Source organism: Klebsiella sp. Ech2A, assembly GCF_030078455.1.
GTDB classification, from domain to species: Bacteria; Pseudomonadota; Gammaproteobacteria; order Enterobacterales; family Enterobacteriaceae; genus Klebsiella; species Klebsiella terrigena.
The window spans coordinates 1-56,369 of sequence record NZ_JAQGFU010000011.1 but is presented as its reverse complement, the minus strand read 5'-3'; the positions used below and the strand labels follow the sequence as shown (position 1 = coordinate 56,369).

Here is a 56,369-nt window from a genome sequence, read left to right as displayed (position 1 = left end):
ATGGAAGAGCAGCGTGCCAACGGCGCGGAGATCGACGATGGTGCCATCAACGGTATCAAAGTCGGCCTGATGGGCCCGCTGGCAGGCGTAGGTGACCCGATCTTCTGGGGTACCGTGCGTCCGGTATTCGCGGCGCTGGGCGCCGGTATCGCGATGAGCGGCAGCCTGCTCGGTCCTCTGCTGTTCTTTATCCTGTTTAACGCCGTACGTCTACTGACCCGTTACTACGGCGTCGCGTACGGTTACCGTAAAGGTATCGACATCGTTAAGGATATGGGCGGCGGCTTCCTGCAGAAACTGACCGAGGGGGCATCGATTCTCGGCCTGTTTGTCATGGGGGCACTGGTTAACAAGTGGACGCACGTGAACATCCCGCTGGTGGTATCCACCATCACCGGTCAGGATGGCCAGACTCGCGTGACCACCGTGCAGACTATCCTTGACCAGCTGATGCCGGGCCTGGTGCCTCTGCTGCTGACCTTCGCCTGTATGTGGCTGCTGCGTAAGAAAGTTAACGCCCTGTGGATCATCGTTGGCTTCTTCGTCATCGGTATCGTTGGCTACGCCATCGGCCTGCTGGGGCTGTAATTATCCTGCTGTACGCCGGGGGCCTGCCCCCGGCTTTTTTTTAGCTTTTGTTCGGAGGATGGATGACTCTCACGGATCTGGTGCTGGTTCTGTTTATTTTGCTTCTGCTGGCATTTGCGATTTATGACCAGTTTATTATGCCGCGCCGTAACGGCCCGCAGCTGCTGGCCATTCCCCTGCTCCGCCGCAGCCGCGTTGACGGGATAATCTTCGTCGGTCTCACCGCCATCCTGATTTATAACAACATTGTTAGCCACGGCGCGCTCATCACCACCTGGTTGTTATCTGCTCTGGCATTAATGGGACTCTACCTGTTCTGGATCCGCACGCCGAAGATCATCTTCAAAGAGTCTGGTTTTTTCTTCGCCAATATCTGGATTGAATATAAGCGTATTAAAGAGATGAATTTATCGGAAGACGGCGTGCTGGTGATGCAATTAGAGCAAAGACGCCTGCTTATTCGCGTACGAAATATCGACGATCTGGAAAAAATATACAAACTTCTCGTTTCAACTCAGTAAGTTAAAAATATAGCCTGCGCTATATTTCAGCCCATTTCGGCAGAGGGATATATAGCCATTGCTATATTCCCTCTGGCCACTTCTCTCATATTTATTAACCAATTGTTGACACCTAAATCCAAATGAAAATCGTTATCATTTGGTTATTAAAATATCTAAATCGTGTTATTGTTTTATATTCTCAAAATATGTTAAGGTTGCGCCCGTCGTTGGGGAGTAGCCGATCTTCTGTCCGCCAGGACAGAAGATGTACGTGTCAACATACTCGTTGCAAAACGTGGCACGTACGGGTTGAAGAACGCATTCAATCAGGCGAGACCATAGGCATATCACTGCGGTGCGCAATATATAATCATTAGAGTTATTGCGTATATTTACTGGGGGCAGCGATGTGTCATATGGAATATCCCCGGTCAGGACGCACTCATGAACTTATCCGCAACGATTCTTCTGGCCTTTGGCATGTCCATGGACGCCTTCGCTGCCTCTATCGGTAAGGGTGCCACCCTCCACAAACCTAAATTTTCCGAAGCGTTACGTACCGGGCTTATCTTCGGCGCGATTGAAACGCTGACCCCGCTTGTCGGCTGGGGAATGGGGATGCTTGCCAGCCAGTTCGTCCTCGAGTGGAATCACTGGATTGCCTTTGTGCTGCTGGTTTTCCTCGGTGGCCGAATGGTCATTGAAGGATTTCGCGGCGGCGTTGACGAGGAGTGCGAAGCGCCCCATCGTCACGGCTTTTGGCTGCTGGTCACCACCGCCATTGCCACCAGCCTTGACGCCATGGCCGTCGGCGTCGGTCTGGCTTTCCTGCAGGTGAACATCATTGCCACCGCGCTGGCGATTGGCTGCGCGACGATGGTGATGTCAACGCTGGGTATTATGCTGGGACGGTTTATCGGCCCGCTGCTTGGCAAACGGGCTGAAATTCTCGGCGGGATTGTGCTGATCGGGATCGGGGCAGAAATTCTCTGGAGCCACTTCGCCGGTTAGCTATCAGGCATCACGCTGCCAGCAGTGGATCATAAAATCGGTCTGGCAGCCGAATAGCGCCTGCTGGCGCAGCGTCTCGCGCACCGGCGGTTTCGCCCGCCATGCAAACGGCGTCATCTGCAGCAGCGCCTCGGCCTCACTTCCGCTTAGCGTCATGGGATAAGCCAGCTGCTGCTCATGGCGCAGGGAAAAACCGGTCATCTCTTCCGCATTCTGCTCGTGCAGATGCACCTCGTCGTAAATCAGGCCTTTCAGCTCAAGCAGATGCTTCGGACCCGGCGTCGCGGTAACCACCCAGCCCCCGGGTCTGACCACCCGCGCCAGCTCGAGCGCGTTGCAGGGCGCGTAGATCCGCACCACCGCATCAAAGCTGGCATCAGCAAACGGCAGACGCTGGCTGGAAGCGACGCAGAAATTCACCTGCGGATAGCGCCTGGCCGCCGCGCGAACCGCTGATTTAGAGACGTCGAGGCCCCAGCAGCGGGCTGAAATAGCGGCAAACGCGTGGGTGTAGTAACCCTCGCCACAGCCGATGTCCAGCAGGTCGGCTGGCGCACAGGTCTGCAGAAACTCGCCGATCGCATCACGCAGCGGCTGGTAGTGACCGGCATCGAGAAAGGCGCGTCGCGCCTGCATCATTTCCGCACTGTCGCCCGGATCGCGCGAGCGCTTGAACTGCACCGGCAGCAGGTTAACGTATCCCTCCTTCGCTAAATCAAACTGGTGCCACTGCGGGCAGATATAGCTATTTTCGCGGCGCTCAAGCGGCGCGTGGCAAAGGGGGCAACTGTAAGACATGACAACTCCGGTGTCGCTGAAAGAGCGAAAGTGTAGCGTTATTCGCTCTTTCAGACCACTGTTACAGCGCCGGAGGCAGGCTCTCGTCGTTATGCATAACGATAAGATTGTCCGAGCCCGCCGGCATTCCGTCCGGCATGACGTTTTCGAGACGCAGGACGTCGCCCATTATCTGGCTAAATACCGGCGCCGAAACGGCCCCGCCGTAATAAGAGCCGTTGCTGGGGTCGTTGATCACCACCACCAGCGCAAACTGCGGGTTGCTGGCCGGCGCCACGCCCGCGGTATAGGCAACATATTTATCGATGTACTTGCCGTCCGGGCCAATTTTTTTCGCGGTCCCGGTTTTTACCGCAATCCGATAGTCGCGGACGGCCGCTTTTGTCCCGCCGCCGCCCGGCAACGCCACGCTCTCCATCATATGCTCTACCTCATGGACGATCTGTTCCGGCATCACTCGCGTGCCGATAACCGGCGGATCGATGCGGGTAATCGACAGCGGCCGCTCGATGCCGAAGCCGCCGATGGTGGCGTAGACGTGCGCCAGCTGCAACGGGGTGACCATCAGGCCGTAGCCAAAAGAGAAAGTCGCGCGATCCAGCTGGCCCCAGTAGCGGCGCTGGGGCATCAGCCCCGTGCTTTCCCCGGTGAGCCCGAGGCCCGTCGGGTCGCCAAAGCCAAAGGCCTTATAGGTGTCGATCAGGTGCTGGACCGGCATAGCCAGAGACAGGTGCGAGACGCCGACATCGCTGGATTTTTGCAGAATGCCGGTGAGGGTCAGCTCCGGGTAGTAGCCGACATCGCGAATGCGGTGACCGTCAAGAACGAAAGGATGGGTATCCACCACGCTGTCAGGCTGCACAATCCCCTGCTGCAGCGCCGTCATCAGCACCAGCGGCTTCACCGTCGAGCCCGGCTCAAAGGTATCGCTGATGGCGCGATTACGGAAATCATCCAGCCGGGCGTTATCGCGATTATTGGGGTTAAAGTCCGGATAGCTGGCCATCGACAGGATTTCGCCGGTATCAATCTTAATAAGCACCGCCGCTCCGGACTCGGCCTTGTTCCAGCTGACCGCATTATCCAGCGCATCCTCGGTGACCGTCTGCAGCCGCTCGTCGATACTCAGCTGTAAATTGTGCGCCGGAACCGCCGCCACCTCGGTGATATTTTCAATCACGTGGCCGTGGCGATCTTTACGCACCAGCCGACGCCCGGCCTTTCCGGTCAGCTGGGCGTTGAAGCTTTTTTCAACCCCTTCAATGCCCTGATTATCGATATTGGTAAAACCAAGCAGATTGGCCGCAACGTGACCCGCCGGATAAAAGCGTCGGGATTCGTCGCGCAGGTTAATCCCCGGCAGATGCAGCTTATCGATCCACTCGGCCTGCTCCGGGTTAACCTGGCGCGCCAGATAGACAAAGCGCATATGGGGATGATCCTGAACCCGTTTCGCCAGGTCGCTCAGGTTAAGGTGCAGCGCTTCCGCCATCGCCTGCCAGCGCGGGCCATAGCCGACGCCCCCTTTCTCGAGGATCGTTTGCGGGTCGGCCCAGATAGCGCTAACCGGTACGCTGACCGCCAGCGGGCGATTCTCGCGGTCGCTTATCATCCCGCGCTGAACGTCAATAGGCTCTTCGCGCAGCGAACGCATATCCTCTTGCTTAACCAGATTATCGGGGGAGACAATCTGCAGCCATCCCACCCGGCCTAAAAGCAGCCCAAGGCAGCTGAGGATCGCTGCGCACAGTAGCCCAAAGCGAATCGGGGTGAAATTCGCGCCTGTCTTAGTTTTGTTCTTTTGCACCGTAGCTCCAGCATTATTTTGCAACCCTCTGATTTAACAGAAAATCGACAAAACAGGATGCGAAACAGTGCTAATAAAGGTGTTGTTTTGCAACAAAGCGCAACGGAGGGGGAAAATCGGAAATGTTTTGCAATAAACGCTAAAAAGCCCCGCAAAGGCGAGGCTTTCTTTACAAGCTGAGTGGTCTTGAATCAGATAGCAGTTACGTTAACTGCTGCCGGACCTTTCTGGCCGTCCTGAATTTCGAACTCAACGTTCTGGCCTTCAGCCAGAGTTTTGAAGCCATTACCCTGGATAGCGGAGAAGTGTACGAACACGTCTTTGCTGCCATCAGCCGGAGTAATAAAGCCAAAACCTTTAGACTCGTTGAACCACTTAACTTGACCTTTAATCTTTGCCATTTGCAAAATTCCTTAGACTGTTTTCTTCGCCCGCAGGCGCTTACATAGATAAAACTGACACACTACTGCATGAGGCACTAATATAAGGTTCGGCAGAGAAGCGGTATTCAACGACAACGTGTTTACTCAGGACTTCTTTACTGAAAATGCCACACATAAACAGAACTGTACCTCGTTTAACCCGAAAGGTGTTATCACATACAACGTTAATAATGGCAAGCCATTTTTAAACGGCTCTCGATCCTTCGCACAAAATATAAGGGAATCATTTGACCAACTGCACGTTTATGCGTCTTTTCTCGCCTGCCGTTAATCCCGGGCCGCGCGGCAAACAGCCGATTATGCATGGATGATAGCTGCAACTTTTTCACCGTAGCTCAACAACTTCGCCCCGTCCAGCCCGCCATGCATGCACCCTGCCAATTTTGAAGGGTTACGTGCGCATAGCTGCATAACGATGCGCATAAACGCGCATATTGATAGTTGAAAATTGGCTTAGGCCGAGAATATGCAGGGTTAATTAAATGCTGTTAACCACGCGGCAAATAGTGTTTATATTGCCTCTTAATAATGAAATTTCGATGACACACGCTTTCATCATGCAATTAAATCACGATGTTATTATTTTATTTGAATAGCTCAAAAATCCATAGCTTATTGGATAAAATTGCGATCGCTAACACATTAAGTGACATAAGAAATGTGGCAATAAGTGCGCAAGGATAAGAATAAGTTATTGCGTAAGGCGATGAGGCAGGCGTACACCAGCGCGGTGTACACCCGTTTACCAGCTACCGCTCAGCGACGAGACGGATAAAGTCGTCGTCATCCTTCCCCTTCTCAACGGCTGAAGGTTCGGCAACCTCTTCCTTCTCAGGCTCATTGGCTTCGCAGAGACGACGCAGCAGCGCGTTTTGGCGCTTTTGCTGATCCAGCAGAGCCTGCAGCAGCGCGATCTGCTCGTTAGCGCGCGAACTTGCGCGATTAACAAAAAACCATAACAACAGGCCGACAAGCAACAGCACAATGGAAAGCGCCAGCGATGCCAGATTTACGATCCCAGGACTTAGTAACTCACTCATTTCACCACCTCAAAGAGAAGGCGTTTATTCTACCACCCGCGCAGCAGAAGAAAATCAGTCGTAATAAAAATGTCTTACCAGGGGATGAATTTGTTGATGGTGCAGATGCCGCTGAAAAACTGCACATCCTGATCGCACATTACGTTAAGCATCTGAGTCCACAGCAACAAACAGCCCGCTATGACAACAATCAGCAAAACCCAGCGTAATTTTTTCACTCCACACTCCGCATCAATACCAGATGTTGCCAGGATAGCACGCTCATCTTAAACCGCGGCTAACTGTAATACGAAACGCAAGTTTCAGAATCATAGACTTGTTTCAACTCGTGTACCTGTCAAAATAAACGCCGAGGATAATACAAATTATGAGGCGACAATGCGATTGATCATTCGTACGATTGTAGTACTGGCTATCTTATGGATTGGCGTATTATTAAGCGGCTACGGCATGTTGATTGGCAGCAATGAGAACGCAGCGGGGCTGGGCCTCCAGTGTAAATATCTGACCGCTCGCGGTACCACAACCGTGCAGTACGTTCACTCTGACAGCGGTATTATTGGTCTGACCGACTGTCCGGTTCTGCGTAAAAGCGAAACCGTTATCGACAAAGGTTAATCCGCTCCGGGCTACAGCAGGAAGCCTCTTCTCGCTGTAGCCCGACGCAGCTAGCGCCCGCCGCTGTCAGAACGGATAGTCGTTATAGCCCATCTGCTCAGAAATTTTACGCGCCGCGGTGTGCAGCATTGCAACGTATTCATGCAGACGCTCCTCCGAGAAGCGCAGCGTCGGGAAAGAGATACTCAACCCGGCAATCACTACGCCAAAGCGGTCAAAGACCGGTACGCCAATGCAGCGTAGCCCCTCTTCCTGCTCTTCGTTGTCTTCGCCATAGCCCTGCTGACGAACGCTGTCCAGAACCCCCAGCAGCTCTTCGGTGCTGGTGATCGTCCGGTCGGTGCTGCGCTTATACTCGACGTCTTCGAGGATCTGCTCCACCTCGGCGCGGTCGCGCCACGCCAGCAGCACTTTGCCGATGGCGGTGCTGTACAGCGGGTTGCGGCGGCCGATGCGCGAATACATGCGCAGGTTGTACATCGAATCGATTTTATGGATGTAGACGATACTGTCTTCGTCCAGCGCGCCCAGATGGATAGTCTCTTTCGTCAGGCGCGACAGCTCGCGCATCTGAATATCCGCACTGCGCACCAGATCGACATTCTGCAGCGCGCGCGCGCCCAGCTCGAACAGCTTCAGCGTCAGGGAGTACTTCTCGGACTCCCCTTCCTGGGCAACGTAGCCCAGCGACTTCATGGTCTGCAAAAAGCGATAAACGGTGCTTTTTGACATCATGACGCGCTGAGATAGTTCGGTAATACCAATTTCACGCTCTTCGCCAAGCGCCTGCAGGATGCCAAAAACCTTCAATACTGAAGAGACAGAATCTGGCTGTTTATCCAAATCTGCAACTGCCATTTATCACCTCATCGCAACTGTTTTATAAAAATTAGAACCGGTTTTTATTATAAATTCGCAACCCGATGCCCGCAATCGTTCTTCTGCCCATTCGTTACAAATCTGCGACATACCGCCGAATAATCAATGCTAAAATCATTACCCAGAGAATAGTTACGATAAAGACACAAGCTTAACATGGATAAAAACGTTTCCGATGGTCTGCCCCTGCCGCAGCGTTACGGCGCCATTCTGACCATCGTTTTAGGCATCGCGATGGCGGTACTCGACGGCGCCATTGCCAACGTGGCCCTGCCGACCATCGCCACCGACCTTAACGCTTCGCCCGCCGCCTCAATCTGGATAGTCAACGCTTACCAAATCGCCATCGTCATTGCGCTCCTGCCGCTCTCCTTTCTGGGTGATATGTTCGGCTATCGACGCATCTATAAAATCGGTTTGCTGGTGTTTACCTTTACCTCACTGGCCTGCGCCCTCTCCCACTCGCTGGAGATGCTGACTCTCGCCCGCGTCGCCCAGGGTTTCGGCGGCGCCGCGCTGATGAGCGTGAATACCGCGCTCATTCGTCTTATCTTCCCGAAGCGCTTCCTCGGTCGGGGAATGGGGATCAACTCGTTTGTGGTCGCCGTCTCATCCGCGGCCGGCCCGACGATTGCCGCCGCTATCCTCTCCGTCGCCTCCTGGCAGTGGCTGTTTTTAATCAACATTCCGCTGGGGATTATTTCGCTGACGCTCGCCGTGCGCTACCTGCCGGCCAACAGCGGCCGCAGCAGGATCACCCGCTTCGATCTCCCCAGCGCTATCATGAATGCGCTGACGTTCGGCCTGCTGATCGTCGCGCTCGGCGGCTTTGCACAGGGGCAGTCCGGCCGGCTGGTGCTCGCTGAATTGACCGCTATGCTGGTTATCGGGTTCTTCTTCATTCGCCGCCAGCTGCGGATGCCGGTGCCGCTGCTGCCGGTTGACCTGCTGCGTATTCCGCTTTTCACGCTCTCCATCTGCACCTCAATCTGCTCCTTCTGCGCCCAGATGCTGGCGCTGGTTTCGCTGCCCTTCTTCCTGCAGGCGACGATTGGACGCAGCGAGGTCGAGACGGGACTGCTGCTGACGCCCTGGCCGCTCGCGACCATGGTGATGGCGCCGCTGGCGGGTTACCTGATTGAGAAAATTCACGCGGGGCTGCTGGGAGCGGTCGGTCTGGCGGTCATGGCCTGCGGTCTGTTTGGCCTGGCGCTGCTGCCCTCATCGCCATCCGACCTCGATATTATCTGGCGCATGGCACTCTGCGGCGCGGGCTTCGGCCTGTTCCAGTCGCCGAATAACCACACTATCGTCTCATCGGCCCCGAGCCACCGCAGCGGAGGGGCCAGCGGAATGCTCGGCACTGCCCGACTGCTGGGACAAAGCACCGGCGCGGCGCTGGTCGCGCTACTGTTCAATCTGCAGGGTAACGGCGGCACCCATACCGCGCTGCTGCTGGCCGGAGGACTGGCGGTGGTTGCGGCCACCGTTAGCGGCCTGCGCGTCACCCAGCCGCGCCCCGGACAATAGCCCGCCCGATTACGGCACAAAAAAAACCGCAGCCCGATTAAGGCTGCGGTTTTTGTTTCTGCGGCTCTGAAGAAGAAGGTTACTTCAGATATTCCCCGCTGCGCAGAGCTTCGATACGTTTATCCAGCGGCGGGTGCGTCATAAACAGCTCGCTCATCGACTTCGCTTTGCCGTTGATGCACAGCGCCATCATGCTGCTGGCTTCCTGCGGCTCGTAGCTGGTTTTCAAGCGCTGCAGGGCGGCGATCATTTTCTCGCGACCGACCAGACGGGCAGAGCCCGCGTCCGCATGGAACTCACGGTAGCGCGAGAACCACATGGTGATGATGCTGGCCAGAATCCCAAACACCAGCTCCAGAACGGTAGCGACGGCAAAGTAAACCAGCGGGTTGCCGTTGCTGCTCTCGCCTTCATCGCGGTTGCCGCTAAGGAATCCTGCGGCAATTTGCGCGATAACGCGCGAGATAAAGATAACGAAGGTGTTCACCACCCCCTGAATCAGGGTCATGGTCACCATATCGCCGTTGGCAATATGGCTGATTTCATGGGCAATAACGGCTTCCGCCTCGTCACGGCTCATGTTTTGCAGCAGCCCGGTACTGACGGCAACCAGCGAAGCGTCACGGCGTGCGCCGGTGGCAAAGGCGTTAATATCCGGCGCATGGTAGATAGCAACCTGCGGCATGCCGATGCCCGCCTGCTGCGCCTGCTGCGCGACGGTATTCATCAGCCAGCGTTCGGTTTCGTTACGCGGCTGCTCAATGACTTCCCCACCCACCGATTTTAGCGCCATCCATTTCGACATCAACAGCGAAACGATCGAGCCACCAAAACCAAAAAGCAGCGCCATGATCAGTAGCCCGGTCATGCTGCTTGACTGTATTCCCGTCAGGCTTAACACCAGCCCAAACACCGCCATAACGGCCAGGTTGGTCAACAGGAAGAGCGCGATTCGCATCATAATTTTCTTCTAACCTCGATTTAACAAAACGCACTATGCGATTCCCCATATCGTAGGGGTACAACGTTAATTTTCAACCATCCTCCCCCGCTAAGTCACGAGAAAGACACAACTTTACATTTTGTAGCATATCGCTGACATCTGCATAATATATTGACATCGCGCGCGGGGGAATCGAGGTTTTTGGCGGCAGGATCGGATAAAAAAACGGGCACAACATCTGTGCCCGTCGGGTGCTTATTTGCTAACCGGTGGTTCCACCGCCGGCTGGTCTTTCTCCAGATGGGCCAGGTCGAGCGCGATATGGACCGTTTCATCAAGATACGGATCCGGCTCCTGGTAATCCTTCGGCAGATCGTCCAGCTTCTTAAGCTGCGGTTTGCCTTCACGCTTCAGGCGATCGTTAATGCGGGCCAGACGAGTCGCATCATCCTCTTCGTTCTCTTTCTCACGCTGGGCGTAGTTCAGAGAAACGATATTGCGCTTGTCTTTCATCGCGTTATAGCGAGCGATGTCCTTCATGATGTACTGGAATTCCGGATCTTTGGCAATCCGCTCATCATGCAGCTTCAGCAACCCGGGGCCGAACGGCGTTAAGTCACCGGACTTGACGTAGGTGGCTGCATTCACGCTATCCCACGGCAGAGCGTTATCTTCATACTGCTCGCCGGTCTCGCGATCTTCGGTGCCGGTTGGCATCATGATGTCCGGCGTTACGCCCTTACGCTGAGTACTGCCGCCGTTTATGCGGTAGAACTTCTGGATGGTGTACTGCACGGAACCCAGAGCCGGCCAGTCCGGACGCAGCATCTGATCGTAAATGCGGTTCAGGGAGCGATACTGCTGCACGGTGCCTTTACCGAAGGTTGGCTCACCGACGATCAGTCCGCGCCCATAGTCCTGCATTGCCGCGGCGAAGATTTCAGAAGCCGAAGCGCTGAAGCGGTCAACCAGTACAACCAGCGGGCCTTTGTAGTACACGACGCCGTCGGTATCGCTGTCTTCACGCACTTTACCGTTGTTATCACGAACCTGCACTACCGGGCCAGACGGGATAAACAGGCCGGAAAGCGATACCGCCTCGGTCAGCGCCCCGCCGCCGTTGCTGCGCAGGTCGATAACGATACTGCTGACGTTCTGTTTTTCCAGCTTCTGCAGCTGAACCTTGACGTCATCCGTCAGGCCAACGTAGAAACCGGGGATATCCAGCACGCCGATTTTTTCTTTACCAACGGTTTTCACCGACATTTTAACCGCGCGATCTTCGAGACGAATTCGCTCGCGGGTTAGCGTGACGATGCGCGTTTTCGCGCCCTTGCCCGCCGGCAGCACTTCAAGACGAACTTTGCTGCCCTTCGGCCCTTTGATCAGCGCCACCACGTCGTCAAGACGCCAGCCGATCACGTCAACCATGCCCTTGCCGGCCTGGCCAACGCCGACGATACGGTCGCCAACGCTAATTGACTTGCTCTTCGCCGCCGGGCCGCCGGCCACCAGCGAGTTGATCACCGTATAGTCGTCGTCCATCTGCAGCACCGCGCCGATCCCTTCTAACGAAAGGCTCATTTCGGTATTGAACTGCTCGGTATTGCGCGGCGACAGGTAGTTGGTATGCGGGTCGATTTCGCGGGCAAAGGAGGTCATAACCAGCGAGAACACATCTTCACTATTGGTTTGCGCCAGACGGCGAATAGCAAACTTATAGCGGCGGGTCAGCGTTTCGCGGATCTCTTTATCGTCTTTACCCGCAAGCTTCAGGCTCAGCTGGTCAAACTTCACCTTGGCATCCCACAGCGCGTTCAGCTCGGCCTCGTCTTTCGGCCAGGGCGACTTGCTGCGGTCAAGGTTGAAGTTATCGTTGCCGGTAAAGTCCATCGGACGCTCCAGCACCTTCAATGCGTACTGATAGCGTTCGAAACGCCGCTTCTGTCCCAGGTTATACAGGTCGTAAAAAACGTCCAGTTTTCCGCTGCGCAGCTCGTCGCCGATTTGATTTTTCTTGGCGGCAAACTGGGCAACGTCGCTGGCCAGCAGCACGTTGTGGCTGTAATCCAGCAGGTTCAGATAGCGGTCAAAAATTTTTGCCGAGAAGGCGTTATCGAGATCGAACTGTCGATAGTGCGAACGAGTAAAGCGCGAGGTTACGCGCTCACTCACCGTCGCGTGCTGCGGCTCTTCTTTCAGCACGGGGATTTGATCGGCTCGGGTAATATCATCCGCGGCAAACGCATGGCCTGCTATTGCTAGCAGGCCCGCAAGCGCGGTGAGCTTAAAGAATGTGTTCATGCCTGGCCCGGCCTCCGTTTCAGAACACCAGGTGTTCTGCGCGTACAATCATTGACATACCAGAAGTCAGCTGTACACGAACGCCATCTTTGGTGATTTCCAGAACGGTGGCGTCCATTGCGTTATTGCCTGCTTTCACCTTCAGAGCCTGGCCGACGGACAGCACGGTCAGATCTGATACAGGAGTATGACGCTCTTCGCGCGGTGCTTTCGCAGCGGCAGGACGCGGCTTACGCTGTTCGGTGCCTTCTTTGCGGCGAACCTGAGGACGCGGCTTACGCTCACGACGGGTGCCGTCTTCCTGCTGACCTGCAGCGGCAGCTGCGGCTTCGCGTTTTTTGGCCTGCTGGCCTGCACGCTGTGCCTGGACGCGAGCTTTTGCTTCTTCGAGCTGCTGACGGGCATGAGCAACGTGCTGCTCTTCCAGTTCACCGCACGGGTTGCCGTCGAGGTCGACGCGAATCGCCCCTGGCTTAACGCCGTACAGATAGCGCCAGCTCGAAGTATAAAGACGTAAAGCGGCACGAAGCTGGGTTTTGCTGAGATTCATCTCACCCCCAACGCGCTCAACGAGATCCTGAAAAATACCGACTTTCAGGGGGCGAGCTTCGCCTTCAGCGCTGAAGCACTGTGGGAAACGTTCGGCCAGAAATGCGATAACTTCTTTACTGCTATTCAACTTAGGTTGATTTTCCATGAAATTTCCTGATTACAACGGACGTAGCCAACAAGCCGCAGGCATGAACAGGCGCCATTATAATGACGCCATCGCTAAATGCTACGTTATCCGTTGATTATCCTGCGACGTGGGTGAATATTTTTTGATAGTCGGTCGCAGAAATGAGTTTTTCCAGCTGCGCTACCAGTTCCGTAAGCCCCTGTTCATCCTCAGCGGTGAAGCGGGCGTACGCGGTGCTGTCGATATCCAGGACGCCTATAATCTGACCGTTCACCCGCAGCGGGAAGACAATCTCCGAATTGCTGGCGGCATCACATGCGATATGCCCGTCAAAGGCGTGAACATCCTCCACGCGCTGCACGCGATTCTGCGAAACGGCAGTACCACAAACGCCCCGCCCAACCGGAATTCGCACGCAGGCCAGCTTGCCCTGGAAGGGCCCCAGCACCAGCGTATCGCCTTCGAGTAGGTAGAACCCGGCCCAGTTAACCTCGGTCAGCCGCTCAAACAGCAGCGCGCTGGTATTAGAGATCGTGGCCAGAAAACTGGTTTCTCCTGCCATTAATGCCTGAAAATCACGGTTCAGATCCGCGTAAAATTCTGTTTTGTTCATTATATAATCACTTAGTTGTCTTACTCTCGTACACTGACTGCCTAATAAAATAAGCATTAAATGCGTTCAGGCTCAAGATGAATTCATTCCTGGGTTAATATAGTGAAATACATTCATTGCCGTACGTAATAAATGCCACTAAAAACCCCCCAGATCACGCCAGCGAAAAAGATGACCGTACATGCGGTCGGTTCGCCGCTGCCTCAGGCCCACTATCACCGCTGCCCGCAGTGCGACATTCTGTTTCGCCTGCCGGGGCTTAAGCGCAATCAGAGCGCCTGGTGCCCACGCTGCAGCGCCAAAATACGCGACGGCCGCGACTGGTCGCTTTCGCGCCTTGGCAGTATGGCGATCGCCATGATGCTGCTGATGCCTTTCGCCTGGATGGAGCCGTTACTGCGTTTGCACCTGCTCGGCGTGCGTATCGACGCTAACGTATTACAGGGCATCTGGCAAATGACCGACCAGGGCGATCCGCTGACGGCGGCGATGGTGCTATTTTGCGCCGTTGGCGCGCCGGCCCTGCTGGTTATCGCCATCGCCTATCTTTGGCTAGGCAACGTGCTGGGGATGAACCTGCGCCCGGTGCTGCTGATGCTGGAGCGGCTTAAAGAGTGGGTGATGCTCGATATCTACCTGGTGGGCATCGGCGTGGCCTCGATCAAGGTCCAGGATTACGCGTTCCTGCAGCCCGGCGTCGGGCTTATCGCCTTTGTCTCATTGACGCTGCTCAGCATCCTCACGCTCATTCACATGAACGTCGAAGAGCTGTGGGAGCGATTCTATCCCGAACGCCCGGCGCTGCGCCCGGACCCGAATCTACAGGTGTGCACCGGCTGCCACTACACCGGGCACCGCGACTCCCGCGGACGCTGCCGTCGCTGCCATACGCCGCTACGCCACCGTCGGCCGCAGAGCCTGCAGAAGAGCTGGGCGGCGCTGATTGCCTCGATAATGTTCCTGCTCCCCGCCAACCTGCTGCCGATCTCGATTATCTACGTTAACGGCGCGCGGCAGGACGATACGATCCTCTCCGGGATTCTGTCGCTGGCCAACAGCAACGTCGCCATTGCCGGCGTGGTGTTTATCGCCAGTATTCTGGTGCCGTTTACCAAAGTTATTGTGTTGTTTACGCTGCTGGTCAGCATACAATTCAGGTGCGAACAGGGGCTGCGTACCCGTATCCTGCTGCTGCGGCTGATTACCTGGATTGGCCGCTGGTCGATGCTCGATCTTTTCGTTATCTCATTAACCATGTCGCTGATAAACCGCGATCAACTCCTCGCTTTTACGATGGGGCCTGCTGCGGTATATTTCGGCGCCGCGGTAATATTAACTATCCTTGCTGTTGAATGGCTGGACAGCCGCTTACTTTGGGACGCACATGAGTCAGGAAACGCCCGCTTCGCCGACTGAAGCCAAAATTAAAACCAAACGTCGCATCTCGCCATTCTGGCTGCTGCCGGTCATCGCGCTGATGATCGCCAGCTGGCTGATCTGGACCAGCTATAGCGATCGCGGGACAACGATCACCATCGACTTTGAGTCGGCTAACGGTATTGTCCCCGGGCGCACGCCTATCCGCTATCAGGGGGTAGAAGTAGGTACGGTGCAGAATATTTCTCTAAGCAAGGACCTGAGTAAGATAGAGGTCTCGGCCAGCGTTAAGGGCGATATGAAAGACGCCCTGCGCAAGGACACGCAGTTCTGGCTGGTCACGCCGAAAGCCTCGCTGGCGGGCGTCTCCGGCCTTGATGCGCTGGTCGGCGGTAACTATATCGGCATGATGCCGGGTCGGGGCGAACCTGAGGACCACTTTGTCGCCCTCGATACCCAGCCGAAGTACCGTATCAACAACGGCGAGCTGATGATTCATCTGCACGCCGCGGATCTCGGCTCGCTGACCAGCGGGTCGCTGGTCTATTTCCGCAAAATTCCCGTTGGCCGGGTTTACGACTATGCGCTCAACGATAACAACCAGGGCGTCACCATTGACGTGCTGATCGAGCGCCGCTTTACCAATCTGGTCAAAAAAGGCACCCGCTTCTGGAACGTTTCCGGCGTCAAGGCCGACGTCGGAATTAGCGGCGCTAAAGTGGAGCTGGAAAGCCTTTCGGCCCTGGTTAACGGGGCGATTGCCTTTGACTCCCCCGAGGATTCCAAAGTCGCTCAGCAAAACGATGAGTTCGGGCTGTACGAAGATTTGGCCCACAGCCAGCGCGGCGTGCTGGTGACGCTCGATTTACCCGACGGCGCGGGGCTGAAAGCCGGATCTACGCCGCTGATGTACCAGGGCCTCGAAGTCGGGCAGCTGACTAAACTCAACCTCCAGCCCGGGAGTAAAGTTACCGGCGAGATGACCGTCGATCCCAGCGTCGTGACCCTGCTGCGTGACAAGACGCTGATTCAGATGAAAAAGCCGAAAATTTCGCTGGATAATCCGAGCCTCAGCGCCCTGCTGACCGGCAATACCTTTGAGCTGGTTCCGGGAGAGGGTGAGCCGCGCAGCCACTTCGTGGTGCTGCCGGCGGATAAATCGCTGCTGGAAGAGCCCAACGTCGCCGCCATCACGCTGACGGCGTCGGAGAGCTTCGGCATCGACGCCGGACAGCCGCTGGTGCTCCACGGCGTGAAAATCGGCCAGGTGCTGGAGCGCAGGCTGACGGCGAAAGGCGTCACCTTCCAGGTGGCCATTACGCCGGAATATCGCGACCTGGTGCACGGAGACAGCAAATTTGTGGTCAACAGCCGCCTCGACGTTAAGGTTGGCCTCGACGGCATTAAGATGCTTGGCGCCAGCGCCAGCGAATGGGTTGACGGCGGCATCCGCATTATTCCCGGCACCAAAGGGGCGATTCAGTCCAGCTACCCGCTGTATGCCAATATGGAAAAAGCGCAGGAGAATAGCCTGAGCGACGTCCCGACTACCACCCTGAGCCTCACGGCGGAAACGCTGCCGGATGTACAGGAAGGCTCGGTCGTGCTCTACCGCAAGTTTGCCGTGGGCGAGGTGACCTCCGTCAGGCCGCGCAGCGACGCGTTTGATATCGATCTGCACATTCAGCCGGAATATCGTCATCTGCTCACCGGCAATAGCGTGTTCTGGGCGGAAGGCGGCGCGAAGGTCCAGCTCGACGGCAACGGCCTGACCGTTCAGGCCTCGCCGCTGGCTCGCGCCCTTAAAGGGGCGATCAGTTTTGACGATCTGAGCGGCACCAGCGCCCGCGCCCGTAGCGGCAATAAGCGTATTCTGTATGCTTCAGAGACCGCCGCCCGCGCGGTGGGCGGGCAGATAACCCTGCACGCCTTCGATGCGGGAAAACTCTCCTCCGGCATGCCTATTCGCTATCTGGGGATTAACATCGGCCAGATCCAATCGCTGAACCTGATCACCGCCAAAAACGAAGTGCAGGCGAAAGCCGTGCTCTACCCGGAGTACGTCGATACCTTCGCCCGCGGAGGCACCCGATTCTCGGTGATCACCCCGCAAATTTCCGCGGCGGGCGTCGAGCACCTGGATACCATCTTCCAGCCGTATATCAACGTTGAGCCTGGTCGGGGCACGCCGCGCCGCGACTTCGAAATCCAGGAAACGACCATTAGCGACTCGCGCTATATCGACGGCCTGAGCATCGTGGTTGAGGTTCCGGAAGCCGGTTCGCTGGATATCGGCACGCCGGTGCTGTTCCGCGGCCTCGAGGTGGGAACGGTCACCGGGCTGACGCTGGGATCGCTGTCGGACCGCGTGATGGTCAAACTGCGTATCAGCAAGCGTTACCAGTATCTGGTGCGTAACAACTCGGTGTTCTGGCTCTCTTCCGGCTACAACCTCGACTTTGGCCTGATTGGCGGAGTGGTGAAAACCGGGACCTTCAATCAGTTCATTCGCGGCGGCATCTCCTTTGCCACCCCGCCGGGCACGCCGCTGGCGCCAAAAGCGCAGGATGATAAGCACTTCCTGCTGCTGGAGAGCGAACCGAAAGAGTGGCGCGAATGGGGCACCGCCCTGCCGCGCTAGCCCGCGGGTTGTTGAAGCTCAGCCGCCGCCCCGGCGCCTGAGCTCCGCGCTGGCTGAACGCTCCGGTGTCCGATGCCGGAGCGTTTATGATAAACTGCGCACCCTTTTTTCTTGTGGTGCGCTCCAGTGGCTCAAAATGCTGTCTTTTTTCCTGACGAATTCCTCGCTCAAATGCGTGCGGCAATGCCGACACATCTCTCTTTCGATGATTTTATTGCCGCCTGCCAACGTCCGCTACGCCGCAGCATCCGCGTTAACACGCTGAAAACCAGCGTGGCCGACTTTCTGCAGCTGGTCGCCCCCTACGGCTGGCAGCTTACGCCGGTGCCGTGGTGCGCAGAGGGATTTTGGATCGAGCGCGAGGACGAGGAGTCCCTGCCGTTAGGAAGCACCGCAGAGCATCTCAGCGGACTCTTCTATATTCAGGAAGCCAGCTCAATGCTGCCGGTGGCCGCCCTGTTTGCCGATGGCGATATGCCGCAGCGGGTGATGGACGTCGCCGCCGCGCCGGGGTCAAAAACCACGCAAATCGCCGCCAGGATGGGGAATAAAGGCGGGATCCTCGCCAACGAATATTCCGCCAGCCGGGTCAAGGTCCTGCATGCCAATATCAGCCGCTGCGGAATAAGCAACGTTGCGCTAACGCATTTCGATGGCCGGGTATTTGGCGCCGCGCTGCCGGAGAGCTTCGATGCGATCCTGCTCGACGCCCCCTGCTCCGGAGAAGGCGTGGTGCGCAAGGATCCCGAGGCCTTGAAAAACTGGTCCCCGGAAAGCAATCAGCAGATCGCGGCAACCCAGCGCGAGCTTATCGATAGCGCCTTTCACGCCCTGCAGCCGGGCGGTACGCTGGTGTACTCAACCTGCACCCTGAACCGCGAAGAAAATGAGGACGTGGTGCAGTGGCTGCTGGCCCGCTATCCGCAGGCGGTGGAGACGCTGCCTCTCGGCTCGCTCTTCCCCCAGGCCAACGAGGCCCTGACGGCGGAGGGCTTTCTTCACGTCTTCCCGCAGATTTATGACTGCGAGGGCTTCTTCGTTGCCCGTCTGCGTAAAACCGCCGCCGTTGAACCGCTGCCGGCGCCTGGCTACAAGGTGGGTAAGTTTCCGTTTATCCCGATGAAGCGCCGGGAAAGCGCCGCCGTGTCGGACGCCGCGGCGGCCGTGGGTCTGCGCTGGGATGAGAGCCACACCCTCTGGCAGCGCGACAAGGAAATTTGGCTGTTCCCGCAGGCCATGGAAGCGTTTATTGGCCGGATCCGCTTTTCGCGAATTGGCATCCGGCTGGCGGAAACGCACAACAAGGGCTTCCGCTGGCAGCACGAGGCGGTCATTGCCCTTGCCGCATCCGCGACGCCTTTTGCGCTGACGGAGAGTGAGGCCGAAGAGTGGTATCGCGGCCGCGATATTTACCCGCAAACCCCGCCGCAGCAGGACGAAGCGATCGTCACTTACCAGGGCGCAACCCTCGGCCTGGCGAAAAAAGTGGGCTCACGCCTGAAGAACAGCTATCCCCGCGAGCTGGTGCGTGACGGGAAGCTATTTGCCGGCAAGGTGTGATTGAGCGCAAAAAAACAGCACTTTTTTACTGGCTATTCGCGCCCCATTGTCTACGCTGAAAAATGGCGGCCTTAACTGGTCGTACCACAATTCAGCAGACAAACGGGGTGAATTTATGAGTAAAACAAACATACGCATCGGCGCGTTTGAAATAGACGACGCCGAACTGCACGCTGAGCAGCAGGGGGAGCGAACGTTAAGCATTCCCTGCAAATCCGATCCGGATTTGTGTATGCAGCTCGATGGTTGGGATGCCGACACCAGCGTTCCGGCTATTCTCGATGGCCGACATTCCGTTCTCTACCGTAAGCACTACGATCAACAATCTGACGCCTGGGTCATGCGCGTAGCATGACTCAAAGAGAACCCGTCGCCTGAGACGGGTTATTTACCCCCCTTCTCGTTAAACTCCCCTATACTTATTAGCATGTTAACCTGAACATGTGGCCAGGATGTTTGCCTTAGTTTTGTTCATTTGTTATCTGGACGGCGGCTGCGAAGACATTGTCGTGGATATTTACGACGACGAACGGCGCTGTATGGTCGCCATGGACGATCAGCGGATCCGCCATGGCGGCTGCTTTCCGGTAGAAGATTTTATCGACGGTTTCTGGCGCCCCGCCAGCGAATACAGCGATTTCTAGCCTGCCTGCTGCAGCTGCACGAGGGTCAGCTCGCCGCCAAAGACGGCTCCGGTATCAATATAGTGCTGGTTATCGCTGTCGTAGCGCTGCCTGAGCGGCGTATGGCCAAACCAGAAATGATCGGCGCCACCAATCGCCCCGTGTCGTCCCGCCAGATGGTCCGTCAGGCGCTGACGGTTCCACAGGACCTGGATTGCATCCACCGGCTGCTGCCAGCGATAGCACGCCGCCGGATAATCCGCGTGGGCAATAACGTGGGTCTGCGAGCCGGCGCGGAGCTCAATAATCCACGGCAGCCGACGGCAGCGGGCAAAGAGCGACGCCATCTGCCGCCGCGCCTCAGACGAACTCTCCTGATACCAGCGCCCGCCGTTGAGCATCCACAGCGCCATCTTCCCGCTCTCCTGCGCCTCCAGCGCCATCTGCTCGTGGTTGCCCCGCACCGCGCGAAACCAGCGACGGTCAAGGAGGCCCAGCGTTGCCGCGCTTTGCGGCCCGCGATCGATCAGATCGCCCACGGAGATAAGCAGATCCTGGTACGGGTCAAACCTGAGCAGCCGCAGCTTCGCCGCCAGCAGCGCAAGGCAGCCGTGCAGGTCTCCGACCAGCCAAATATTACGCCAGGCTGAACCATCAAGATGCTGATACATATTGATCCTCCTGCCACAATTATAGCGAACTATTTCTCCTGTTCTCCTCCCTGAAACACACTTCAATAAAATTTAAACGAAACGGAAATATAGTCCGCCAGGGCATTAATCTCGTGCCTGACTCTCATTAAAATAGAGGTTAAATAACGCCGAGGTATTCATCGTGACGGACAATAGCCTGCATTCAGCCTACGTACTACAGCCACACGCAAATCTAATTACCGATCTGGTGATGGGCAGACTTATTCCCGCGCCAATCTGGCAAAAGCGTAATTACCGGCTTAAGTTCCTGCTGCGAACCGCATTATTTTATACGCCAACCCGGACCATGCTGGATAATCTCGCGGCGCGGCCCAACTTCAGCCAGCTGCTCGCCGCTCAGGTGACGCTGCCGGGAAAAGTTCATCGTCAGTACCTGAGGCGCGGGCTCAGCGCCGGCCAGCGCGCCGCGGCGATCGTCAGCCACTACCAATATATCGATACCTTACCCGCCGGCCGGCTGGGTGCCGCCATGACCGCGGTGCAGGAGATGCCGCTGTTGGAGCTGCAGGGCAAAGATGACGCCCGGTTTACGCTGTCGGCCTCCTCTGCCGGGAAAGCCGAGCGCGAAGGCGAAACCACGCTTTGGCTGCGCGACGGGAACCAGACGCTGCTGGCCAGCGCGACGTTTAGCGTGGTGCGCGACCAGGAGCAGTGGCAGCTGACCATCGGCGGGCTGCAGGGGCCGCGACGCAACGTCCCGCACGAGGTGATAAAACAGGCTACCCGCGCCTGCTACGGCCTGTTTCCTAAGCGCCTGCTGCTGGAGTTTATCTGGGCGCTGGCGGCGCAAAGCAATATCCAGGCAATTTATGGCGTGAGCGATAATGGCCACGTTTTCAGAGCATTACGATATCGCTTAAGTAAAGGACGCCACTTCCACGCCAGCTATGACGAGTTCTGGAAGTCTATTGAGGGCGAGGCCGACGGCGCGTGGCGCTGGCGCTTACCGCTGCGCCTTGAGCGCAAGTCTCTGGAGGAGATTGCCAGCAAAAAGCGCGCCGAGTATCGCCGCCGCTTCCAGCTGCTCGACGAGCTGAACGCCGAGGTTATCGCCCTCACCGCCGGCTCCCGGCAGGCGTAGCTTGCTAATAAATAAACGCCGTTTTCGCAACGGCGTTTGCATCTTATCCTGCGGTTTCGTTACTATCATCACTTCTTCGTTTCCGTTCAGGTAGCCATTGAAGTTATGAGTAAAGCAGAAGCAGTGCTGTTGGCTATCGTCCTGATTATTTTGACGGCTTCCCTGTGGTTTATTTTCAGCGGCGAAATCTGGACCCTCGTCAGTTATCTGGAGACGCGGCTATATCCCACTTTAGTCGCGCCGGAATAATTTCCTTTTGTTTATTTACACACGCCATCTACGCGTTTTTTTCTCACGCCCTCATTTTTTTCGCGGCATAAAAGTAAGTAAAAATAAGCCTCTGGTCGCGTTGAAAGAGCCTTACTCCATTTATCTTACAAAAATTTATGCCCAGTCACCTCCGCTATTGAGCGATGAATGTCGCCAGAACATGGGGAGATGGGAGCTTTTTCACAAAACGCGCGATCGCCATCTCCTCTTAACGCAAGAGGTGGAAAGCCTATCCAGCGCGCTGTTTTTCTGTAAAGGAAATGTGAATGCGTTTTTTGTTGTGGTATAAGGGGAAAAGGTCGCGTCGGGAAATGAGGGATCGTCTCGGGCCTTTTTAGATAAGGTTTTGAAAGATATAGATAAAAAGAGACCGAACACGATTCCTGTATTCGGTCCAGGGAAATGGCTCTTGGGAGAGAGCCGTGCGCTAAAAGTTGGCATTAATGCAGGCTAAGTCGCCTTGCCTTATAAGAATAGTTTACCGCGTCAGGTTTTCCAGTCCGCAACAAAAGTGGGCCAATAATTCCCGGTAAAATCGCGGAAACGCATAAAAAAACCGCCGTTCCTGTCGCAGGAATACGGCGGTTTTTTCATTTTAATACAGCCAGATAGTTCCAAAAATCAGCAGAGTTTTTGCGCTCGCTCGATAAAGGGCGCCAGGCTCATTTTTTGCCCCGGATGCTGGGGGTCATCGATCTGGATCACAGAAATCGGCTGACCGCTGGTTTTACCGGCCTTAACCTGCTCGATAGCAATATCATTTAACGGATACTGCACCAGCGTGCTGGGGTTGATGGCGAACAGCGCATTTCCCGGGCGACAGGTCAGCATCACCTCTTCACGGTTAAATGCCCAGCTATCCTTACCGACTTCAAAGCGGCTAACGGTAATAACCTGCGGGACCGCAAGCGCGGCGCCGGAGCTTGCCAGTAACATCAGTGTCAGAACAATTTTTTTCATGATTTAACCAGTTAATTCAATAAGGTTCCCAGGTAGCAAACAGGCTGACGGCCAGCAGCGCCAGCGCCCCCAGCGCCATCTCCACCTGCGTGGTACGCAAAATGAGCCGCTCTGCCCGCGCGTCGTTTAGCGACATTCGAGGTACCAGAACATACCGGTTCACCAGCGCGATTGCCACCATCCCCGCGACCAAAGCACATTTGATCAACAGCATTCTGCCCCACGGCGAAGCGCTGAAAAATGCGCCCTGGATCAGCAGCGTATTCACCATGCCGCTGGCAATGGTGCCGGCTACCGCCAGATGCCCGTAGCGCGAAAAGCGCATCATGGCGCTAATTGCCGCCTGCCGCCAGCGCCCCTGTAGCAGACGCAGGCAGTAGATAAACGGCAGCAGCCCGCCAAACCAGCCGGCGACGCAGAACAGATGCACGGCATGATTGGCGCGCTGCAGCGCCCCCAGCCCGCCTTCGCTCATCGCCGCATGGCCCACGCCCGCCAGCAAAAGCAGCTGCGCGCAAAGCAGCCCCAGCAGCAGTCGCGCCGAATGGTGCGGCTTAAGCCAGACGACGATAAGCGTCACCCAGGCCCGCAGAATTTGCCACCCCCAGACGCTGCCAAATCGCGTGCCGGCGACGGCCTGCCAGATAGCGGGCTGCCAGACATCGGGCCAGCCCTCGCCCATCAGGCCGCCCTGCCCCATTAGCATCAGCAGCGCTGAAAGCGCGCTAATCAACAGCAGATGGCGCAGCAGCGGATAAAATCGCTGCATCAGCAGGCGACGCAGCGTCGATGGCGCCCACCACGCGCCGTACAGCACGCAGCCGAAGGCCACCATCAGCGAGCCGAAGTGGACAAACCGTAGGGTGATATAGAGTGACGCGAGCATCGTTTATTTAACGGTAAAGTGGTACTGCCCTTTGGTCTTATGACCGTCGACGGAGACCACGTGCCAGTCAACGGTATAGTCACCCGGCGTTAAGGGCTGCGCCAGCGGGACCACCAGCTGCGCCTTATTATCATTGCTAAGCGCCAGCTTGCCGGTCGCCACCGCGTTTTGCTGAGGGCCGCTAAGCGTCACGCCGCTGAAGCGGGTTTCGATGCCCTCGGAAAAGCTCAGCGTGAGCGCCTGTGGCGAGGCGTTCACCGTCGAGTCCGCGGCGGGAGTTTGCTGCTGCAGGTGCGCGTGGGCCAAAGCCCCGGCGCTGGCCAGCAAACCGGCGAGAAGAGCGGCAGCGCGCAGCGCGCCTGCGGTGAGAATACGCATAATCGTCATTCCGTTTCGTTATGTATGTAGCACAGAGAATAACCCTGTATAATGGCGTAGTCGAGCCATGCGTATCAGTCTTAGGTCACGCTCGGCAAGCTTTCGGCATCACCCAGGAGAAACCCAATGGAAAATAATCTGGCAAAAATCTCGCAGGACGAGATGGACAAGGTCAACGTCGATCTAGCGGCGGCCGGCGTCGCCTTTAAAGAACGTTATAATATGCCGGTGGTCGCCGATTTGGTCGAAAGAGAGCAGCCTGCTCATCTCCGGGACTGGTTCCGCGAACGCCTGATCGCCCATCGACTGGCATCCGTTTCACTCTCGCGCCTGCCCTATGAACCCAAAACAAAATAATTCAGCCCTCCCGTGGAGCCCCGGGTTGGCAAGACCGGCACATTCTATTACGCTGACCCCTTTGACCAGGAGCGCGCTATGCTACGCGTAATCGATACGGAAACCTGCGGACTGCAGGGCGGCATCGTCGAGATCGCCTCTGTCGATATTGTCGATGGCCAGATAACCAATCCGATGAGCCATCTGGTCCGCCCCGATCGCCCTATCAGCCCGCAGGCGATGGCCATTCATCACATCACCGAAGAGATGGTCGCCGACCAGCCGTGGATTGAAGAGATTGTCCCGCACTATTTGGGCAGCCCGTGGTACGTCGCCCACAACGCCAGCTTTGACCGGCGGGTGTTGCCGGAAATGCACGGCGACTGGATTTGTACCATGAAGCTGGCGCGCCGCCTGTGGCCGGGGATTAAATACAGCAACATGGGGCTCTATAAGTCGCGCAAGCTGAACGTCGCCACGCCCGCCGGTCTGCATCACCACCGCGCGCTGTACGATTGCTATATCACCGCCGCGCTGCTGCTTGATATTATCAACGTCTCAGGCTGGTCGCCTGACGATATGGCGACCATTACCGGCCGTCCAGCGCTATTGACAACCTTTACCTTCGGCAAGTATCGCGGCAAGCCGGTGGCGGAAGTGGCGGAAAACGATCCGGGCTATCTTCGCTGGCTGTTCAACAATCTGGATCGGATGAGCCCCGAGCTGCGCTTAACCCTCAAGCACTATCTCGGGGACTAAGCGCCCGCCCTAGACGTCGGCCTGGCCTGGCAGCGTGCCCTGCGCCAGGCCTATCAGAAACGCGTACTCGAGAGCCACGCCCTCATAGCTTTTAAAACGCCCTGATTTCCCGCCGTGCCCCGAGTCCATATCGGTACACAGCAGCAGCAGATTATCGTTCGTCTTCAGCTCACGCAGCTTCGCGACCCATTTTGCCGGCTCCCAGTACTGTACCTGGGAGTCATGTAGTCCGGTGGTCACCAGCATATGCGGATAGGCCTGAGCCGTAACGTTATCGTAGGGGCTGTAGCCCTTCATATAGCGATAATAGGTCTCATCCTGCGGGTTGCCCCACTCTTCAAACTCCCCGGTCGTTAGCGGAATGGACTCGTCGAGCATGGTGGTGAGCACGTCAACAAAGGGTACCTGCGCCACCACGCCGTGAAACAGCTCCGGGCGCTGGTTGATGGCCACGCCCATTAGCATCCCGCCGGCGCTGCCGCCCATACCGTAGCACAGCTGCGGGTCGCCGTAGCCCTGCTTGAGCAGCGCATCGCAGACGTCGAGGTAATCGTTGAAGGTGTTGTTCTTGCAAAGGAACTTGCCGTCTTCATACCACTGCTGCCCCAGCTCGCCGCCGCCGCGCACGTGGGCGATGGCGAAAACGAAGCCGCGGTCGAGCAGGCTCAGGCGGCTGGCGCTGAAATCCGCATCCTCGCTGGCGCCGTAGGAACCGTAGGCGTAGACCAGCAGCGGGCTGGCGCCGCGACGGAAGTATTCATGTCGGTAGACCAGCGAGACCGGCACCTCAACGCCGTCGCGGGCCTGAATCCACAGATGTTCACTGCGGTAATGGCTGGCATCGAAACCTTTAACCTCCTGCTGCTTGAGCACCCGGCGTTCACCGGTATCCATATCCAGCTCAAACAGCGTATCAGGCGTGGTCATCGAGGAGTAGCCGTAGCGTAAGCGCGCTGTTTCCGGCTCCGGATTATAGGCAAGCCAGGTGACGTAGGCCGGGTCATCAAAGGCAATCCCTACCGCTTCCCGTGTCTTGCGGTTGATCTGCCGCAGGCTGGTAAGCCCGTGCTGCCGCTCCTCCACCACCAGCCAGTCGGTAAACAGCGTAAAGCCTTCCAGCATCACGTCATCGCGGGGCGGGATCAGAGCCTGCCACTGCGGCTCGTCGCGCTGATGCGTGCGGTAGAGGCCGAAGTTTTTGCCTTCACGGTTTGAGCGCAGGTAGAACGCGTGCTGATAGTGATCGAGGCTGTATTCATGATCTTTGCGCCGCGGCAGAAAGCACACCGGTTCGGCGTCGGGCATTTCAGCATTCAGCAGCCGCACTTCGCTGGTAGTCGCGCTGGCAAGGTAGATAACCACGAACTGCTGCGAGGTGGTCTTGTGCACGCTGACGTAAAAGGTTTCATCCTGCTCTTCGTACACCAGCACGTCCGCGTCCGTCGGGGTGCCGACGGTATGGCGCCAGACCTGATACGGCAGCAGCGTGGTGGGGTGTTTACGGACATACCACAGGGTGCACGAATCGTTGCTCCAGGCGAATTCCGGGGAGACGTTCTCCAGCACTTCGGGATACCAGCTGCCGTCTGCGAGGCTGCACAAACGCAGGCTGTACTGCCGCCGGGAGAGGTAATCTTCCGCCAGCGCCATCAGCGCGTTGTCCGGGGAGATCCCCAGCCCGCCGAGGGTGTAGAACTCGCTTTTCGCCGCGCGCTGGTTGCTATCGAGCAGCAGTTCCCACGGGTCCCACTCCTCTTTCAGCACCGACTGGCGCTGGTAAATGGCGTATTCGCAGCCCGGCTCATAGACCTGACGATAGCGATAGCCATTTTTACTGTAAGGCGCGGAGACTTCGCGCTGGGGGATGCGATCGATGATCTCCTTCAGCACCCGATCCTGCAGGCTGCGCTGGGTCTCCATCACCGCTTTGCCGTAGGCATTCTCCTCGCGCAGATACTCCAGAACCGCCGGCTGCGCGCGGTCGTCATCACGTAGCCAGAAGTAGTTATCAATACGCGTATCGCCATGTAAGGCCATAGCGTGGGGGATCCGTTTCGCTTTTGGTAGCATCTCTTTGTTCTTCTTCGGCTTAATTTATGCGCACAACGTTAATCGACGCGCGTCCGGACGGCAAGACAAGAAATCTTCCCGCCATCAATCGCTCTGTCCGGGGGTTTGAAAACGGCCACACCGCTGTGACGCCCGGCCGCGGGGCAACCGCGGGTGAGATAATGTCGGAGAGAGGGTCATCCCCGGCCTGCGCGACGTCAGGCTAAGAGATGACTGGTATATAAAGGGTGGCAAAAGTCGCCGGCGATGCAAGCGGAACGTGATGATTTAAGAGGAAAGAGCCTGCTTTTGTGCCTGAATATCCTGTTCGATCTCAGCGCGCACCTCCGCAGGGATCTTCAGCGCTTCGCCCAGGGCGTTGAGGTAGCTGCGCTCCATAAAGTGGTCAATATCAATCACCGCACAGCTCAGATAGTAGACCTCCAGCGCGTCCTGCTCGCTGCTGATGCCCTGCGCCAGCCGCTGCGGATCGAGGGGCTGGGTTAGCGCGCGATCGATAAGCACCCGTCCCTGCACGTCGATATTGGCCGCGCGCAGCTGCTCTTCGATGCTCGCCCGTTCATTTTCATCAATATGTCCGTCGCTTTTGGCCGCAAAAACCAGCGCCTGGATCAGCCGCTCGCTGCGGGCATCAGGCTCAGGTGACGCCGGAACCTGCCCGGCCGGCTCCGGCTGCGGCGAAGCGGCGCGCATCTTCTGCTGATACTTGTTCCACAGCACGCTTCCTGCCACCGCGCCGCCGCCAACCAGCAGCGCGCTGGTGCCGTATTTCGCCAGCAGCTTACGCGATGATTTACTGGCGACCAGCAGTCCCGCCAGGCCACCCAGCGCGCCGGGCAGCAGCAGATTTTTACCGCCAGAGCGATCGTCAGATGAAGAAGATTGACCCTGCTGACCCAGCAGAGACTGAAGTTGGTTAAGCCAGTTAGCCATGATTTCCTCGTTGCACAATAGGCGGTGTCATCAGCCTAAACGACGAGATGTCAGGAAATGTTATCCATGGCTAAAGATGCGCAAATTCCGGGTGGCTCAGGCCGCTTTTACCTTGCGCGGTTTGGCCGCCGTTTTTACCGCCGCGCCGTCAACCGCGCTGGCGCTGGCGCTGATGGCGTCATCGTTGGCGTCAGGCGAGGCCTGCTCTTCGTCATCCCCCTGCCCGGCGGCGTGATCTTCCGCTTCGGGGAGTTTTCCGGACTTCATAATGTGATGTAAGGTGTCTTTACGCTCCGCCAGCCACATCGCCATCTCGTCACGCTGGGCTTCATCAAGCGTTAGCGGGCAGTCTACCAGCCAGTCGTTAAGGACCTCGGCAAGATCGAGCATTTTGTCGTAAGCATCGGCCTCTTTTTTGCTGGTAAAAGACATTTTTTCCTCACCTTCGCGAATCACCACATATTTGATTTCAACCGCCATTGTGCAGCCCCTTTTATACTGTATTTATATACAGTATATCAAATTTAGGGCCAGGACTCAACTCACGCGCATAAAGACAGACGCAAACGTTTTCGTTTATACTGCGGCGCATGTTTTTTTACTGCGGAAGAGAGTCATGACTGTATTAGGCACAGCGCTGCGCCCTGCGGCGACGCGAGTTATGCTGTTAGGTTCCGGCGAGCTGGGTAAGGAAGTCGCCATCGAGTGTCAACGTCTGGGCATTGAGACCATTGCCGTCGATCGCTACCCTGACGCGCCGGCCATGCAGGTTGCGCACCGTTCGCATGTCGTTAACATGCTGCACGGCGATACCCTGCGCGCCTTAATTGAACAAGAAAAGCCCGACTTTATCGTGCCGGAAATTGAAGCCATCGCCACCGACACGCTGGTCGAACTGGAGCAGTGCGGGCAAAAAGTCGTTCCCACCGCGCGGGCCGCAAAGCTGACCATGAACCGCGAAGGCATTCGCCGCCTGGCCGCTGAAGAGCTGCAGCTTCCAACCTCGGCCTATCGTTTTGCCGACAGTGAAGCCGCCTTTCGCGACGCGGTGAGCGAAATTGGCCTGCCGTGTATCGTCAAGCCGGTGATGAGCTCTTCCGGCAAAGGACAAAGCTTTATCCGCCGTCATGAACAGCTGGCCGAAGCGTGGCAGTACGCCCAGCAGGGCGGCCGCGCCGGCGCCGGTCGCGTTATTGTCGAAGGCGTGGTGAACTTCGATTTTGAAATCACCCTGCTCACCGTCAGCGCGGTCGACGGCGTGCACTTCTGCGCCCCGGTCGGCCACCGTCAGGAAGACGGCGACTATCGCGAATCCTGGCAACCCCAGCAGATGAGCGAGCTGGCGCTGGCCCGCGCGCAGGAAATTGCCCGCAACGTGGTGCTGGCGCTCGGCGGTTACGGCCTGTTCGGCGTCGAGCTGTTCGTGTGCGGCGATGAGGTGATTTTTAGCGAAGTCTCGCCGCGTCCGCACGATACCGGAATGGTGACGCTCATTTCGCAGGATCTGTCGGAGTTCGCCCTCCACGTCCGCGCCTTCCTCGGCCTGCCGGTGGGGGCGATTCGCCAGTATGGCCCGGCGGCTTCGGCGGTGATTCTGCCGCAGCTCACCAGCCAAAACGTCACCTTCGGCAACCTTCAGGCCGCCGTCGGCGCGGGCCTGCAGGTGCGCCTGTTCGGTAAGCCGGAAATTGACGGTTCCCGTCGTCTGGGCGTTACGCTGGCGGTGGCGGAGAGCGTCGATGAGGCGGTGGCGCGGGCCAAAGCCGCGGCGTCAGCGGTGGTGGTTGAGGGATAAAAAAACCCGATAGCGTTGCCGCTTACCGGGTCAGAAACTGAGGCGCGGAAATTACTTCGCGCCTTCTACCGCTTCACGAGCCAGAGTGGTGATGCGGTCGTAATCGCCTGCTTCCAGCGCATCCGCCGGTACCAGCCATGAACCGCCGATACACAGGACGCTGTTCAGCGCCAGGTAGTCGCGGTAGTTAGCCGGAGAGATCCCGCCGGTCGGGCAGAAACGAATGTGGGCGAACGGACCGCCAATCGCCTGCAGCGCCTTCACGCCGCCGTTGGCTTCAGCCGGGAAGAATTTAAACTCTTTCAGGCCGTACTGCATGCCCAGCATCAGCTCGGATACGGTGCTGATGCCCGGGATCAGTGGAATCGTCCCCTCTTCAGTTGCCGCCTTGAGCAGAGAATCGGTCAGGCCCGGGCTGATCGCAAACTGCGCTCCCGCCTCGGTCACTTCTTTCAGCTGAGCCGCGTTAGTTACGGTACCGGCGCCGACAATCGCGTCCGGGACTTCTTTAGCGATAGCGCGGATGGCATCCAGCGCGCATTCGGTGCGCAGGGTCACTTCCAGTACGCGTACGCCACCTGCAACCAGCGCTTTTGCCATCGGCACGGCGTGTTCCAGCTTTTTCACCACGATCACCGGGACAACCGGGCCGGAGGTGAGGATTGCTTCTGCAGTTGTTTTCCAGTTTTTCATCAGAGTTTCTCTCTCGCCAGATCTACAAATTGTATGGTCTTAAAAAGTGATGCAGGTTGCGCCCTGTTCGGCTCCGGAGAGTTTCTCACGCAGCGCAGAGAACATTTCACGACCGGTCCCGACTCGCGAACCGCTCAGGTCAGGAATATGCGGCTGCCGCGCGGCCAGTTCGGCATCGTCCACCAGCAGCGTCAGCTCGCCGGTCTGGCCGTTGACGCGAATGATATCGCCATCGCGGACCTTCGCCAGCAGCCCGCCGTCGTAGGCTTCAGGCGTGACGTGGATGGCTGACGGAACTTTGCCTGATGCGCCAGAGAGTCGCCCATCGGTGACTAGCGCTATTTTGAAACGGCGGTCCAATAATACACCAAGTGGCGGCATAAGTTTATGTAATTCTGGCATGCCGTTCGCTTTTGGCCCCTGATGGCGAACTACCACCACGCAATCCTTGTCCAGCATCCCGGCTTCAAAAGCGGGCAGCACGTCGTGCTGGCTCTCAAAAATCACCGCCGGCGCTTCGATAACCTGGTTTTCCACCGGCACCGCCGAGGTTTTCATCACCGCACGGCCGAGGTTGCCGCTCAGGACTTTGGTGCCGCCGTGGCGAGAGAACGGCTTGTCGAAGGTCGCGATGACCTGGTCGTCGAGCGGCACGCTTGCCCCTTCACGCCAGTCCAGTTCGCCGTTGTTCAGCCATGGCTCCATGGTGTAATGCGACAGCCCAAAGCCGGCCACGGTGTTGACATCTTCGTGCAGCAGCCCGCCTTTCAACAGTTCGCGGATCAGCACCGGCACGCCGCCTGCTGCCTGGAAGTGGTTGATATCCGCCGGACCGTTCGGGTAGAGGCGCGCCAGCAGCGGCACCACGTCCGACAGTTCGGAGAAGTCATCCCAGTTGATGATGATGCCCGCGGCGCGCGCCATGGCCACCAGGTGCATCGTATGGTTGGTTGAGCCGCCGGTCGCCAGCAGCGCCACGATGCCGTTAACCACCACTTTCTCGTCGAACATTTTGCCCAGCGGCATCCACTCGTTGCCGTTGCCGGTCAGGCGGGTGACCTGACGCGCGGCGGCGACGGTCAGCGCTTCGCGCAGTTCGGCATCCGGATGCACGAACGAAGAGCCCGGGAGCTGCATGCCCATAAACTCCACCACCATCTGGTTGGTGTTAGCCGTGCCGTAGAACGTACAGGTGCCCGGCGCGTGGTAAGAGGCGGCTTCGGACTCCAGCAGCGCCATTCGATCGACCTTACCTTCAGCGTACAGCTGGCGAATACGCACCTTCTCTTTATTTGCCAGACCGCTGGCCATCGGGCCAGACGGAATGAATACCGACGGCAGATGGCCAAAGGAGAGCGCGGCCATCGCCAGGCCGGGGACGATTTTGTCGCAGACGCCAAGATACAGCGCGCCGTCGAACATATTGTGCGACAGGCCGATGGCCGCAGACATGGCGATCACTTCGCGGCTCAGCAGCGAGAGCTCCATTCCGTCCTGCCCCTGGGTGACCCCGTCGCACATCGCCGGCACGCCGCCGGCAACCTGGCCAACCGCGTTCACCGAATGCAGCGCCCTGCGGATGATATTGGGATAGGACTCGTAGGGCTGATGCGCGGACAGCATGTCGTTATAGGAGGTGATGATGGCAATATTGTTACGCAGCATGCTCTTCAGCGAGGCTTTATCATCCGACTGACAGGCAGCAAAACCGTGGGCCAGATTACCGCACGCCAGCTGGGCGCGATGGACGGTATCCGTTTTGGCCTGGTTAATCCGTGCGAGGTAGGCAGCACGGGTATCGCGCGACCGTTCGATAATGCGATTTGTTACCCGTAACATTGTCGAATTCATAAAGGCTCCTAAAAATTTATCTGTCCGGCTGCGGCATTTTTACGATATCAGAAGATGTAAAAGGCACCAACGCTGCAGCTCAGAGGCAAAATGTCTGCCCGCAGTGTAATAAAAAAAGCTCCGGGGGTGAATCCTCCCGGAGCTTAAAAGATTAAAAATTATGCGGCTTTCTGCGCCAGATCATGTTACCGGTAAAATAACTCCTCCGGATAACGAGCGCTTACTCGAATTCGTTCCATGAACGCCCGTCGCGGGTGATCATCGCCACCGAGGCAACCGGTCCCCAGGTCCCCGCCTGATAAGGCTTCGGCGCATCGCGGTCGGCGGCCCAGGCTTCGGTAATGGAGTCAACCCACTTCCACGCCTCTTCCACCTCATCTCGGCGCACGAACAGCGCCTGGATCCCACGCATGGTTTCCAGCAGCAGACGCTCGTAGGCGTCGGCGAGGTGCGTTTGGTTGAAGGTTTCCGAGTAGCTCAGGTCCAGCTTGGTGATCTGCAGATTATGCTTGTGGTCAAGGCCCGGCACTTTGTTGAGCACCTGGATATCGACGCCTTCATCCGGCTGCAGGCGAATGGTCAGCTTGTTCTGCGGCAGCTCCTGCCAGTTCTCTTTGAACAGGTTCAGCTCCGGCGTCTTGAAGTAAACCACGACCTCAGAGCATTTGGTCGGCAGACGTTTACCGGTGCGCAGGTAGAACGGCACGCCGGCCCAGCGCCAGTTGTCGATATCAACGCGGATCGCCACGAAGGTTTCGGTATTGCTGGATTTGTTTGCGCCCTCTTCCTCAAGGTAGCCCGGCACTTTTTTACCCTGCGCAAAGCCCGCGGTGTACTGGCCGCGTACCGTTTTCTCGCGCACGTTGGCGCGATCGATACGACGCAGCGACTTCAGAACCTTAACTTTCTCATCGCGGATGCTATCTGCGCTGAGGTCCGACGGCGGGGACATGGCTATCATGCACAGGATCTGCAGCAGGTGGTTCTGGATCATGTCGCGCATCTGCCCGGCCTGATCGAAGTAGCCCCAGCGTCCTTCAATACCCACCTCTTCCGCTACGGTGATCTCAACGTGATCGATGGTGCGGCAGTCCCAGTTGTTGACGAACAGGGAGTTGGCGAAGCGCAGCGCCAGCAGGTTGAGGACCGTTTCTTTACCAAGATAGTGGTCGATACGGTAAACCTGGCACTCTTCAAAGAATTCGCCGACCTGATCGTTGATCTCGCGGGAGGTGTCAAGAGAGGTCCCCAGCGGTTTTTCCATCACCACGCGCGCCGGCTTAGCGTTCAGCTTCGCTTCGCCAAGGCCTTTGCAGATGGCGCCAAAGGTGCTTGGCGGCATGGCAAAGTAGTTGATGGTGACGCGATTTTTCTGGTCGAGCATTTTGCCCAGACGGGTAAAAGCTTTGGTGTCGTTAACATCAAGATTGCAGAACTCCAGGCGCCCGCTCAGGGTATCCCACAGCGCTTCATCAATCTTTTCCTTCATGAAGGTTTCCAGCGCTTCACGAACTACCTTGGTGTAAGCATCTTTATCCCAGTCAGCGCGTCCCACCCCGATGATGCGGGTATCCGGGTTGATCTGGCCAGCCTTCTCAAGCTGATACAGGGAAGGCAACAATTTACGCCGCGCCAGGTCACCCTTCGCGCCGAAAATGACCAGATCGCATGCCTGGGCCGTTTGCGTTACCGCCATGTCATTCTCCTCAGTTGATAGTCTGGTGCTTATGCCAGGCTATAATTTGTAATTTTCTTACACTGCACTGTACTGTGTTTACGATTTTCCCGAAAGCCTCGGCCCCCCTTTCCAGGCGCTAAACCGCACGAGGAGAAAACTTCAGGCGACAATTTGGGCAGACGGCTAATATTGTTCGTTGTTTCGACCGGTTATCAGTTAATAAAATACGACTCTGATCATGTAATGAAAAAAAACAACATTTTTTTAGGTCATTCCTCCCCGCTGACGATTGCGGAGGGGTATATTCTTGCTAAAACGCCTGATGATTTCACCCATTAATGAAATCGCTTCCATTGATGAGCGCCTTGTTACCATGAATATGCTGGAAAAAATTCAGTCCCGGCTGGAACACCTTAGCAAATCCGAACGCAAAGTGGCCGAGGTCATTCTTGCGGAGCCCGCGCAGGCCATCCACTCAAGCATTGCCGCGCTCGCCCTGGAAGCCGGCGTCAGCGAACCTACCGTCAACCGCTTTTGCCGCAGCCTTGAAACCCGCGGCTTCCCTGATTTTAAACTGCATCTGGCGCAAAGTCTGGCGCACGGCACCCTCTATGTTAACCGCAATGTTGATGAAGACGACAGCGTAGAGTCTTACACCGGAAAAATTTTCGAGTCCGCGATGGCCAGTTTAGATCAGGTCCACCATTCTCTCGATATGTCCGCGGTTAATCGTGCCGTCGATCTTTTAACCCAGGCGAAAAAAATCGCCTTCTTCGGCCTCGGCTCCTCGGCCGCTGTGGCCCATGACGCGATGAATAAATTTTTTCGCTTCAACGTGCCGGTAATCTACTCCGATGACATTGTCCTGCAACGCATGAGCTGTATGAACTGCAATGATGATGACGTGGTGGTGATAATCTCCCACACCGGCAGAACGAAAAGCCAGGTTGAGCTGGCGCAGCTGGCCCGTGAAAACGATGCCATGGTTATCGCGATCACCTCGGCGGGAACGCCGCTGGCGCGTGAAGCAACGCTCTCCATTACGCTTGATGTTCCCGAAGATACCGATATTTATATGCCGATGGTCTCGCGCCTCGCCCAGCTGACCCTCATCGACGTGCTGGCTACCGGCTTTACCCTGCGCCGTGGCGCAAAATTCAGAGATAACTTGAAGAGGGTCAAGGAAGCGTTGAAAGAATCGCGTTTTGATAAAGAACTGCCCGTACACAGCAACAACCCATAAAACCAGATAATAAGTAGTGACCCATTACACCTTCGGTTACGTTTCAGCATAGCAACTTTACCGGCTGGCACGACCGATTCCATGTTCACGCAACACCAAAGTTGTTTTAGTCAACGGAGTATTACATGTCCAGAAGGCTTCGCAGAACCAAAATCGTTACCACCTTAGGCCCGGCAACCGACCGCGACAACAACCTGGAAAAGGTTATCGCTGCAGGCGCTAACGTCGTACGCATGAACTTCTCTCACGGTACCCCGGAAGATCATCAGATTCGCGCGGATAAAGTCCGCGTGATCGCGGCCAGACTGGGCCGCCACGTGGCAATCCTCGGCGATCTGCAGGGGCCGAAAATTCGCGTATCGACCTTCAAAGAAGGCAAAATTTTCCTCAATGTCGGCGATAAATTCCTGCTGGACGCCGAGCTTGATAAAGGCGAAGGCGACAAAGAAAAAGTCGGTATTGATTATAAAGGACTGCCGGCGGACGTGGTGCCTGGCGACATCCTGCTGCTTGATGATGGCCGCGTTCAGCTGAAAGTGCTGGAAGTTCAGGGCCTGAAGGTGTTCACCGAAGTCACCGTCGGCGGACCGCTGTCCAACAACAAGGGCATCAACAAGCTGGGCGGCGGCCTCTCCGCCGAAGCGCTAACCGAAAAAGACAAAGCCGATATCATCACCGCGGCAAAAATTGGCGTTGACTATCTGGCCGTCTCCTTCCCGCGCTGCGGGGAAGATCTGAACTACGCTCGCCGCCTGGCGCGTGAAGCGGGCTGCGACGCGAAGATCGTGGCTAAAGTGGAACGCGCGGAAGCCGTTTGCGATCAGGACGCGATGGACGACGTTATTCTCGCCTCCGACGTTGTCATGGTCGCCCGTGGCGATCTGGGCGTCGAGATCGGCGATCCGGAGCTGGTGGGTATTCAGAAGGCCCTGATCCGCCGCGCCCGTCAGCTGAACCGCTCGGTCATCACCGCCACCCAGATGATGGAGTCGATGATCACCAACCCGATGCCGACTCGTGCAGAAGTCATGGACGTAGCCAACGCCGTGCTGGACGGCACCGATGCGGTGATGCTTTCTGCTGAAACCGCAGCCGGCCAGTATCCGTCGGAAACCGTTGCCGCCATGGCCCGCGTCTGCCTCGGCGCGGAAAAAATCCCGAGCCTCAACGTCTCCAAACACCGTCTGGATATTCAGTTCGACAACGTGGAAGAAGCGATTGCCATGTCGGCGATGTATGCCGCGAACCACCTGAAAGGTGTAACCGCTATCATCACCATGACCGAATCCGGCCGCACCGCGCTGATGACCTCGCGCATCAGCTCCGGCCTGCCGATTTTTGCCCTTTCCCGCCATGAACGCACCCTTAACCTGACCGCGCTGTACCGCGGCGTGACGCCGGTTTATTTTGACAGCACCAACGATGGCGTTGCCGCCGCCCACGATGCGGTAAACCTGCTGCGTGATAAAGGCTATCTGGTCTCCGGCGACCTCGTTATCGTCACCCAGGGTGACGTGATGAGCACCATCGGTAGCACCAACACCACGCGTATCCTGACCGTCGAATAAGCCACCGCGCTACCGACCCCGCAACTCAATACCTGCCGGCGTAACGTCGGCAGGTATTTTTTTATCCCGGCCGTGCGCGGGCGCTCGCCGGGCAAAGGCATCACACCACCCAGTTCATCAGCAGCGTAGCGGCAATCACCGTCGACGCCCCGCCGATACGGGTCGCAATCTGTGCAAACGGCATCAGCGACATTCGGTTAGAGGCCGACAGGATCGCGACGTCTCCGGTCCCGCCGAGGCCGCTATGGCAGCTGGTAACGATCGCCGCTTCCACGGGGTACATATTGAGGCGCGATGCAATCAAGAACCCGCTCAGCGCCATGGCGATAACGATCGACCCGCACACCACCACGTAGCCGACGGAGAATACCGCCACCACGCTTTCCAGCGGCACGTACAGCATCCCAAGCCCGATCATCAGCGGCCATACCAGCGCCGCGGAGACAAATTTGTAGCAGCTGTAGGCACCGACCTCCATCGCCGCCGGGATCGCTTTGGTATATTTACAAATGACGGCGGCAAGGATCATCAGCACCGGGCCGGGAATATGCACCAGCTTCTCCAATAGCCCGCCGACGATGAAAAAGGCGCAAATCATCAGCAGCCCGCCGCCCATCAGCTGAAAGTCGGTTTGCTGCGGGCCCTGGGCCTGAGTGAAGACGCTGTTATCCTCACGGCTGCGGATCAGCATCCCGCTCCCGGACAGCTCCGGGCGACGAACGCCCAGTCTCGCCAGTACTCCGGCGCAAATAATCGCAAAGATGTTGCCGACGACCGCCGCCGGAGCCAGCTGCGCAACGTAGACGTCGGGGGTTTGCCCAAGGATCGCCGAATAGGCCAGCGAAAGCGGGAGAATGCCCTCGCCGATCCCTCCGCCGATGATCGGCACGATGATAAAGAAAAAGGTGTGGTACAGGCTGTAGCCAAACAGCGTCCCTACCAGCAGGCCGGTGAGGATAGCGGCAAACGTCCCGACAACCAGCGGGACAAACATTCTGACCATCCCCTGAATCAGGATCACCCGATTCATCCCCAGGATGCTGCCCACCACCAGACAGGCAATAACGAAATAAAGCAGATTGGCTTCTTTCATCAGCAGATGCACCGTCGCCAGGGTGTGCGGGGCAAACATTTCAAAGTAGACCAGCGCCGAAGGCACCATCAGGCACAGTATCGCCGGGCCACCGATATCCTTCAGTACCGGGACCATGCGGCCAATTTTGGCAAACGCAAAGCCCAGGGTCATAATCACCGCCAGGCCGCCGATCATATTTTTTGGCAATACGCTGGCGTAGGCGGCAACGGCCACAACGATCGCAATACCGACGAACAGCACCAGCGGAACGGATCCCACTTCCGCACTCCCCAGCATTCTGACCGCGGGTCGGGCAGGCAGTGAATTATCAACAGGATGATTTAGTGAATTATTTTCCATCTTGCACCTTATTTTTTATAAATAGCCAGGTAGGGGCGTAAATAACAATAATGTTATTCAACCAGAGTAAATTCGAGAATAAAATAGTACATCGAGCACATTGAACCTGAAAAAAAGTAGCACAGCCGTCGGGCATAAAAAAGCCATGCGCCATTTCTGATGATGCTTTTGTGATTGACCTTAAATCTCAACGTTAAGTAATTTAAGTCAGCCTTTTGTAATTAAAATTATCGCGGCGAGTATTTTTAGCCCTCCTCAATGAAAACATCAGGTTACCTTCCCGCCTATATTTGTAAGTAAAGTCCTCGGCGTAAAAGTATTTAAACAAAACAGACTGTGATTTCTATCACCCTGCGGCACGCGAGGGATTGTTAGATTTAAAAAAACAGTAGTCGCAGACCATACTTTATCAGGATACCCTATGCCCTCACTATTATTAGAATCACTGTTCCCGCTGGTATTTATCATGCTACTCGGATGGATCAGCGGCAAGCTCGGCTATACCCGCCGAGAAGATGCCACGGTTTTAGCGACCGTGGTTATTCGTTTCGCCCTGCCCTTTCATCTCTTTATTGGCGCCTTAAACACCAACCCGGATAAAATTAAAAATTTCACTTTTATGGCGGTGCTGGTTATTGGCCTGATGGGCTCTTATTTTCTGACCCTGCTGATTTCACGCTACGTGTTCCGCCACGATATCAAGACCAGCGCGATCCAGTCCCTGGTCTGCTCGTTTCCCGACATGGCCTATTTTGGCGCGCCGGTGCTGGCGGTGCTTATCGGGCCGGAAGGCTTCCTTGGCGTGCTGATCGGCAATCTCATCACCAGCGTGTTTATGATCCCGCTGACGATTATCCTTATTCGCCTCGGCGATAAAAACACCGCGGCAGAGGAGCCGCAGCTGAACCCCGCGATGCTGGTATGGCAAAATCTGATGAAGGCGGTCAGAAATCCAATTGTCTGGATCCCGATATTAGGCGTCCTGTTAAGCCTTGCCGGAATAAAGCTGCCGCATCTCCTGAGCGCCCCGATTGAAATGGTCGGTAAAATTGCCGGCGGCCTCTCCCTGTTTGCCCTCGGCCTGCTGTTTTACGGCGAACGCCCGGCGTTAAATCGTCAGGTATTTACTAATATCGGAATTAAAAACCTGATTCAACCGGGAATGATGGCGGCGGCCGGGCTGGCGCTGGGTCTGAGCCATAGCCTAATGCAGCAGGTTATTATTATCGGCGCCACCCCATCCGCAATTGCCGCCGGAATGTTTGCCCTGCGCAGCGATACCTATATTGAATCAGCATCCTCATCGATTTTAATCGGCACCGCTCTCGGCGTGGTGACGGAGGGCATAATGATCTATTTAATTTCCTAAATTATGCCCGGCGGTCTCCGCGCTATTAATTAGCTATAAGTTTTTGATCGGTATTCTTTGCATAATACATATTCAGGAGTAACCCATGTTAAACCAGGAAACTATTTACACTCCCTATAACGGCTCCGTCTTACTGGAAAACCCGTTACTTAATAAAGGGCTGGCATTTACCGACGGCGAACGCGACGCCTTTGGCCTGCACGGTTTTCTGCCGCAAAAGGTGGAAACGATTGAGGAGCAAACGGCAAGAGCCTGGGAACAGTTTTGTCAGTTTAAACGCGATATTTCACGCCACGTCTATCTGCGCAATATCCAGGATACTAACGAGACCTTGTTTTATAACGTTCTGCGCACGCATATGACCGATACCCTGCCTATCGTCTATACCCCGACGGTCGGCGAGGCCTGTGAACACTTTTCGGAAATTTATCGCCGCGCCAGGGGCCTGTTTATTTCCTGGCCGGACCGCCACCAAATTGATGAGATGCTGCAAAGCTTCTCGCGCAACGATATCCGGGTCATCGTGGTCACCGACGGCGAGCGCATTCTCGGCCTCGGCGACCAGGGCGTTGGCGGAATGGGCATCCCGATTGGCAAACTCTCGCTCTACACCGCCTGCGGCGGTATTCATCCGGCCTCTACCCTGCCGATCATGCTCGACGTTGGCACCAACAACGCGCAGCTGATCGACAATCCGCTCTATATGGGCTGGCGCCACCCGCGCATCGACGACGACAGCTACCTCGAGTTTATGGATATGTTTATTGAAGCGGTGAAGCGCCGCTGGCCTGACGTGCTGCTGCAGTTCGAAGATTTTGCCCAAAAGAACGCCACCCGCCTCCTGCAGCGCTATCGCGATCGGCTGTGCTGCTTCAACGATGATATTCAGGGTACTGCCGCCGTGACGACGGGTACCCTCATCGCTGCCGCCCAGGCGGCCGGCAGCCGCTTATGCGATCAGCGCGTGGTCTTCTTAGGCAGCGGCTCCGCGGGCTGCGGTATCGCGGAAAAGATCGTGGCGATGATGGTCGATGAGGGGCTGTCCGAGCACGAGGCCCGCGGCCGGGTGTTTATGGTCGATCGCTGCGGCCTGCTGACGGACGCGATCCCCGAGCTGCTCGATTTCCAGCAAAAGCTGGTCACCTCCCGACACAGCATTGCCCACTGGGACGTCGGCGCCGGCCCCGTCTCGCTGCTCGACGTTGTGCGCCATGCGCATCCGACCGTACTGATCGGCGTTTCAGGACAGCCCGGTCTGTTCAGCGAAGAGATTGTCAAAGAGATGCACCGGCACTGCGCCCGCCCGATTATCATGCCGCTCTCGAACCCAACCTCTCGCGCCGAGGCCCAGCCGGCGGATCTGATCGCCTGGACGGAAGGAGCCGCGCTGGTCGCCACCGGCAGCCCCTTTGCCCCGGTGGTTTACGCGGGTAAAACCTACGATATTGCCCAATGTAATAACGCCTATATCTTCCCCGGACTCGGGCTCGGCGTGCTGGCCGGCAAGGTCGAGCGGATAACGGAAAAGATGCTCACCGCCGCAAGCCGCACCCTGGCCGCTCACTCCCCGCTGGCAGCGGCGGAAAGCGGCGGGCTGCTGCCGCCGGTGGCGGAGATCGAAACGATATCGCGCGCCATTGCCCTGGCTATCGCGAAGGCCGCCCAGCAGGAGGGCGTGGCGCCGCAGCTCAGCGAAGAGCAGCTGCTTGCCCGCATCGAACAAACCTACTGGCAGGCGCGCTACACCGCCTATAAACGCTCATCGTTCTAAAAAGACGGGTCCGGCCGGTAATGTGATATCCGGGAGGCAGATAGCCTCCCGGCCTTAAGAGAGGCCTGCGTGATAAATGTCCTTATTATCGATGACGATCCGATGGTCGCTGAGCTAAACCGCCTGTTTCTCAGCCGGCTTAACGGCTTTTGCTGCTGCGGCATCGCCCCGACCCTCGGCGAAGCGCAGCGCATCATCAGCGAACGTCCGCAGGGCATTGACCTGATCCTGCTCGATGTTTACATGCATAAGGAAAACGGTCTGGACCTGCTGCCGGCGCTGCGCCGGTCGGCGCACGATATTGACGTCATCATGATCACCTCCGCCGCCGACGCGTTCACCGTGCAGAGCGCAATGCGCTACGGGGTGGTGGATTACCTCATCAAGCCCTTCCAGTTCTCCCGCTTTGAAGAGGCGCTGATCGCCTGGAGCCACAAGCGTAGCCAGCGCCACGCCGTGCCCTGTTACCAGCAGTCGGACATTGACGACCTGCTCAATCACGCTTCGCGGCAGCGCGCGGAGAGCCGTCGCCTGCCAAAAGGGTTGACCGCCGAAACGCTGCGCACGGTGTGCCGCTGGATAGGCGCTCATCCTGAAGCCGAATTTTCAACCAACGAGCTGGCGGCGCAGCTGGATATTTCCCGGGTATCCTGCCGCAAGTATCTGATCTGGCTGGCGCAGATCGATATTCTGCACACCAGCAACCACTACGGCGCCACGGGGAGGCCGGAGTACCGCTATCGGCTGATTGTGGAGCATGACTCACTGCTTAAACAATTTAGCCACTGACGCGTCGGCGTACAGTGGCTAAATAATCGTTACCTTGAGCGACAGGCGGCGCTATTTCTTCTTCGGAAAGAGCTCTTTGCGCTTATAGGGTTCGATTTCGCCGGGTTTGCGGGTTTTCAGCAGCTTGAGGATCCAGGTGTACTGCTCGCTATGCGGCTTGACGAAAATTTCTACCTCTTCGTTCATCCGCCGGGCAATCGTATTGTCATCGGCCTCCAGCAGGTCGTCCATCGGCGGGCGTACCAGCACCGTCAGACGATGGGTTTCGCCATCATAGACCGGGAACAGCGGAACCACCCGCGCCCGACAGACCTTCATCAGGCGGCCGATCGCCGGCAGCGTGGCTTTGTAGGTGGCAAAGAAATCCACGAACTCGCTGTGCTCGGCGCCGTGATCCTGATCGGGCAGATAGTAGCCCCAGTAGCCCTGACGTACCGACTGGATAAACGGCTTGATGCCGTCATTGCGCGCGTGCATGCGCCCGCCAAAGCGGCGGCGGACGGTATTCCACACGTAATCAAATACCGGATTGCCCTGATTATGGAACATCGCCGCCATTTTTTGTCCGCCGGACGCCATCAGCATCGCCGGGATATCCACGCCCCAGGCGTGCGGCACCAGGAAGATCACCTTTTCGTTATTGCGCTGCATCTCGTCGATGATCTCTTTTCCCTGCCAGTCGACGCGGGAAAGAATGCGCTGCGGATCGCGCAGGCCCAGCTCTGCCATCATGACCATCGCCTGAGGCGCAGAGGCGTACATCTCATCAATAATCGCTTCGCGCTCCTGCTCGCTCTTTTCCGGGAAACAGTACAGCAGGTTTATCTGCGCGCGGCGGCGCGAACTTTTGGCCAGCCTGCCGACAAAGCGCCCCAGCTTGCCGAGAATCGGATCGCGGAACGACGGGGGCGTCAGCGCAATCCCCGCAAAAGCAATAACGCCCAGCCACGCGCCCCAGTAGCGCGGGAGTAAAAAGGATTTCTCAAATTTTGGAATAAACTCAATATTATTTTTTTTCGTTTCCATGCCCGATCCGCAAAAATGGTGCTGAATAAAGATAAGGAGATACTTAAGGCTATAGTTTAGCGACACGTTGGGGAAGGTACAAAAGAAAAAGCCGGCGCGCGCTGGCACCGGCTTTTAATAACAGCGCGTTAGTCGAATCGCAGCTGCGGCATCACTTCTTTCACCTGCGCCAGATAATCCGTGCGGTCGGAACCGCTCAGCCCTTCCGTACGCGGCAGCTTCGCCGTCAGCGGGTTTACCGCCTGCTGGTTAATCCATACTTCATAATGCAGATGTGGCCCGGTAGAGCGGCCGGTGTTGCCCGACAGCGCAATGCGGTCACCGCGCTTCACCTTCTGCCCGGGTTTCACCAGCAGCTTACGCAGGTGCATATAGCGGGTGGTGTAGGTACGGCCGTGGCGCACAGCGACATAGTACCCCGCCGCGCCGCTGCGTTTGGCCACCACCACCTCGCCGTCACCGACGGAAAGTACCGGGGTGCCCTGCGGCATCGCGAAGTCTACGCCGCGGTGTGGCGCGACGCGTCCGGTCACCGGATTGAGGCGGCGCGGGTTAAAGTTTGACGACACGCGGAACTGGCGCGCGGTTGGGAAGCGCATAAAGCCCTTCGCCAGGCCGGTACCGTTGCGATCGTAGAACTTGCCGTCTTCGGCACGGATGGCGTAGTAATCCTTGCCGTCGGAACGTAAACGCACGCCCAGCAGCTGGCTCTGCTCCCGCTTGCCGTTAAGCATTTCGCGCGACATCAGCACCGAGAACTCGTCGCCCTTTTTCAGCTTGCGGAAGTCCATCTGCCACTGCATGGCTTTAATAACCGCGCTGACTTCGGTACTGGTGAGGCCCGCGCTACGCGCGCTGGAGACGAAGCTGGCGCCAACGGTACCTTTCAGCACGTTGTTGACCCAGTCCCCTTCCTGCAGCTCGCTGCTCATCTTGAAGCCGTTACCCACGCGATTATAGGTGCGGGTTTCGCGACGGGACATTTCCCAGGTCAGGCTTTGCAGATCGCCATCCGCCGTCAGGGTCCATGAGAGCTGCTGGCCAATCTTGAGGTTGCGCAGCTCTTTATCAGCGGTCGATAAAAGGGAGATATCGCCCATTTCGATACCGTACTGATTGAGGATGCTGCTGAGCGTATCGCCGGTTGATACGACGTACTCATGGCCGCCTGAATCGCCGTCGGCCTTATCGTCCAGCTCGTCCTGAGGTATAGCTTCTTCCTCCTGCGCGGCCTGATCGATAGGTTCAGAGGCTTCCGGCAGCAGGGAACGGATTTCGCTTTTTTCCAGCTCAATCGTTCTGACAATAGGGGCTGATTCGTGGTGGTAGATGTACGGTCGCCAGACGGCGACCGCTAAGGTTAGAACGCTCAACGACCCCAGCATTACGCGGTGAGGTCGTGGCAAATTGTTAAATGCCTGAGTGACAGCGCGGGCTATCTGTTGCACGTATTCACTTCCTCGTTAATCTCCTTTCAGGCAGCTCGAATACTGGTTCGCCAGCTGATTCAGGAACTGCGGGTAACTATCTTTACCCAGCTTAATTCCTGTACCCAGCGGATCGAGGGTTCCCATGCGCACGGAGGTACCTCTGGCAACAGCTTCTATAACGGCTGGCCTGAACTGTGGCTCAGCAAAAACGCAGGTCGCTTTTTGCTCAACCAGCTGTGTTCTGATTTCGTGTAAACGCTGCGCACCAGGCTGAATTTCAGGGTTGACGGTGAAATGACCAAGCGATGTCAGACCGTAGTGTTTTTCAAAGTAGCCGTAGGCGTCATGAAAAACGAAATACCCTTTTCCTTGCAGCGGTGCCAGCTCGTGGCTCACCTGTTTATCGGTCGAGGCTAATTTTGCCTCAAACTCCTTCAGGTTAGCGTCAAGTTTGGCTCGACTCTGCGGCATAAGTTCCAATAATTTATCGTGGATTGCAACCGCCGAAAGCCGTGCTATCTCTGGGGATAACCACAGATGCATGTTGTATTCGCCGTGATGGTGATCGTCGTCACTTTTTCCACCTGCAGCGTGATCGTGGCCGTCGTGGTCATCGTCATCATCCGCGCCTTTCATGAGCAGCGGTTTCACGCCGTCAAGCTGGGCGATCGTCACCTTTTTGTTTGGCGCAATGCTTTGCGTTGACTTATCCATAAAGGCTTCCATCTCAGGGCCAATCCACACCACTAAGTCTGCGTTCTGTAAGCGTTTTGCATCTGAAGGGCGCAGAGAATAGTCGTGCTCGGAGGCGCCATCTGGCAGCAGTACCTGGGTGTCGGTGACCCCGTCAGCGATAGCGGAAGCGATAAAGCCAAGAGGTTTCAGTGAGGCAACCACGGCGGCATTCGCCGCGGAGGTCTGGGTGAACAAAAAAACGGCGCTAAGTCCAGCGCAAAGAAGCGTATTTTTATGTAACATAATGCGTCTAATCGTCGTAATGAATGAGAAAGATGTGATATTATAACATTCACTAGCTTGTGCAACCCTTAATTTGACATGACAAATCTTGTAACTTTGCAAAACGTCTCGGTGGCCTTCGGCCAGCGGCGCGTGCTGTCTGACATTTCGCTCACGCTTAAGCCAGGCAAAATTTTGACCTTACTCGGCCCGAACGGCGCCGGTAAATCCACGCTTGTACGGGTCGTTCTCGGGCTGGTAGCACCCACTGACGGTGTTATCAAGCGAGAGGGAAAGCTGCGCATTGGCTATGTCCCACAAAAATTACACCTTGATGCCACGATGCCGCTCACCGTCAGCCGCTTTTTGCGCCTGCGTCCGCAGACGCGTAAGCAGGATATACTGCCGGCGCTGAAGCGTGTCCAGGCCGGGCATCTGATCGATGCCCCGATGCAGAAACTCTCCGGAGGCGAAACGCAGCGCGTGCTGCTCGCGCGGGCGCTGTTAAATCAGCCGCAGCTGCTGGTGCTTGATGAGCCGACGCAGGGCGTCGACGTCAACGGCCAGGTAGCGCTGTATGACCTGATTAACCAGCTGCGCCAGGAGCTTAACTGCTCGGTGCTGATGGTCTCCCACGACCTGCACCTGGTGATGGCGAAAACCGATGAAGTGTTGTGCCTGAATCAGCATATCTGCTGCTCCGGCACGCCGGAAGTGGTCTCGATGCACCCGCAGTTTATCTCAATGTTCGGCCAGCGCGGCGCGGAACAGTTGGGTATTTATCGTCACCATCATAATCACCGCCACGACCTGCAGGGGCGGATTGTACTGCGTCGGGGAAATGACCGCTGATGATTGAACTACTGTTACCCGGCTGGCTGGCCGGGGTGATGCTCGCCTGCGCCGCCGGCCCGCTGGGCTCGTTTGTCGTCTGGCGCCGGATGTCCTATTTTGGCGATACCCTCGCCCACGCCTCGCTGCTCGGCGTCGCTTTTGGCCTGCTGCTCAACGTCAACCCCTTCTACGCCGTTATCGCCATCACGCTGCTGCTGGCGGGCGGGCTGGTATGGCTGGAGAAGCGCCCTCACCTCGCCATCGATACGCTGCTGGGGATTATGGCCCACAGCGCGCTGTCGCTGGGGCTGGTGGTGGTCAGCCTGATGTCGAACGTCCGCGTAGACCTGATGGCCTACCTGTTTGGCGATCTGCTGGCGGTGACGCCGGAGGACCTGATCTCCATCGCCATTGGCGTGGCGATCGTGCTGACCATTTTGCTTTGGCAGTGGCGCAACCTGCTGTCAATGACGATCAGTCCCGACCTGGCGTTCGTTGACGGCGTGAAGCTGCAGCGGGTGAAGCTGCTGCTGATGCTGGTCACCGCCCTGACTATCGGCGTGGCGATGAAGTTTGTCGGGGCGCTGATCATCACCTCGCTGCTGATCATCCCCGCCGCCACGGCGCGGCGTTTTGCGCGTACGCCGGAGCAGATGGCGGCTATCGCCGTGGGTATCGGGGCGATCGCGGTCACCGGCGGACTGACCTTCTCGGCGTTCTACGACACGCCGGCCGGCCCGTCGGTGGTGCTGTGCGCTGCGGTGCTGTTTATCTTCAGCATGATGAAGAAAACGGCCGCCTGAGTCCTCTTCTTCCGGTAGCGCTGCGCCGGGCAGCGCTACCGGCTGAGGCGCCCGGCTAGGGCATTTCCGGCGGCTTGATGCCGAAGTGGTTCCAGGCACGAACCGTCGCCATGCGTCCCCGCGGCGTTCGCTGCAGGAAGCCCTGCTGGATAAGATAGGGCTCCAGCACGTCTTCAATGGTTTCGCGCTCTTCGCCAATGGCCGCCGCCAGGTTATCCAGGCCGACCGGGCCACCAAAGAATTTATCGATCACCGCCAGCAGCAGCTTGCGGTCCATATAATCAAATCCTTCGGCGTCAACGTTAAGCATATCCAGCGCCTGGGCGGCAATCTCGAGAGAGATGCTGCCGTCGTGACGCACCTCCGCGAAGTCACGCACCCGCCGCAGCAGGCGGTTGGCAATACGCGGGGTGCCCCGCGCGCGACGCGCCACTTCCAGCGCGCCCTCTTCGCTCATATCCAGCCCCATAAAGCGGGCGCTTCGGCTCACAATGTGCTGCAGATCGGCAATCTGATAAAACTCCAGCCGCTGGACGATACCGAAGCGGTCGCGCAGCGGCGAGGTTAACGAACCGGCCCGCGTAGTCGCGCCAATCAGGGTGAACGGCGGCAGATCGATTTTTATCGAGCGCGCCGCGGGCCCTTCCCCAATCATGATATCCAGCTGATAGTCCTCCATCGCCGGATAGAGCACCTCTTCCACCACCGGCGAAAGGCGGTGAATCTCATCGATAAACAGCACGTCGTGGGGTTCGAGGTTGGTCAGCATCGCCGCCAGGTCACCGGCTTTCTCCAGCACCGGTCCGGAGGTGGTGCGCAGGTTGACGCCCATCTCATTGGCGACGATGTTGGCCAGCGTCGTTTTCCCCAGCCCCGGCGGGCCAAAGATCAGCAGATGGTCGAGCGCGTCTCCGCGCAGCCTGGCCGCCTGGATAAAGATCTCCATTTGCGAGCGCACCTGCGGCTGGCCCACGTACTCTGCCAGTAGTTTAGGGCGGATTGCGCGATCGACCGTCTCTTCAAACCCGGTGCTGTCTGCCGATACCAGCCTGTCTGCTTCAATCATCCCTTACCTCACAACGCGGCGCGCAGCGCTTCGCGGATTAGCGTTTCACTGTTGGCATCCGGACGGGCGATTTTACTCACCATTCGGCTGGCCTCCTGAGGTTTATAGCCCAGCGCCACCAGGGCGGCAACCGCTTCCTGTTCGGCGTCGTCATCGGACGGGCCGGCCGGCGAGGTCAGCACCAGATCCGCCGCCGGAGTAAACAGGTCGCCGTGCAGCCCTTTGAAACGATCTTTCATTTCAACGATCAGGCGATCGGCGGTTTTCTTGCCAATTCCTGGCAGCTTAACCAGCGCCGCGGCCTCTTCGCGCTCGACGGCGTTAACAAACTGCTGCGCCGACATGCCGGAAAGGATCGCCAGCGCCAGCTTCGGCCCTACGCCGTTGGTCTTAACCAGCTCGCGAAACAGCGTACGCTCCTGTTTGTTATTAAAACCAAACAGCAGCTGCGCGTCTTCGCGAACCACAAAATGGGTAAATACGACCGCCTCTTTGCCCACGTCAGGCAGCTCGTAAAAGCAGGTCATAGGCATATGCACTTCATAGCCAACGCCTCCCGTTTCCAGTAATACCAGCGGGGGTTGTTTTTCGAGAACGATGCCTCTGAGTCTGCCTATCACATGCTGCTCCTGCGTTAAGGGCTAAAGTATCTGCCGGTATCATAAAAAAAGGCTGGATAAATATCCAGCCTGATTTGACGTTATCGCAAGCGTCCGCGCGCCAGGTTTAGCCGACTATCGCCTATCTGCGTCGCGTTTTGACTCACGTGGCAGTGGGTAATCGCAATGGCCAACGCATCCGCCGCATCCGCCTGCGGGTTAGCCGCCAGCTTCAGCAGGGTGCGCACCATATGCTGCACCTGGCTTTTTTCCGCGCTGCCGATGCCGACCACGGTTTGCTTGACCTGCCTCGCGGCGTACTCAAAGACCGGAAGATCCTGATTGGTCGCCGCGACGATAGCCACCCCGCGCGCCTGCCCCAGCTTCAGCGCCGAGTCGGCGTTTTTCGCCATAAACACCTGTTCAATCGCGAAATAATCCGGCTGAAACTGGGTGATAATTTCCGTCACGCCCGCGTAAATCAGCTTCAGGCGCGACGGCAGATCGTCCACCTTAGTGCGGATGCATCCGCTGCCAAGATAGCTTAACTGCCGCCCGACCTGGCGGATAACGCCATAGCCGGTAATGCGCGAACCCGGGTCAATACCGAGAATAATAGCCATCACGCATCTCCGGTAATAACTAAGCCCTGAGACCCTAAATATTTCAGTTCACAGCCAGCCGGCCAGGCGGCGCATCCCCGGGAACGTAGATGCACTACGTAACCAGGGTAAGCGAGGAGAGCCAACGCCGCTGTGGGCTGAAAGATGACGGGAATCACAGCGTTGCGGCGACCTCATCAGAGATCTCGCCGTTATGATAAACTTCCTGCACGTCGTCGCAATCTTCCAGCATATCGATCAGACGCAGCAGCTTCGGCGCGGTCTCCGCATCCATATCGGCTTTCGTCGACGGGATCATTGAGACTTCGGCCGCGTCGGCTTTCAGGCCAGCCGCTTCCAGCGCGTCGCGTACGGCGCCCATATCTTCCCAGGCGGTGTAGACGTCAATCGCGCCGTCGTCGTAGGTCACAACGTCTTCCGCACCCGCTTCCAGAGCCGCTTCCATAATCACGTCTTCGTCGCCAGCTTCGAAGGAGATCACCCCTTTTTTGCTGAACAGATAGGCCACCGAGCCGTCGGTGCCGAGGTTACCGCCGGTTTTGGTGAAGGCGTGACGCACTTCGGCAACGGTACGGTTGCGGTTGTCGCTCAGGCACTCAACCATCACCGCCGTGCCGCCCGGGCCGTAGCCTTCATAAATGATGGTTTCCATGTTCGCGTCATCATCGCCGCCTACGCCACGGGCGATAGCGCGGTTCAGGGTATCGCGGGTCATGTTGTTGGACAGCGCTTTATCAATTGCTGCGCGCAGACGCGGGTTAGAAGCCGCATCGCCGCCGCCTAAACGCGCGGCAGTGACCAGCTCGCGAATGATTTTAGTGAAGATCTTACCGCGTTTGGCATCCTGTGCCGCTTTGCGGTGCTTGGTGTTGGCCCACTTACTATGACCTGCCATAAAAAACTCTCCAAAAATGCCGTTTTCCCGAAGCCTTCTGACCAGCAGGAGGCGGGGAATATTAGTTGGCGTTAATTACAAATTCTTCAATCGCCTGCCGGTTACTCCACGACTTGGTCAACGCGGCGGCTTCCGTCGCGGCGACCCAGCGGTAATCCAGATGTTCGGTAAACACAATCTGGCGTTCATGAGGGAGCGCAAGGCGGAACCAAAATTCCGTATTGCGCTCAACGCCCGGCGCATAGCGATGACGTAAATGAGAAAAAATCTCGAACTCCACCGTACGCTGACAGTCAATTAAGGCCAGATGCTCATCGGCAACATCTATTGCGACCTCTTCCTTTACTTCGCGCGCGGCGGCTTGCAGCGCGGTTTCTCCCGCTTCCAGGCTGCCGGTTACCGACTGCCAGAAAGCGGAATCATCGCGCCGCTGCAGCATCAGCACCCGCTTTGTATCTTCGGCATAAATCACCACCAGAACAGAAACGGGGAGCTTGAATGACATCTTACTTATTCTCCGCAGACTCTTTTGTCTCTTTCGCCACAACCTGAATACCTAATTCACCCAGCGAGGTCGGATTGGCGAAGCTCGGTGCTTCGGTCATCAGACAGGCGGCGGCGGTTGTTTTCGGGAAAGCGATGACGTCGCGAATGTTATCGGTGCCGGTCAGCAGCATCGTCAGACGGTCAAGGCCGAATGCGAGGCCCGCATGCGGCGGCGTACCGTATTTCAACGCATCCAGCAGGAAGCCAAACTTCTCACGCTGCTCCTGCTCGTTGATCCCGAGGATGCCGAACACGGTCTGCTGCATTTCACCGCTGTGAATACGCACCGAGCCGCCGCCGACTTCGTAACCGTTAATGACCATATCGTAGGCGTTGGCAATCGCCGTTTCCGGCGCGGCTTTCAGCTCGTCCGCGGTCATATCGCGCGGAGAGGTGAACGGGTGGTGCATCGCGGTCAGGCCGCCTTCGCCGTCGTCTTCAAACATCGGGAAGTCGATAACCCACAGCGGCGCCCATTTGTCTTCGTCGGTGAGGCTAAGGTCTTTACCCAGCTTCAGGCGCAGCGCGCCCAGGGCATCGGCAACCACTTTCTTATTATCGGCGCCGAAGAAAATCATATCGCCGTCCTGGGCAGCGGTGCGCTCGAGAATGGCTTCGACGATTTCCGCGTTGAGGAATTTAGCCACCGGGCTGTTGATGCCTTCGAGGCCTTTTGCGCGCTCGTTGACCTTCATATACGCCAGGCCTTTGGCGCCGTAAATCTGCACGAACTTGCCGTATTCATCGATCTGCTTACGGGTCAGCGCCGCGCCGCCCGGCACGCGCAGTGCGGCAACGCGACCTTTGGCATCATTTGCCGGGCCGGAGAAGACGGCAAATTCAACCGCTTTCACCAGGTCAGCAATATCCACCAGCTCCAGCGGGTTGCGCAGGTCCGGCTTATCGGAACCGTAGCGACGTTCGGCCTCGGCAAAGGTCATGATCGGGAACTCGCCCAGATCCACGCCCTTCACGTTCAGCCACAGCTCGTGAACCAGCGCTTCCATCACTTCGCGCACCTGCGGTGCGGTCATGAAGGAGGTTTCCACGTCGATCTGGGTGAATTCCGGCTGGCGGTCGGCGCGCAGGTCTTCATCACGGAAGCATTTCACGATCTGATAGTAGCGGTCGAAGCCGGACATCATCAGCAGCTGTTTGAAGAGCTGAGGAGACTGCGGCAGCGCGTAGAATTTGCCTTTATGCACGCGGCTCGGAACCAGATAGTCGCGCGCGCCTTCCGGCGTGGCCTTGGTCAGCATCGGGGTTTCGATATCGAGGAAACCGTGATCGTCCATAAAACGACGGACCAGGCTGGTGATTTTTGCCCGCGTTTTCAGACGCTGGGCCATTTCCGGACGACGCAGATCCAGATAGCGGTATTTCAGTCGCGCTTCTTCGGTGTTGACGTGGTTAGAATCCAGCGGCAGCGCTTCTGAGCGGTTAATGATGGTCAGATCGGAAGCCAGCACTTCGATGGCGCCGGTAGCCATATCGCCGTTGACGTTTTTTTCGTCACGCGCACGCACGGTGCCCGTCACCTGGATACAGAACTCATTACGCAGTTCGGAGGCCAGCTTTAATGCATCCGCACGTTCCGGATCGAAAAACACCTGTACGATGCCTTCGCGGTCACGCATATCAATGAAGATAAGGCTACCAAGATCACGACGACGGTTGACCCAACCACACAGAGTCACCTGCTGCCCCACGTGGGACAGACGCAGCTGCCCGCAATATTCTGTACGCATGAGATATCCCTTAACTTAGCCACTGGCGGATTGTTGCCTGCCCTGCAGGCCACGAAGTTGCGGCTTTAGCTGAATGTCACAACTGAATGAAAAAAGGCGGCTATTATACTGGAAATTCTGCCGCACGATAAGCCCGACGCAGTTTGTCCGTTGCTTTGCTGCGCGCTTATTGGCTACGCTCACAAAAATTAACAAAATTTGTTACCCTGGAGCGCGAATGGCAACGGTATTGTAACGGCCAAACTACAGAAGATACGGGGATACTATGCCAGAACTCAATGCGAAAAAAACGGCGCTTGTGGTCATCGACCTGCAGGAAGGCATTTTGCCGTTCGCCGGCGGCCCGCACCGCGCCGATGAGGTGGTCGCTCGCGCCGCTCGTCTGGCGGAGAAATGTCGTCAGCAGGGCTCGCCGGTGATCATGGTCCGCGTCGGCTGGTCTGCCGACTTTGGCGAAGCGCTAAAACAGCCGGTTGATGCGCAAACGGGGGCGCATGCGCTGCCGGATAACTGGTGGACCTGGCCGCTTGCGCTGGGCAAACAGGATAGCGATATCGAGGTCACCAAGCGCCAGTGGGGCGCCTTTTACGGCACCGATCTCGAGCTGCAGCTGCGCCGCCGCGGCATCGACACCATTATTCTGTGCGGTATCTCAACCAATATCGGCGTTGAATCCACCGCGCGCAACGCCTGGGAGCTGGGCTTCAATCTGCTGATCGCCGAGGACGCCTGCAGCGCGGCCTCCGCCGAGCAGCATCAGGGCAGCATGACGAACATCTTCCCGCGCATTGCCCGCGTGCGCAGCACTGAGGACATTCTCGCCGCGCTATGATCTATATTGGGCTCCCGCAATGGTCGCATCCGAAATGGGTGCGCCTTGGCATAACCAGTCTGGAACAGTACGCTCGCCACTTTAACTGCGTAGAGGGGAATACGACCCTCTACGCGTTGCCTAAAGCCGAGATAGTGGCCCGCTGGTTCGAGCAAACCCACGACGACTTTCGCTTCTGCTTTAAGTTTCCGGCCACCATTTCGCATCAGGCGGCGCTGCGCAACTGCGGCGATTTAAGCCGCGAGTTTTTTACCCGGCTCGCGCCGCTTGAGACGCGTATCGGCCAGTACTGGCTGCAGCTGCCTGCGACCTTCGGGCCGCGAGACCTCCCCGCCCTGTGGCAGTTTCTCGACGGGCTGCCCGCCGGCTTCACCTACGGCGTCGAGGTACGGCATCCGGCCTTTTTTGCCAAGGGCGACGACGAGCAGCAGCTCAACCGCGGGCTGCACCAGCGCGCCGTTAACCGGGTGATCCTCGATAGCCGTCCGGTGCACAGCGTTACCGCCCGCAGCCCGGCCGCGCTCGACGCGCAGCGTAAAAAGCCGAAGCTTCCGGTCCATGCGGTGGTCACCGCGCATCATCCGCTGGTGCGCTTCATCGGCAGCGACGATATGGCGCAGAACCACGAGCTGTTTCGCATCTGGCTGCAGACGCTGCCGAAGTGGAGCCAATCGACCACGCCCTACCTGTTCCTGCATACGCCGGATATCGCCCACGCGCCGGCGCTGGTCGACACCCTGTGGGCCGATTTACGCGCGGTGCTGCCCGACGTCGGCCCGGCACCGTCAATTCCTCAGCAGACCTCTCTTTTCTGATATCCTGCTATGATAGTCGGAGCCATCTGACACAGTGAAAGGGAGTTTTTTGTATGGTCAGCGCGCTGTATGCCGTCCTGGGTGCGTTATTGTTAATCAAGTTTTCTTTTGACGTCGTACGCCTGCGCACGCAGTATCACGTCGGATACGGCGACGGCGGCTTTAGCGAGCTACAGGTTGCTATCCGCGTGCACGGCAATGCGGTTGAGTACCTGCCGATCGGGCTTATCCTGCTGCTGTTTGTCGAGATGGACGGCGCGCAGAACTGGATGGTGCACCTTTGCGGTATCCTGCTTATCGCCGGCCGGCTGATGCACTCTTACGGTTTCCATCACCGGCTCTACAGCTGGCGTCGTTCCGGCATGAGCGCCACCTGGTGCGCGCTGGTGCTGATGGTGCTCGCGAACCTGTGGTATATGCCCTGGGAGTTGGTTTTCTCCTTACATTAGCGCACAATACGCCGTTTTCGTTTTTTCGGGTTTAACCTTATGTCTCACCGCGATACCCTTTTTTCCGCGCCGATCGCCAGCCTCGGCGACTGGACCTTTGATGAACGGGTTGCTGAAGTCTTCCCGGATATGATCCAGCGCTCCGTTCCTGGCTACTCCAACATTATTTCGATGATTGGCATGCTGGCCGAGCGCTTTGTGCAGCCTGATACCCAGGTCTACGATCTCGGCTGCTCCCTTGGCGCAGCCACGCTCTCGATACGGCGTAATATTTCCCACGCCGGCTGCCGGATTGTGGCCGTGGATAACTCCCCGGCGATGGTTGAGCGCTGCCGTCGCCATATCGACGCCTACAAGGCGCCGACGCCGGTTGAGGTGGTGGAAGGCGATATTCGCCACGTCACCATCGAAAACGCCTCAATGGTGGTGCTCAATTTCACCATTCAGTTCCTTGAGCCCGACGAACGCCAGGCGATTCTGGATAAGGTCTATCAGGGGCTGAATCCGGGCGGCGCGCTGGTGCTGTCGGAAAAATTCAGCTTTGAAGATGCCAACGTCGGCGAACTGCTGTTTAACATGCATCACGACTTTAAGCGCGCCAACGGCTACAGCGAGCTGGAAATCAGCCAAAAGCGCAGCATGCTGGAAAACGTTATGCTCACCGACTCGGTAGAAACCCATAAAGCGCGGCTGCGCAAGGCCGGATTCGAACACGCCGAACTGTGGTTCCAGTGCTTTAACTTTGGCTCGCTGGTGGCGGTGAAGTCCGGGGAAACGGCATGATCGATTTCAGCAATTTTTATCAGCGTATCGCCAAAGGTCCGCTATCCCACTGGCTGGAGACGCTTCCCGCCCAGGTTGCCGCCTGGCAGCGCGAGGCCCTGCACGGTAAGTACCGTGAATGGGAGCGGGCCGTTGAGTTTCTCCCTGAGCTTTCGCCCTATCGTCTCGACCTGCTGCACAGCGTGACCGCGGAAAGCGAAGTTCCGCTGAGCGAAGGCCATCGGCTGCGAATTGAAAACCTGCTGCGCAACCTGATGCCGTGGCGCAAAGGCCCGTGGTCGCTGTATGGCGTGGATATCGACACCGAATGGCGCTCTGACTGGAAGTGGGATCGCGTTCTGCCGCATCTTTCCGATTTGACCGGCCGAACGATCCTCGACGTCGGCTGCGGCAGCGGCTATCACATGTGGCGGATGATCGGCGCCGGC

At 57.4% G+C, this 56,369-nt stretch carries 55 protein-coding genes, 3 pseudogenes and 1 riboswitch (1 of these 59 running past the window's edge); of the genes and pseudogenes, 27 read left to right on the top strand and 31 right to left on the bottom strand.

From position 1 onward, the window contains the following. The 3 genes from PFH44_RS04715 to mntP all read left to right on the top strand — a co-directional run. Positions 1-588, top strand: partial view of a PTS mannose transporter subunit IID gene (locus PFH44_RS04715; RefSeq protein WP_041146195.1) — the 3' portion only. The gene continues 264 nt to the left of window position 1, outside the view; 588 of the gene's 852 nt are visible here — the last part of the coding sequence; the start codon falls outside the window, past its left edge; its stop codon occupies positions 586-588. Positions 589-650: 62 nt separating this feature from the next. Then, on the top strand, positions 651-1,109 hold the full coding sequence (locus tag PFH44_RS04710) for a DUF986 family protein (protein ID WP_283824438.1): 459 nt from the start codon (positions 651-653) through the stop codon (positions 1,107-1,109). 199 nt (positions 1,110-1,308) lie between these two features. Then, positions 1,309-1,419, top strand: a riboswitch (yybP-ykoY riboswitch). A 116-nt stretch (positions 1,420-1,535) separates the two neighbouring features. Beyond that, the gene (gene mntP, locus PFH44_RS04705; RefSeq protein WP_283824437.1) at positions 1,536-2,102 is read left to right on the top strand and encodes a manganese efflux pump MntP; all 567 of its coding nucleotides are present in this window, start codon (positions 1,536-1,538) and stop codon (positions 2,100-2,102) included. A gap of 3 nt (positions 2,103-2,105) precedes the next feature. Here mntP and rlmA read toward each other — a convergent pair whose 3' ends face one another. The 6 genes and pseudogenes from rlmA to mgrB form a co-directional block, all read right to left on the bottom strand. Further along, complete coding sequence (rlmA, locus tag PFH44_RS04700; RefSeq protein WP_283824436.1) at positions 2,106-2,900, bottom strand: 23S rRNA (guanine(745)-N(1))-methyltransferase; 795 nt, start codon at positions 2,898-2,900, stop codon at positions 2,106-2,108. 61 nt (positions 2,901-2,961) lie between these two features. Beyond that, on the bottom strand, positions 2,962-4,707 hold the full coding sequence (gene ftsI, locus PFH44_RS04695) for a peptidoglycan glycosyltransferase FtsI (protein WP_045859166.1): 1,746 nt from the start codon (positions 4,705-4,707) through the stop codon (positions 2,962-2,964). Between the two features lie 191 nt (positions 4,708-4,898). After that, positions 4,899-5,108, bottom strand: a complete 210-nt coding sequence (cspE, locus tag PFH44_RS04690) for a transcription antiterminator/RNA stability regulator CspE (protein ID WP_001062678.1) — start codon at positions 5,106-5,108, stop codon at positions 4,899-4,901. 12 nt (positions 5,109-5,120) lie between these two features. After that, a pseudogene (locus PFH44_RS04685) lies at positions 5,121-5,265 on the bottom strand (DUF2627 domain-containing protein). A gap of 634 nt (positions 5,266-5,899) precedes the next feature. Then, positions 5,900-6,190 (bottom strand): YebO family protein, encoded by a 291-nt coding sequence (locus PFH44_RS04680; RefSeq protein ID WP_045859168.1) that lies wholly within the window; start codon positions 6,188-6,190, stop codon positions 5,900-5,902. Between the two features lie 74 nt (positions 6,191-6,264). Then, positions 6,265-6,408, bottom strand: a complete 144-nt coding sequence (mgrB, locus tag PFH44_RS04675) for a PhoP/PhoQ regulatory lipoprotein MgrB (RefSeq protein WP_041146201.1) — start codon at positions 6,406-6,408, stop codon at positions 6,265-6,267. A 160-nt stretch (positions 6,409-6,568) separates the two neighbouring features. Between mgrB and PFH44_RS04670 the strand changes: the two genes are divergently transcribed. Then, complete coding sequence (locus PFH44_RS04670; protein ID WP_041146202.1) at positions 6,569-6,808, top strand: YobH family protein; 240 nt, start codon at positions 6,569-6,571, stop codon at positions 6,806-6,808. Between the two features lie 66 nt (positions 6,809-6,874). Here PFH44_RS04670 and kdgR read toward each other — a convergent pair whose 3' ends face one another. Further along, positions 6,875-7,666 carry a DNA-binding transcriptional regulator KdgR gene (kdgR, locus tag PFH44_RS04665; RefSeq protein WP_045859170.1) on the bottom strand — a complete coding sequence of 264 codons (792 nt, stop codon included), beginning with the start codon at positions 7,664-7,666 and terminating at the stop codon, positions 6,875-6,877. Between the two features lie 177 nt (positions 7,667-7,843). Between kdgR and PFH44_RS04660 the strand changes: the two genes are divergently transcribed. Then, entirely contained in the window at positions 7,844-9,217 is a 1,374-nt protein-coding gene (locus tag PFH44_RS04660) for an MFS transporter (protein ID WP_283824435.1), read from the top strand. 79 nt (positions 9,218-9,296) lie between these two features. Here the strand turns inward: PFH44_RS04660 and htpX are convergent, their stop codons facing one another. From htpX to PFH44_RS04640, 4 genes are all read right to left on the bottom strand, one after another. Then, the gene (gene htpX, locus PFH44_RS04655) at positions 9,297-10,178 is read right to left on the bottom strand and encodes a protease HtpX (protein ID WP_041146205.1); all 882 of its coding nucleotides are present in this window, start codon (positions 10,176-10,178) and stop codon (positions 9,297-9,299) included. Positions 10,179-10,415: 237 nt separating this feature from the next. Next, entirely contained in the window at positions 10,416-12,464 is a 2,049-nt protein-coding gene (gene prc, locus PFH44_RS04650) for a carboxy terminal-processing peptidase (protein WP_045859174.1), read from the bottom strand. Between the two features lie 19 nt (positions 12,465-12,483). Continuing rightward, positions 12,484-13,161 (bottom strand): RNA chaperone ProQ, encoded by a 678-nt coding sequence (gene proQ, locus PFH44_RS04645; protein ID WP_045859175.1) that lies wholly within the window; start codon positions 13,159-13,161, stop codon positions 12,484-12,486. A 97-nt stretch (positions 13,162-13,258) separates the two neighbouring features. Beyond that, a complete protein-coding gene (locus tag PFH44_RS04640; RefSeq protein ID WP_045859177.1) occupies positions 13,259-13,756 on the bottom strand; it encodes a GAF domain-containing protein in 498 nt (165 codons plus the stop codon). A gap of 132 nt (positions 13,757-13,888) precedes the next feature. On the opposite strand from PFH44_RS04640, the gene yebS reads away from it, so the two are divergent. The 5 genes from yebS (at position 13,889) to PFH44_RS04615 (ending at position 19,978) form a co-directional block, all read left to right on the top strand. Then, positions 13,889-15,172, top strand: coding sequence for a membrane integrity lipid transport subunit YebS (yebS, locus tag PFH44_RS04635; protein ID WP_283824434.1), 1,284 nt, complete (start codon positions 13,889-13,891; stop codon positions 15,170-15,172). After that, positions 15,141-17,774 (top strand): PqiB family protein, encoded by a 2,634-nt coding sequence (locus PFH44_RS04630; RefSeq protein WP_283824433.1) that lies wholly within the window; start codon positions 15,141-15,143, stop codon positions 17,772-17,774. Before yebS ends, PFH44_RS04630 begins: the two co-directional genes overlap by 32 nt. Before the next feature lie 126 nt (positions 17,775-17,900). Then, a complete protein-coding gene (gene rsmF, locus PFH44_RS04625) occupies positions 17,901-19,334 on the top strand; it encodes a 16S rRNA (cytosine(1407)-C(5))-methyltransferase RsmF (RefSeq protein WP_283824432.1) in 1,434 nt (477 codons plus the stop codon). 115 nt (positions 19,335-19,449) lie between these two features. Beyond that, complete coding sequence (locus PFH44_RS04620) at positions 19,450-19,689, top strand: YebV family protein (RefSeq protein ID WP_045859185.1); 240 nt, start codon at positions 19,450-19,452, stop codon at positions 19,687-19,689. Between the two features lie 97 nt (positions 19,690-19,786). After that, a complete protein-coding gene (locus PFH44_RS04615; RefSeq protein WP_045859187.1) occupies positions 19,787-19,978 on the top strand; it encodes a YdfD/YebW family protein in 192 nt (63 codons plus the stop codon). On the opposite strand, the gene pphA is transcribed toward PFH44_RS04615, so the two are convergent. Then, entirely contained in the window at positions 19,975-20,628 is a 654-nt protein-coding gene (gene pphA, locus PFH44_RS04610; RefSeq protein ID WP_283824431.1) for a protein-serine/threonine phosphatase, read from the bottom strand. The genes PFH44_RS04615 and pphA overlap by 4 nt on opposite strands. Before the next feature lie 163 nt (positions 20,629-20,791). Between pphA and PFH44_RS04605 the strand changes: the two genes are divergently transcribed. Further along, positions 20,792-21,751 (top strand): VirK/YbjX family protein, encoded by a 960-nt coding sequence (locus PFH44_RS04605; RefSeq protein WP_283824430.1) that lies wholly within the window; start codon positions 20,792-20,794, stop codon positions 21,749-21,751. A gap of 105 nt (positions 21,752-21,856) precedes the next feature. Further along, a complete protein-coding gene (locus tag PFH44_RS04600) occupies positions 21,857-22,000 on the top strand; it encodes an Ecr family regulatory small membrane protein (protein ID WP_152644031.1) in 144 nt (47 codons plus the stop codon). Positions 22,001-22,642: 642 nt separating this feature from the next. On the opposite strand, the gene PFH44_RS04595 is transcribed toward PFH44_RS04600, so the two are convergent. From PFH44_RS04595 to yobA, 3 genes are read right to left on the bottom strand one after another with little or no spacing between them, the layout of a single operon-like run. After that, a complete protein-coding gene (locus PFH44_RS04595; RefSeq protein WP_283824429.1) occupies positions 22,643-22,981 on the bottom strand; it encodes a YebY family protein in 339 nt (112 codons plus the stop codon). Between the two features lie 16 nt (positions 22,982-22,997). Next, entirely contained in the window at positions 22,998-23,867 is an 870-nt protein-coding gene (gene copD, locus PFH44_RS04590) for a copper homeostasis membrane protein CopD (protein WP_283824428.1), read from the bottom strand. 3 nt (positions 23,868-23,870) lie between these two features. Next, positions 23,871-24,245 (bottom strand): CopC domain-containing protein YobA, encoded by a 375-nt coding sequence (gene yobA / locus PFH44_RS04585; protein WP_133598509.1) that lies wholly within the window; start codon positions 24,243-24,245, stop codon positions 23,871-23,873. 126 nt (positions 24,246-24,371) lie between these two features. Here yobA and PFH44_RS04580 point away from each other — a divergent pair, with 126 nt between their 5' ends. Together PFH44_RS04580 and exoX are read left to right on the top strand one after the other, a co-directional pair. Next, positions 24,372-24,602, top strand: coding sequence for a DNA polymerase III subunit theta (locus PFH44_RS04580; RefSeq protein WP_041146219.1), 231 nt, complete (start codon positions 24,372-24,374; stop codon positions 24,600-24,602). A 78-nt stretch (positions 24,603-24,680) separates the two neighbouring features. Continuing rightward, positions 24,681-25,340, top strand: a complete 660-nt coding sequence (exoX, locus tag PFH44_RS04575; protein WP_041146220.1) for an exodeoxyribonuclease X — start codon at positions 24,681-24,683, stop codon at positions 25,338-25,340. A gap of 9 nt (positions 25,341-25,349) precedes the next feature. On the opposite strand, the gene ptrB is transcribed toward exoX, so the two are convergent. The 3 genes and pseudogenes from ptrB to PFH44_RS28045 form a co-directional block, all read right to left on the bottom strand. Beyond that, positions 25,350-27,410 (bottom strand): oligopeptidase B, encoded by a 2,061-nt coding sequence (gene ptrB, locus PFH44_RS04570; RefSeq protein ID WP_283824427.1) that lies wholly within the window; start codon positions 27,408-27,410, stop codon positions 25,350-25,352. A 267-nt stretch (positions 27,411-27,677) separates the two neighbouring features. After that, complete coding sequence (locus PFH44_RS04565; RefSeq protein WP_045859203.1) at positions 27,678-28,343, bottom strand: tellurite resistance TerB family protein; 666 nt, start codon at positions 28,341-28,343, stop codon at positions 27,678-27,680. A gap of 233 nt (positions 28,344-28,576) precedes the next feature. Beyond that, a pseudogene (locus PFH44_RS28045) lies at positions 28,577-28,823 on the bottom strand (YebG family protein); the annotation flags it as partial. 136 nt (positions 28,824-28,959) lie between these two features. On the opposite strand from PFH44_RS28045, the gene purT reads away from it, so the two are divergent. Next, positions 28,960-30,138, top strand: a complete 1,179-nt coding sequence (gene purT, locus PFH44_RS04555; protein WP_283824425.1) for a formate-dependent phosphoribosylglycinamide formyltransferase — start codon at positions 28,960-28,962, stop codon at positions 30,136-30,138. A gap of 51 nt (positions 30,139-30,189) precedes the next feature. Here the strand turns inward: purT and PFH44_RS04550 are convergent, their stop codons facing one another. From PFH44_RS04550 to zwf, 3 genes are all read right to left on the bottom strand, one after another. After that, positions 30,190-30,831, bottom strand: a complete 642-nt coding sequence (locus tag PFH44_RS04550; protein WP_041146225.1) for a bifunctional 4-hydroxy-2-oxoglutarate aldolase/2-dehydro-3-deoxy-phosphogluconate aldolase — start codon at positions 30,829-30,831, stop codon at positions 30,190-30,192. A gap of 39 nt (positions 30,832-30,870) precedes the next feature. Further along, positions 30,871-32,682, bottom strand: a complete 1,812-nt coding sequence (edd, locus tag PFH44_RS04545; protein ID WP_283824424.1) for a phosphogluconate dehydratase — start codon at positions 32,680-32,682, stop codon at positions 30,871-30,873. Between the two features lie 220 nt (positions 32,683-32,902). Next, a complete protein-coding gene (gene zwf, locus PFH44_RS04540) occupies positions 32,903-34,378 on the bottom strand; it encodes a glucose-6-phosphate dehydrogenase (RefSeq protein ID WP_041146227.1) in 1,476 nt (491 codons plus the stop codon). Positions 34,379-34,698: 320 nt separating this feature from the next. Between zwf and PFH44_RS04535 the strand changes: the two are divergent. Together PFH44_RS04535 and pyk are read left to right on the top strand one after the other, a co-directional pair. Next, a pseudogene (locus PFH44_RS04535) lies at positions 34,699-35,603 on the top strand (MurR/RpiR family transcriptional regulator). Between the two features lie 125 nt (positions 35,604-35,728). Beyond that, positions 35,729-37,171, top strand: coding sequence for a pyruvate kinase (gene pyk, locus PFH44_RS04530; protein WP_283824423.1), 1,443 nt, complete (start codon positions 35,729-35,731; stop codon positions 37,169-37,171). Between the two features lie 100 nt (positions 37,172-37,271). On the opposite strand, the gene PFH44_RS04525 is transcribed toward pyk, so the two are convergent. Beyond that, positions 37,272-38,606, bottom strand: coding sequence for a 2-hydroxycarboxylate transporter family protein (locus PFH44_RS04525; RefSeq protein ID WP_283824422.1), 1,335 nt, complete (start codon positions 38,604-38,606; stop codon positions 37,272-37,274). A 421-nt stretch (positions 38,607-39,027) separates the two neighbouring features. Between PFH44_RS04525 and PFH44_RS04520 the strand changes: the two genes are divergently transcribed. From PFH44_RS04520 to dcuR, 3 genes are all read left to right on the top strand, one after another. Continuing rightward, positions 39,028-39,975 carry an AEC family transporter gene (locus tag PFH44_RS04520; protein WP_283824421.1) on the top strand — a complete coding sequence of 316 codons (948 nt, stop codon included), beginning with the start codon at positions 39,028-39,030 and terminating at the stop codon, positions 39,973-39,975. 85 nt (positions 39,976-40,060) lie between these two features. After that, on the top strand, positions 40,061-41,746 hold the full coding sequence (locus PFH44_RS04515; RefSeq protein WP_045859217.1) for an NAD-dependent malic enzyme: 1,686 nt from the start codon (positions 40,061-40,063) through the stop codon (positions 41,744-41,746). A gap of 69 nt (positions 41,747-41,815) precedes the next feature. After that, positions 41,816-42,535 carry a two-component system response regulator DcuR gene (dcuR, locus tag PFH44_RS04510; RefSeq protein ID WP_283824420.1) on the top strand — a complete coding sequence of 240 codons (720 nt, stop codon included), beginning with the start codon at positions 41,816-41,818 and terminating at the stop codon, positions 42,533-42,535. A 51-nt stretch (positions 42,536-42,586) separates the two neighbouring features. Here dcuR and lpxM read toward each other — a convergent pair whose 3' ends face one another. The 3 genes from lpxM to znuA form a co-directional block, all read right to left on the bottom strand. Continuing rightward, entirely contained in the window at positions 42,587-43,561 is a 975-nt protein-coding gene (gene lpxM / locus PFH44_RS04505) for a lauroyl-Kdo(2)-lipid IV(A) myristoyltransferase (protein ID WP_283824419.1), read from the bottom strand. A gap of 128 nt (positions 43,562-43,689) precedes the next feature. After that, positions 43,690-45,009 carry a murein DD-endopeptidase MepM gene (gene mepM / locus PFH44_RS04500; RefSeq protein ID WP_045859222.1) on the bottom strand — a complete coding sequence of 440 codons (1,320 nt, stop codon included), beginning with the start codon at positions 45,007-45,009 and terminating at the stop codon, positions 43,690-43,692. 15 nt (positions 45,010-45,024) lie between these two features. Continuing rightward, complete coding sequence (gene znuA, locus PFH44_RS04495; RefSeq protein WP_045859224.1) at positions 45,025-45,969, bottom strand: zinc ABC transporter substrate-binding protein ZnuA; 945 nt, start codon at positions 45,967-45,969, stop codon at positions 45,025-45,027. Positions 45,970-46,047: 78 nt separating this feature from the next. On the opposite strand from znuA, the gene znuC reads away from it, so the two are divergent. Together znuC and znuB are read left to right on the top strand one after the other, a co-directional pair. Next, the gene (gene znuC, locus PFH44_RS04490; protein WP_041146236.1) at positions 46,048-46,800 is read left to right on the top strand and encodes a zinc ABC transporter ATP-binding protein ZnuC; all 753 of its coding nucleotides are present in this window, start codon (positions 46,048-46,050) and stop codon (positions 46,798-46,800) included. After that, positions 46,800-47,585, top strand: a complete 786-nt coding sequence (gene znuB, locus PFH44_RS04485; protein WP_045859226.1) for a zinc ABC transporter permease subunit ZnuB — start codon at positions 46,800-46,802, stop codon at positions 47,583-47,585. The genes znuC and znuB overlap by 1 nt, the downstream gene beginning before the upstream one ends. 55 nt (positions 47,586-47,640) lie before the next feature. Here the strand turns inward: znuB and ruvB are convergent, their stop codons facing one another. The 6 genes from ruvB to aspS form a co-directional block, all read right to left on the bottom strand. Beyond that, complete coding sequence (gene ruvB / locus PFH44_RS04480; protein WP_045859228.1) at positions 47,641-48,651, bottom strand: Holliday junction branch migration DNA helicase RuvB; 1,011 nt, start codon at positions 48,649-48,651, stop codon at positions 47,641-47,643. 8 nt (positions 48,652-48,659) lie between these two features. Next, positions 48,660-49,271, bottom strand: a complete 612-nt coding sequence (gene ruvA, locus PFH44_RS04475) for a Holliday junction branch migration protein RuvA (protein ID WP_045859229.1) — start codon at positions 49,269-49,271, stop codon at positions 48,660-48,662. Between the two features lie 80 nt (positions 49,272-49,351). Further along, positions 49,352-49,873, bottom strand: coding sequence for a crossover junction endodeoxyribonuclease RuvC (gene ruvC / locus PFH44_RS04470; protein ID WP_041146240.1), 522 nt, complete (start codon positions 49,871-49,873; stop codon positions 49,352-49,354). A gap of 154 nt (positions 49,874-50,027) precedes the next feature. Beyond that, the gene (locus tag PFH44_RS04465) at positions 50,028-50,768 is read right to left on the bottom strand and encodes a YebC/PmpR family DNA-binding transcriptional regulator (RefSeq protein ID WP_045859232.1); all 741 of its coding nucleotides are present in this window, start codon (positions 50,766-50,768) and stop codon (positions 50,028-50,030) included. A gap of 61 nt (positions 50,769-50,829) precedes the next feature. Then, positions 50,830-51,273 (bottom strand): dihydroneopterin triphosphate diphosphatase, encoded by a 444-nt coding sequence (gene nudB, locus PFH44_RS04460; protein WP_045859234.1) that lies wholly within the window; start codon positions 51,271-51,273, stop codon positions 50,830-50,832. Between the two features lies 1 nt (position 51,274). Beyond that, the gene (aspS, locus tag PFH44_RS04455) at positions 51,275-53,062 is read right to left on the bottom strand and encodes an aspartate--tRNA ligase (RefSeq protein ID WP_283824418.1); all 1,788 of its coding nucleotides are present in this window, start codon (positions 53,060-53,062) and stop codon (positions 51,275-51,277) included. 265 nt (positions 53,063-53,327) lie between these two features. Between aspS and PFH44_RS04450 the strand changes: the two genes are divergently transcribed. The 5 genes from PFH44_RS04450 to PFH44_RS04430 all read left to right on the top strand — a co-directional run. Further along, a complete protein-coding gene (locus PFH44_RS04450) occupies positions 53,328-53,894 on the top strand; it encodes a hydrolase (RefSeq protein ID WP_041146244.1) in 567 nt (188 codons plus the stop codon). After that, positions 53,891-54,709 carry a DUF72 domain-containing protein gene (locus PFH44_RS04445; RefSeq protein ID WP_283824417.1) on the top strand — a complete coding sequence of 273 codons (819 nt, stop codon included), beginning with the start codon at positions 53,891-53,893 and terminating at the stop codon, positions 54,707-54,709. The genes PFH44_RS04450 and PFH44_RS04445 overlap by 4 nt, the downstream gene beginning before the upstream one ends. Positions 54,710-54,762: 53 nt before the next feature. Continuing rightward, the gene (locus PFH44_RS04440) at positions 54,763-55,158 is read left to right on the top strand and encodes an MAPEG family protein (protein ID WP_045859239.1); all 396 of its coding nucleotides are present in this window, start codon (positions 54,763-54,765) and stop codon (positions 55,156-55,158) included. Positions 55,159-55,197: 39 nt separating this feature from the next. After that, positions 55,198-55,941: a carboxy-S-adenosyl-L-methionine synthase CmoA gene (gene cmoA, locus PFH44_RS04435; RefSeq protein ID WP_045859241.1), complete on the top strand. Its 744-nt coding sequence runs from the start codon at positions 55,198-55,200 to the stop codon at positions 55,939-55,941. Continuing rightward, on the top strand, positions 55,938-56,369 hold a 432-nt coding region (locus PFH44_RS04430), incomplete at its 3' end, for a DUF1698 domain-containing protein (protein WP_283824416.1). The genes cmoA and PFH44_RS04430, both read left to right, overlap by 4 nt.

What these genes read in the sequence shown, in the direction of transcription:
- PFH44_RS04465 (WP_045859232.1), bottom strand. Translation starts at nt 50,768, where the DNA reads ATGGCAGGTCATAGTAAGTGGGCCAACACCAAGCACCGCAAAGCGGCA.
- znuB (WP_045859226.1), top strand. Translation starts at nt 46,800, where the DNA reads ATGATTGAACTACTGTTACCCGGCTGGCTGGCCGGGGTGATGCTCGCC.
- znuC (WP_041146236.1), top strand. Translation starts at nt 46,048, where the DNA reads ATGACAAATCTTGTAACTTTGCAAAACGTCTCGGTGGCCTTCGGCCAG.
- PFH44_RS04450 (WP_041146244.1), top strand. Translation starts at nt 53,328, where the DNA reads ATGCCAGAACTCAATGCGAAAAAAACGGCGCTTGTGGTCATCGACCTG.
- pyk (WP_283824423.1), top strand. Translation starts at nt 35,729, where the DNA reads ATGTCCAGAAGGCTTCGCAGAACCAAAATCGTTACCACCTTAGGCCCG.
- zwf (WP_041146227.1), bottom strand. Translation starts at nt 34,378, where the DNA reads ATGGCGGTAACGCAAACGGCCCAGGCATGCGATCTGGTCATTTTCGGC.
- PFH44_RS04640 (WP_045859177.1), bottom strand. Translation starts at nt 13,756, where the DNA reads ATGAACAAAACAGAATTTTACGCGGATCTGAACCGTGATTTTCAGGCA.
- rlmA (WP_283824436.1), bottom strand. Translation starts at nt 2,900, where the DNA reads ATGTCTTACAGTTGCCCCCTTTGCCACGCGCCGCTTGAGCGCCGCGAA.
- copD (WP_283824428.1), bottom strand. Translation starts at nt 23,867, where the DNA reads ATGCTCGCGTCACTCTATATCACCCTACGGTTTGTCCACTTCGGCTCG.
- PFH44_RS04680 (WP_045859168.1), bottom strand. Translation starts at nt 6,190, where the DNA reads ATGAGTGAGTTACTAAGTCCTGGGATCGTAAATCTGGCATCGCTGGCG.
- ruvC (WP_041146240.1), bottom strand. Translation starts at nt 49,873, where the DNA reads ATGGCTATTATTCTCGGTATTGACCCGGGTTCGCGCATTACCGGCTAT.
- htpX (WP_041146205.1), bottom strand. Translation starts at nt 10,178, where the DNA reads ATGATGCGAATCGCGCTCTTCCTGTTGACCAACCTGGCCGTTATGGCG.
- exoX (WP_041146220.1), top strand. Translation starts at nt 24,681, where the DNA reads ATGCTACGCGTAATCGATACGGAAACCTGCGGACTGCAGGGCGGCATC.
- purT (WP_283824425.1), top strand. Translation starts at nt 28,960, where the DNA reads ATGACTGTATTAGGCACAGCGCTGCGCCCTGCGGCGACGCGAGTTATG.
- yebS (WP_283824434.1), top strand. Translation starts at nt 13,889, where the DNA reads ATGCCACTAAAAACCCCCCAGATCACGCCAGCGAAAAAGATGACCGTA.
- PFH44_RS04515 (WP_045859217.1), top strand. Translation starts at nt 40,061, where the DNA reads ATGTTAAACCAGGAAACTATTTACACTCCCTATAACGGCTCCGTCTTA.
- PFH44_RS04565 (WP_045859203.1), bottom strand. Translation starts at nt 28,343, where the DNA reads ATGGCTAACTGGCTTAACCAACTTCAGTCTCTGCTGGGTCAGCAGGGT.
- kdgR (WP_045859170.1), bottom strand. Translation starts at nt 7,666, where the DNA reads ATGGCAGTTGCAGATTTGGATAAACAGCCAGATTCTGTCTCTTCAGTA.
- PFH44_RS04550 (WP_041146225.1), bottom strand. Translation starts at nt 30,831, where the DNA reads ATGAAAAACTGGAAAACAACTGCAGAAGCAATCCTCACCTCCGGCCCG.
- znuA (WP_045859224.1), bottom strand. Translation starts at nt 45,969, where the DNA reads ATGTTACATAAAAATACGCTTCTTTGCGCTGGACTTAGCGCCGTTTTT.
- PFH44_RS04615 (WP_045859187.1), top strand. Translation starts at nt 19,787, where the DNA reads ATGTTTGCCTTAGTTTTGTTCATTTGTTATCTGGACGGCGGCTGCGAA.
- pphA (WP_283824431.1), bottom strand. Translation starts at nt 20,628, where the DNA reads ATGTATCAGCATCTTGATGGTTCAGCCTGGCGTAATATTTGGCTGGTC.
- mntP (WP_283824437.1), top strand. Translation starts at nt 1,536, where the DNA reads ATGAACTTATCCGCAACGATTCTTCTGGCCTTTGGCATGTCCATGGAC.
- PFH44_RS04630 (WP_283824433.1), top strand. Translation starts at nt 15,141, where the DNA reads ATGAGTCAGGAAACGCCCGCTTCGCCGACTGAAGCCAAAATTAAAACC.
- cmoA (WP_045859241.1), top strand. Translation starts at nt 55,198, where the DNA reads ATGTCTCACCGCGATACCCTTTTTTCCGCGCCGATCGCCAGCCTCGGC.
- edd (WP_283824424.1), bottom strand. Translation starts at nt 32,682, where the DNA reads ATGAATTCGACAATGTTACGGGTAACAAATCGCATTATCGAACGGTCG.
- PFH44_RS04670 (WP_041146202.1), top strand. Translation starts at nt 6,569, where the DNA reads ATGCGATTGATCATTCGTACGATTGTAGTACTGGCTATCTTATGGATT.
- ruvB (WP_045859228.1), bottom strand. Translation starts at nt 48,651, where the DNA reads ATGATTGAAGCAGACAGGCTGGTATCGGCAGACAGCACCGGGTTTGAA.
- PFH44_RS04595 (WP_283824429.1), bottom strand. Translation starts at nt 22,981, where the DNA reads ATGAAAAAAATTGTTCTGACACTGATGTTACTGGCAAGCTCCGGCGCC.
- aspS (WP_283824418.1), bottom strand. Translation starts at nt 53,062, where the DNA reads ATGCGTACAGAATATTGCGGGCAGCTGCGTCTGTCCCACGTGGGGCAG.
- nudB (WP_045859234.1), bottom strand. Translation starts at nt 51,273, where the DNA reads ATGTCATTCAAGCTCCCCGTTTCTGTTCTGGTGGTGATTTATGCCGAA.
- ptrB (WP_283824427.1), bottom strand. Translation starts at nt 27,410, where the DNA reads ATGCTACCAAAAGCGAAACGGATCCCCCACGCTATGGCCTTACATGGC.
- PFH44_RS04445 (WP_283824417.1), top strand. Translation starts at nt 53,891, where the DNA reads ATGATCTATATTGGGCTCCCGCAATGGTCGCATCCGAAATGGGTGCGC.
- cspE (WP_001062678.1), bottom strand. Translation starts at nt 5,108, where the DNA reads ATGGCAAAGATTAAAGGTCAAGTTAAGTGGTTCAACGAGTCTAAAGGT.
- PFH44_RS04440 (WP_045859239.1), top strand. Translation starts at nt 54,763, where the DNA reads ATGGTCAGCGCGCTGTATGCCGTCCTGGGTGCGTTATTGTTAATCAAG.
- proQ (WP_045859175.1), bottom strand. Translation starts at nt 13,161, where the DNA reads ATGGAAAATCAACCTAAGTTGAATAGCAGTAAAGAAGTTATCGCATTT.
- PFH44_RS04660 (WP_283824435.1), top strand. Translation starts at nt 7,844, where the DNA reads ATGGATAAAAACGTTTCCGATGGTCTGCCCCTGCCGCAGCGTTACGGC.
- PFH44_RS04525 (WP_283824422.1), bottom strand. Translation starts at nt 38,606, where the DNA reads ATGGAAAATAATTCACTAAATCATCCTGTTGATAATTCACTGCCTGCC.
- PFH44_RS04600 (WP_152644031.1), top strand. Translation starts at nt 21,857, where the DNA reads ATGAGTAAAGCAGAAGCAGTGCTGTTGGCTATCGTCCTGATTATTTTG.
- PFH44_RS04580 (WP_041146219.1), top strand. Translation starts at nt 24,372, where the DNA reads ATGGAAAATAATCTGGCAAAAATCTCGCAGGACGAGATGGACAAGGTC.
- yobA (WP_133598509.1), bottom strand. Translation starts at nt 24,245, where the DNA reads ATGCGTATTCTCACCGCAGGCGCGCTGCGCGCTGCCGCTCTTCTCGCC.
- lpxM (WP_283824419.1), bottom strand. Translation starts at nt 43,561, where the DNA reads ATGGAAACGAAAAAAAATAATATTGAGTTTATTCCAAAATTTGAGAAA.
- PFH44_RS04520 (WP_283824421.1), top strand. Translation starts at nt 39,028, where the DNA reads ATGCCCTCACTATTATTAGAATCACTGTTCCCGCTGGTATTTATCATG.
- PFH44_RS04620 (WP_045859185.1), top strand. Translation starts at nt 19,450, where the DNA reads ATGAGTAAAACAAACATACGCATCGGCGCGTTTGAAATAGACGACGCC.
- prc (WP_045859174.1), bottom strand. Translation starts at nt 12,464, where the DNA reads ATGAACACATTCTTTAAGCTCACCGCGCTTGCGGGCCTGCTAGCAATA.
- PFH44_RS04710 (WP_283824438.1), top strand. Translation starts at nt 651, where the DNA reads ATGACTCTCACGGATCTGGTGCTGGTTCTGTTTATTTTGCTTCTGCTG.